Raw genomic sequence first — 57,671 nt, 5'->3', positions numbered from 1 at the left:
ATGAGGCATATTGCCAAATATTTCTAGAAGTAACTGTTGGAACATATTGTGCTTGTAGTGGAGACTGTCCTAACCATTCAAAACCTAAACAGGTTATAAACCCCATTAAGGCCAACGAAATGAGCCAAGATCGTCTGGAACGGAAGACCTTGAGCTTTCGCCTAACAAACTGGACGATCTTGATCATGTCACTACTCACACTCTATGTTACTCAGATTGTCATTGTTGTATCATCTTTGCATGATAATTGTTTTTATTGTTAATTTGGTCATTAATCATAGTAGTTGATTGAAAATCATCCTGAGTCATTGTTAATGATTGTGTAGGACTTTAATGGGTTTTGTCAAAACCAACTAATTTTTAAAAAATTTGTATCACAAGCTAAAACTAAAAACTAATGTTGAGTGATTGTTCTCCTTTTCAATTTTCCCTGAATGCGGCAATGATTGTTGATGCTTGTGTATAGTCTTTAACTCCATTTTCCGTGAGAGAATGAGTTATTGAAGAATAAAATCACTGGTTAAATTTTTACTAAACAATCATTCTATCTCTCAATATAAAAATTCTGAAAAACCCGCAAGGCACGAGAATCATAAAACGTTTTTTATGCTTACCTATTTAGAATAGTCTCCTTTTTAGGCATAGGAGAACTCTGTTGGTGAGAAAATTTTGATGTCTATGGCTTGTGGCATTTATTTAGTTGGGACGGCTCAGTGTATAAAAAGTAAAGTTAATGGGGATGAAAATAATTATAGATTTCCTTAGCTAAAGCTTTCCCAATACCAGGAACTTGTTGTAAGTCTTCTATAGAAGCTTCCCGAATATAATCAATAGAATAAAAATAGGCTAACAGATGTTTTTGACGTTCAAATCCTAACCCTGTAATTTCATCTAATCGTGATCGTTGACTTTTTTTAAGTCTTTGTTGACGATGAAAATTAACAGCAAAACGGTGAGCTTCATCCCGTACTCTTCTTAATAAGAGAACTCCAGGTTGTTCCGAGTTAGTTATTAATGGGTTAGACTCCTTAGGAAGAAAAATTTCTTCTTTTTGTTTAGCTAAACTTACTACCTGAAATTCTTTCATTAGGTTTAATTCTTCTAACACAGCTACGACGGCTGAAAGTTGACCTTTTCCACCATCAATCATAATTATATTGGGACGATCTTCACTATCAGATTGATAATTACGAAAGCGGCGACTAATAACTTCAGCCATACTAGCAAAATCATCAGAATGACCAATTTTTACCGTAGGATTTTTAATTTTAAAATGCCGATAATGTTGTTTAGCAGGAATTCCATCAATAAAAACGACTTTAGAAGCAACTGCATTTGACCCTTGAATATGGGAAATATCATACCCTTCAATACGTCGTGGTAACTCTGGTAAACCTAACACTTGTGTGAGATCTTCCATTGCCGTTAGATTTTGTTCTACTGTTCGTTGAGTCCGTTCTAACTCATAGTTTGCATTTCGTTCTACCATATCAATTAATTGAGCTTTTAATTGCCGTTTAGGAACAGTAATAGATACTTTTTTCCCCTTGCGTTCACTTAGCCATTTTTCTAAAATTTCCATTTCTGGCAACTTATATTGAACAATAATTTCAGTAGGAATTTCTACCCCATCCGCTTGCCAGTAATGTTCTTCGACAACCCGTTGCAAAATTGCTCCAGGAATTCCTGAATCAGTATCTGTAAAAAAACCTAACCGTCCCACTAAACGACCAGAACGAATTTGGAATAATTGAATACAACAATGTTTGGCATCGCTGGCTAAAGCAATAGCATCTCGTGAAACAGTATCATCAGGTAACGAAACTTTTTGATCTACTGTTAACGTATTTATTGCTTTAAGTTGATCTCTAATAGTAGCAGCTTTTTCGAAGTTTAATTTAACTACTTCTTTTTCCATTTGGTGTTTAAGAGTTGCTATTAATTCTGCCGTTCTCCCCTGAAAAATCATCGCTATCTTTTCTACAATTTTTTTATAATCTTCAGTAGAAATTAATCCTTGACAAACCCCTGGACATTTTCCAAGTTCATAGTTAAGACAAGGACGATCTTTAAAAAGAGGCTTGGGGCGCTGACGTAAGGGAAAAACTTGTTTAACTAAACGTACGGTGTATCGTAACAAATGAGTGTCTACATAAGGACCATAATAGCGATCACGTGCCTTTTCTAATCGTCGTTTACGGGTAATAAAAATCCGGGGATACTCTTCCGACCAAGTAATGCAAACGTAGGGATATTTCTTATCATCTTTAAGGAGAACATTGAAATAGGGTTGATGTTGTTTAATCAGGTTTGCTTCTAAGGCTAATGCTTCAGCTTCTGTATCAGTGACAATAAACTCAATATCAGTGACTTGTTGAAGCATCAAAGCAATGCGAGGACTGTGGGATTGTGATTGTTGGAAATAGGAACGAACCCGTGATCGCAGTTTTTTTGACTTTCCAATATAAAGAATATCTCCCTCTTCATTACGCATTAGATAGATCCCTGGTTCAGAAGGAAGTTCCTTCAGACGAGTTTCTAAGGTATCACTATTTAATAGTAACGGTACAACTGTGGACAATATGAGCACTCCTTTTTTCTGAAAAAAGTTTGATAAAAAAGTAAAATATTTATAATAAAAAGCAAAAATATAGTCTTGTCATTTAAGTTGTAGAACCAAATATCTTAGTTTATATATTAAGTTCGCAGTTACCACTTCAACTCTAAAGGACTGACTACAAACCTAAATTCTAATACAATATTTTAGCTAAAATATTGCTCATATAGTCTGATACTAATTTCTAAAAAAGTCCAACGCCCACTTAAACTCGTTAATTTTCCATCAATGGTAAATTGTAAATCTCTAAATAAAACTGGTATTCGCTACTTACTTTTAACTCTCATCGCCCTAGGAATGCTTTTTCCTCTCTTCTGGTTATTGAGTACTGCATTCAAGTCTCCTGCAGAAGATATTTTTACCGTTTCCTGGCAATTGCTCCCCCAAAACCCTACCTGGGATAATTTTCTATCAGTTTGGCAAACTTACCCTTTTGGACGCTATTTATTTAACAGTACCGTGGTTGCGATTTTAACCGTCAGCTTAAACCTATTATTTTGTTCTCTGGCTGCTTATCCCCTCGCCAGACTAAATTTTCGAGGACGGGATCTTTTATTCGCAGTTATTGTGGCCACCATTATGATTCCCTTCCAAATTGTGATGATTCCTTTGTATATCTTGACGGTACAATTAGGACTCCGCAACACTTATCTCGGAATTATTTTTCCCAATTTAGCCTCAGCATTTGGGATTTTTCTGTTACGTCAAGCATTCCAAGGAGTCCCCAAAGAATTAGAAGAAGCCGCCCGTATTGATGGTTGTTCAGAATTGGACATTTGGTGGCATATTATGATTCCCTCGGTACGTCCAGCTTTAGTTACTCTGGCTATTTTTGTCTTTATTGGGGCTTGGAGTGACTTTTTATGGCCGTTAATTATTCTTGATCGCCCTGAACATTATACTCTTCCTCTAGGCGTTGCTAAGTTAGCTAGTGCTTTAGATCTCGACTGGCGGTTAATTGCAGCCGGTTCAATCATTTCTATTGCCCCAGCCTTATTATTATTTGTATTTTTGCAAAAATACATCATTCCCACTGATGTAGGAAGTGGGGTTAAAGGATGATAAAATAAGGCAATCTGTGATACACGTATCATTCCTAGTTTCCGGTATTTATTTTCTATGTCATAGACGCCAAGCTAGTCAAGATTATGATAGAGACAGTCCTCTTTAAGGGTTTAACCTCTAATTTTTTCTATAAAACTTTCTATATCAATTCACAAATCTTCTCTAAATGTTCCACTATTTTAGTGGCTATTTCTCTTTTTCCTATCATTTTTTGAGGCAATTCATTTTGAGTAACTAAATAAGCAATGTGTCCCTGTTGACTTCCCATTTCTTCTCCTCGGTTAGCAACTACAACTTGATACCCTTGTTTTATTCTAGAACTAGCAAGTTCTATTAAAGCTTCATGACTAACTTGTTCTTGATATTTAAATGTTACCATATAAAGGTCGGGAAACTTTTGTCTAACTTCTTCAATCACTTTGATGGTCGGAATCAGCTTAATACTTTTTGACTTTTCTCTACTAGGAATTTTGCCAAGCATAATTTCCTCCGGTTGATAGTCAGCAACTGCTGCCGAAAAAATTCCAAAAATATAGTTTTTTTTGCTTAGTTTTTTTATCACTAATTCCAAATAATCTTGATAAGTTTTAGCAATTTGATATGGTAAGTAATCAGGGGGGGTGTAGGAGCTTTCTCCATGGATTAGAGTTATATCTGCCCCTTTTAAATACAATGCTTTAGCAATTGTTACACCTAACTGTCCCGTAAAATGATTAGTCAAACGACGAATATTATCAATGGGAACTGGTGTAGGTCCACCTGTAACTAAAATAGGGATATTTTTTAAAGGAGAATTATTAATTAGACGGCAAACTTCTACTACAATATCTCTTTCATGAGGGATATTATTCTTACCATAATCTTGTCTGGGCGGCATAACTTTCACCCCTAAATTATATAAGAATTTTAAAGATTCTGTTAAAATAGAGTTATGTAAACTACCGTGCATAGTGGGAACAATCATAATTTTAGTTTTCCCTTGTTCCATGCGTCCTAAGGCAGATGCTAAGGTAGAGGTAATCACCCCATCGGCAATACCGTAACGCATTTTATTAATAGTATTATAGGTAGCAGGAGCCACAAGATAAGCACTAAAGGAAGCGCGATCACTTAAATGTTCAGCCACCGATGTTAACTGAGTAACAATGGGATTGTTAGTGCTCCATTCTAGAGCATCTAAGGTAACATATCGAGTTGCTTCTTTGGAGACAAAAGCCAGAACATTAGCCCCTTCTCGACGCAAAGCACGTGCAATCAAAGGGGTTTTCATAGCAGCTATCCCACCGGTAATTAATAAAGCAATGTTTTGTCCGAGGAGATTATTTCCCACCAAAGGAACATCATGATCTCCCAAGTCGGAAGATGGAGGTAAACTAAAATCCCAGTCTTTCATACAATTGTCGGTTAGACTATCAATTATTAACTCTTACACTATTAACTATTCCGTATCATCAAATAATAACTCCTCCAAAATAGGCTGCATTTGCTGATCATCAGGAGAGACTAAAGATACTTGTCCAAGTAAGTCATATTTAGCTAAAAATAACAGAGGAGCAAGGGGAGTATAAACAGAATATTTTTGGTTTTGGTGATAAAACCCAGCCAAAAATTGTAGTTCTTCTGAGTCTAAGGGTTCCTCTTCAGTATCTAATTCAAGGTTCAGAATACCATCATCTTCAATGGGAGGTAATTCTCCTTTAACCGTTAAAGTAAAAGCTGTAAAACTTAAAGCTAAATCTAATTCAGCTAAAACAGCCCTAGCATCAGGAAAAATTTCCTGGATTTCTACTTTGTCTTCTAAAAGAACAACATTGGTGTCTTCGTCTTCCTCCTCTGATTGCCCATCCCAGGCCAAAATAACAACAGGAATATCGACAGGCATAAGAAGAATATAAGTTCCATCTTCTGCCTCCAGGGCGTTTTCTACATAACATTCTAAAGTGCGACCCTCGTTATCAGTCAGGGTAACACTATCAATTTCTTCTGGCTCGTTTTCTGAACTAAATTGGAACGAGGACATGGTCTTGAATAGGACTGTGATAGTTGATCAGAATATCACACAATGTCATTAGTTATTGACAAAAATTAACTTAGATAAGTGTCCAACCAGTGAGTCTTATAAAGATACTTAAATCCCTCAACATCTGTCAAATTATACTGTAGTGGGGTAATGGTAATGTAATTGTGTTGAATCCCTTGGACATCTGTAGGAATATCTGACGGAAGATGGAGATGTTCGGGTTGTTCAATTTCAGTGACTAACTCCCCAGCCAACCAATAATAGCTTTTTCCCCTAGGATCAATACGCTGTTCAAATTGCTCTACATAGCGGCGTAACCCTTGACGGGTAATCATCACACCGGCAATCACATCTTGGGAAACTGGAGGAATATTCACATTTAAAAGAGTTGCTTTCGGTAATGGATGATTAACTAATTGTTGAACTAAGGTACAAGCAAAATTAGCTCCCGGTTGAAATTCTTTTGAAGAAAAACTAGCTAAACTTATAGCAATACTGGGAATTCCTTCGATCGCTCCCTCCATAGCCGCTGAGACTGTCCCCGAATACAATACATCAGTACCTAAATTAGATCCGTGATTAATGCCTGAAATCACCACATCAGGAAGGCTCTTGAATACAGCACTGAGAGCAAATTTAACGCAGTCTGAGGGAGTTCCTGAACAAGACCAAGCAACCACTTGAGGATGAAAAAGGTTTTCCACTACCTCGGCACGAATTGGGTGGTGAATGGTTAACCCATGACCAGTTGCTGAGCGTTCGCGGTCAGGACAAACCACCGTTACTTCATGGCCTGCCTGAGATAGGGTATTGGCTAAGGTGCGTATACCCTGAGAGAAAATACCATCATCATTACAGATCAGTAGTTTTAAAGGTTCCATGATCAAACTTGAAAGGGAGAAGAGAAAGGCAAAAAGTAAAACTTGAGTACAAAAAAGTTATGGCTTTTACCCATGTTCTAACCTTAATGGGTAGTGTTACAGCACGACAATTGAATCATTAATTTTAACTATAATTCTCTTATCAAGTTTCAGTGTGATAATGATTTAAGTGAGATTGAAACAAGAGTGAGGCCAAAACTTCGATACACTAAGGTGTAGATGTCAAAACATTTCTTAGATAGATTTTGACTGCTAACTTTTAACGGCTAACTTCTGATTTTATTCTCATGACTACAATTTCTAACACCCTAGAATTGGAATTACAAACTCTACAAGACGAAGCACAAGAGGCGATCACGTCCATCAAAAATTTGGAAGAGCTCGAACAACTTCGTATTAGCTATTTAGGGAAAAAAGGGCAACTTTCCAGAATTTTGCGAGGAATGGGTAAATTAAGTGAGGAAGAACGTCCCCGTGTTGGGGCCTTGGCTAATGAAGTCAAAGAAATTTTACAAACTAATCTTGACCAACAACGTCAAACCCTACAAACTACTCAAATTCAAGCTCAACTTGTTGTAGAAACCCTTGATGTAACTATGCCTGGAGTGAATCGTCCTCTAGGTCGTCTTCATCCTCTTAATAGCACTATTGATCGGGTGTTAGATATTTTTGTTGGTTTAGGGTACACTGTGGCCACTGGGCCCCATTTAGAAACGGATTATTATAATTTTGAAGCGTTGAATATTCCCTCCGATCATCCTGCGCGGGATATGCAAGATACATTCTTTTTAGCTGATGGTCGTTTGTTACGAACCCATACCTCTCCCGTCCAAATTCGCTACATGGAGACTCATGAACCTCCCATCCGTATTGTAGCCCCTGGACGTGTTTATCGTCGGGATACGGTGGATGCAACCCATTCAGCAGTATTCCACCAAGTGGAAATTTTAACTGTAGACAAAGGGTTAACTTTTACTGATTTAAAAGGTACTATTAAAGAGTTTTTAAAACAGATGTTTGGGAAGGAATTACCTGTTAAATTCCGTGCTAGTTATTTTCCTTTTACGGAACCTTCAGCAGAAGTGGATGTACAGTGGCAAGGAAAATGGTTAGAGGTGATGGGATGTGGCATGGTTGATCCTAATGTTCTCAAAGCTGTGGGTTATGATCCAGAGGTTTATACAGGGTTTGCTGCTGGTTTAGGAATCGAAAGATTTGCTATGGTGTTACATAAAATTGATGATATTCGCCGTTTCTATAGTAGTGATATGCGGTTTTTATCGCAATTTTGACAATAAATTATAAATAGTCGTCAATAGTATTTTTGAAAAAATTTCAAAGAAATAAATTATTTTGTATTCCTATGTTTAGGCAATTAGAGTTAGATTGATATTACTTCAATTGATATCTTTTAGAATAACTATTTTAAGCAAGATTTTGTTTAACTGTCTCTGCTAAGTCCTATTTATCTTAAAAGATCTTATCGACAATTTCATGAGCTTTTCTTTTATTTAACGCTATTTCCTATCCATGATAGATTTATTTGTTTTACTTTATAAAAGTAGTCTAGTTGGTCCTACTGAACCTATTATATAATAATCAAAAATGTAAAGAGAAAATTTGATCATCAGTAATCTCCTCTTTAAGGAAAATAGTCATTATATGGACATAATTATAGTAGGTTTTATGTTTAAACTAAGTTGTACTATATTCAGTATCTTCACTTGATTTATACTTATGGCATAAAATACTTAACTCGGTATGGAATCGGGGTAGTTTTACTTATCGAAAAGATAGATTCAAGAACAACTTGTATCTATTATGGTTTAACCACCAGAAAACTTCATCAGTAATCTGCTTGACATGTTTGCTAATTTGATCATATTTATGATAATTCTAAGAAAGATCAGAGCGAAAGTATCGCTCTTTGCTGTAAAAACTAGAAGCATTCAACAAAAATATACCTTTTATTTGATAAAATTATCTCCCAGTACTGGCTATTACCATATAAAACAATCACTTTTTAAATCATTTTTTTCTTGATTTAATTCAACAAACTAAGGACGTTGATTAGAATTATGATTTATCACTAAACCAACGAAAATTTTGATTCAATGTTCTTGAGAGTCTAAATTTACTATAAACTAGACAAACATCACGATATTAACTGATATCATAGCCATCATCTATCACGAGGGACTTCATTAATGGGAGATAGCTAAATGGCATCAATTCTAAAATTATTTTTAATATAGTCTAAGCAATTAATTATTTCTTCTAAATTACCCTGTATGTTGAAGAATAAAACTAATAAATAACACTGCGATTCCACCAGTCTTGTCTATTGAGTTGAGTCACAATTTTTTTAAAAGTAATCTTACTACTTGAGGGAACATATTACATCATTCCTTTAAAAAGTCCTTGGGGACGAATTAGTAGAATGACAATCATAATTAATAAAGATACTCCTAATTTATATTCTGAACCTAGCCAAGGAATACTAACACTTAATTCTTGGACAATACCAACCACTAATCCACCAATAATTGCCCCATAAGGGTTGCCAATCCCTCCTAAAATCACTGAGGCAAACATGGGTAAAAGTAGAAACCATCCCATAGTCGGTTTAATGGTATAAATTAGTCCATACATGGCTCCTCCCAAAGCGGTCAGCCCTCCCGTAATTACCCAAGTCCAGAGAACTACTTTCTCTACATTAATTCCTGATACCCTTGCTAAGTCTATATTATCGGCTACCGCCCGCATTGCCTTACCAAGTTTAGTCTCTTGTAAGAGAAAATGAAGGACTGTAACAGCCACAACGGCTAACCCAATTACTATTAGTCGATCTCGTTCAAATTTAATTCCTAAAAATTCTTGAGCAGGAATAAGAGGAAGTTGATAGCTTTGATTGTTTCCTCCCCAAATCATTAAAATTCCATTGCGAATAAACAATGCTAAGCCAATAGAAATAACAATCAAAGTGGTGGAAGTCGCGCGGCGATCACGCATGGGTTTCCACAGTAGATATTCCGCGATGATCATAGCAACAATAGTTCCAGCAGCCCCTATGATCATCGAAATCCACAAATTAAGCCCACCAATTTTGGCTGCCCAAGTCAAATAAGCTCCCAAGGTCATAAAATCAGCGTGGGCAAAGTTAGATAGCCGTAAAATTCCATAGGTGAGGGTTAAACCTACTGCAGTGAGAGCAATAATACTTCCAATAACCAGTCCGTTAAAAATCAGTTGGGGTATTTCCATAGACTCCTAAATGATGATTTACTCTGATTCCATATCATGTCATATTCAGGCAACTTGGTTGACATACTCCACGTCCTGAAGTGTGTGGATTATTCAAAAACTATCACTGTTTTAGATTTCTGGCTCAACGAGCTTCGCTTAAATTAAAATCTTCTTTTGTCTTCAACCCAGAGGCGATTCTCTCCTCAGACGTTTACCCCATTTCAGGAGTCTGTTATTGGTATGTACTACAATACAGTTCAAAACCAGAATACTTGGGGTTTATTGGTGCTTAGAGTTTCCCCTATACAAGCTTTTGGACATGAAACTTCATAACTTTGGTTTTTGAAGTTTTTTAAGTAAAGGTAAATACCAAAAAACTACAACTTTTACTATCTAACCCTAAAAATTTGTAAAGGGTAAGAGTCAGCAACTAAAGTTTTTGCTTGTTCCTTTACCTCTTTCAAAGTTGTTGAATCAAACGCTATTTTCGGAGAAGATTCTTCGAAGTCAATCAAGGTTTTAATACGCTGATAGGCTTGGTAAGCAACAGTAGGGAAAAAAGAAAATTTACCAGGAAGAACACATAAATAATTACTTTTTGGATTAGACTCGATCCAATAACTATAACGCCTTTTTTGTTCTTCTTCACTAATAAATTCAGTTTTCATACATTCATAGCTAAAAAGCTGACGACTATGTAGTTTTTCTTGACCAAAATAACGCTCTGCTAATTCTAAAATAGGCTCAATATCAATGTCTTCTGGTTCTTCATCTCTCATATAACCTGAATTAGCTAACATTGAGTAGATAAATTTTTGGTCGCCTTTTTCTCTTTGCTGAATAAAATGATTGAAATGAAAGCGGTTTTTTGTAGACATTCTGACAAAATTATTATTCACTAAAGCTGGATAGGCCACCACCATGGCACTTCGACTTCGCTTTAGTCTAGCCCGTACCTGTAAGTCTGCTAAAAAGGATTCAAATTCTTCCCCAACTGCAAAAATAAACAACTTAGCTTTCAGTCGTTTAGGTAGTCCTTGTCTAGTTTTACAAATCAAACTTTTCAGGCGAATTGGACCGTAGCGATCCAGTAAGAGTTTATCAATGGTAACTCCCGTTTCAAACGTTACTCCCTGATTTAGACAACTTGCCACTAAATCTTTTAGAATTCTACTTGTATTCATCGAACAATCTAGGGTGTGGAGAACTTCATAATTAGAGGGCTTTATTCCATAGGAATTATCAAATTGAGAACAAAGATTATGAATAGTTTCATTTGATTGACGCAAAGAACAAGATATCCCTTCGTAATTTTCTACTTGGGCGTAACTGGGAGCAATACAATTATCATTATTTTTCCAATTATGTTGTTTTCCATAGGCAACTTCTAACCGACCTAAGACTCTATTTAGTTGAATATTAATCTGTACTGTATCACTTTTCAAACGAGATGAACTGATTTCTGGTGCATCAGCTTGGGGGTGAATAATATGTACTGGTTGAGCATTAAACCATCCTTGGGAATTAGGGATAATAGTTGGACTGTAAAAGTTAGGAAATTTCTCAGTTAAATTAATATTACAGTTTTCCCGAAAATAGGGAGTGTAAAGATTGATTATATCTTCTACTCCATTGACACAATTAATAAAAGTTTGGGCATCGTCTTGACCAGAATATAAAGCCCCTGTATGAAACCATCCTTCCAATTTACCCGAGGCTAAGTTACCTAACTTAAGAGATTTTTCTAAAACTTTAATAGTTAAATTACTATGACGAGAGAGAAATTCAGTTATAGCAATTCCAGCGATACCACCTCCAACAACAACTACATCAACATATTCTATTTCAGATGCTTGAATTGAATTCATAAGTTTATTTTACTCATCTAGTTTATACGACTGTTAACGGGTTGATTAAGGCTTGAGAAATTGCTGTTAAAGTTTTCATCTCTTTAACCATCCATTCATGAATTAAAACTGGAATTTGAATTTCATTACCTAAATTAATTTTAAAACTATTTGGCTATTTGGCAGTCAAATTATTAGATAATGGGGAGTACATATGACTATAACATTGATTCTTTCTAAACTTTTTGGGATATCGTAATTTAACTGAGTTAGAAATTTACTATTAGGGCATATTTGTTTGATCTCTGAACTTGCCAAAACATTGGCGTTTAATGTTGCATTATTAGACATAGAAATGTTAGAGTGTTAGACTCGCTTGATTCCTCCAAGGTATTGGAGATGATAGAGTGTTACCACTCCCCCATTCTAAACAGAATTAAATCTATAAATCCTTTTGGGCTAAAAGTACTACTAATATAATCTACTACTTATTGGGCTAAATGTTCTAGATGATCATCCCCGTCATTGGGTTTTAAATTCAAATAATGTACTGACCACCCCATTTTGGTCAAATAGTCAGTTACAGTGTTCAATCTGGCAATATATCGTGAGGTTCATGAATTAGTAAAATAAGGTTACTTTGATGAAAGTTGATTGTCATTGCAATAGCTAAATACTTGATATCTAATGTTGTTTTAATTAGGTTAGTTCTAACTTTTTCTTAAAAGTAGACATCTATTTATATTAGACTATCTTCTTTGAGACCTAGATAATATAATAAAATTATTGTTGTATATTTTACACCTACTAAATGAGTAACACTTTCCAAAGACAATAAATTTCCTTTTTTTTTTAAAAAAAGGAAAATGATCCCTTATCAAGAGAGACATTTAGAGGATATATCAATCATAAAGTGATACTTTATGATTGATATATTTTTTCCAGATTTATCGTTAAAAATCACTTTAATTTCGCTTTTTTTTTGAATCATGATTCTTCAGTAGACTCTATCTCAATATAAGTCTCGACAAATAATAATATTTTCTTGAAATTAATAGCTATTATTTTTTAAATAATAATTGAATTATAAGAATAGATTAAATCAGGTATTTAAACAAGAAATACTATATTATGAAAGCATAAATAATATAGTATTTCTTGTTATCTTGATTTTTATTTTTTAAAAAATACCTTTAACTTTTATTAGTAAATCTTCTTTTAGTAGAATATCTTATACAGATTTAGAGATAATATTAGTTATTAATATAAATAATATTATTGTATGATGCGACCTAAAATAGATTGATTTGTTTTCAATTTAGTTTTTATTTTTTTATTTAAAAAACTTCCTAAATAGGAATTGTTACTCGATTAGTCAACAAAAATAAAATTAGTTTTCTAAATAAAGTTAGCTTTGTTTAAAAATAAACCACTGAGAAACTTTGATATCTTTTATTATCTCAAATAAAGACGAGTTAAACGATTAGCTAGATTTAAAATTTTGGATGGGTTAAGAACTTTTTCTAAATATTTAGTTGAATATCAAATACCTAATGATCTGAGCAGTAACTTTCTATTTTATACAATTACTGTAATAGGAGTTAATAAAACTAATAGAATAAATCAAAAAAAGTTTATTTAAATGCTACTAAAGTAGGAAAATTGTTAAATATTTTTTTTCAATGCTATTCAAGTAAATAAGCAAACTTTCATAACTAGCTATAATGTTAGGATATATCAATGATCATATCACTTCTACGATTAGTCTTAATCAAGATGAACATCAAAAAACTATTCCTAAGCCCCACTCAAGTATGGATGATACTAGGACTAATTTGGTTGATGAGTAGTCTGAGTGATCAGATTTGGCTAACTTTAGATCATTCTATTCCCCCTTGGGATCAAAGTAACCATTTAACTAAATCTCTCCAATATCTCCACGCCTTGGAATCTCCACACTTTTCTAATAGTGAATGGTGGCGAAATTTTTGGATGATATCATCAAAGTATCCTCCGTTAACCTATATTATTGCTGCTTTATTTCAAAAGGTTTTTGGGGTTGGCAATGATACCGCATTAATTACTAATTTACTTTACAATAGTATCTTGATTTTAGCAGTTTTTACCTTAGGTAAAATTCTATTTAATCATCAGATTGGTTTGTGGGGGGCTGGTTTATCAATGTTATTTCCTAGATTATATCAAAGCCGTTTACAATTTTTGATTGATACTCCATTAATGACATTTACAGTTTTGTGTTTTTGTTGTTTAACTATTTGGAAACTCCAAAAGAATTATTATAAACAATGGTTATGGACAGTTGTTTTTGGAATCTGTTGGGGATTTGCATTATTGACAAAACAAAGTGTCATGTTTTTCTTGTTTACTCCTTTACTATGGCTAGTAATAAGCTATGTTTTTAAATGCAAGTGGGAAAGAATAGCACAATTAACTGTTAGTTTTATCATATCTAGTATGATTTGGTTTCCCTGGTATCGAACTAATTGGATTTATTTGTTTAGTACAATTCGTAATTCTAATGCAATTCCTGCTTCTTATGAAGGAGATCCTCCTCTTAATACCCTAGCAGCTTGGACTTATTATTGGCATGATTTGCCTTCGGCAGTTACTTGGATATTACTAGTGGTTCCTCTAGTTGGTTTAATACTAAATGGGTTAGGACAGTTTCCTAAAAGTAAACAAGAAATAGAAATAAGTAAACTGAAACAAGGAATTATTTGGTTAGCTATTTATTTTATCGGTTCATATTTAATTTGTTCAGCTATCTTCAACAAAGATACTCGCTATATTATGTCTTATTTGCCAATTTTAGCGATATTTTTAGCTTACGGTTTAATTCAGTGGAGAGGAAAATGGGAACCTGTTAAATGGATCACTTTAGGACTTGTATTCGTGGTTATGTGTACGAATTTGTTTCCTATTCCTGGGACGGATAAACTTACTTTAATGTTAAGTTCAGGAGGATTATTTCGTCCCTATCTTAATGAAGATATTCCCAATACTGAACTCATCAGAACTGTACAGAAAACAAGTCCTTATCAGATATCTAATTTGGGGGTTATTGTTAATACAGATTTTTTTAATCATAATACTCTTAATTATTATGGACAAGTCGCTAATTTTCAAGTTTATGGCCGAGAATTGGGAAATAAAGAAGAAGATATACAACAAGACAAAAAATATTTTGATTGGTTTGTTACTAAAACGGGAGATAATGGATTTGCTAGAAACCCTCAATTAACTTTAGCTCAACAACTAGAAACTGATACGAATTTTTTGACTGTTAAAACTTGGAATTTATCCGATAAAAGTATTTTGACTTTATACCATCGCCAACTCCCATCTGTAATCGTCAAAAAAAATTCAAATACGTCTAATAAAGTTAGTTTAGATAAAGTTAAAATTCCCAAAAGAATTCCTTCAGGTTTTCCTATTCCTATTACTTATGAATGGTCAGGGTCTTGGAAAGAATTAAAATCAGGTTTGCTTTTATTAAACTGGGAACTTGTAGAAGGAAAAGAAAAACAAACCCAAAAATCAGTTAAGTTTTGGATACATGATCATGGAATAGGAGAAGGAATGTTATTTGGAAATTATCCAGATGAACAAAAATTTAAGGTTATTGAAAATTTAGGGATGATGGTTCCTAAAGATTTACCTTCAGGGGATTATCAGTTAACAGGAGTATATCTCAATCGTAATACTGGAGAAACTTATCCTATCGTTGTTTATGATGTTAATGTCACTATCGATAATAATGCTTCTCCTATCCCTTCATTCCCATTAGATTTAGTCACAAGATTAAGACAACTTTCCTTAAATCTAGCGCAAGGAATAGAGGGACTTGACCCCATTTTTGATCAAGTTGATCGGATTAACCAATATGATCCAATCCAAGATTATCTTAAACAAGCAGAAGAATCATTAACTTATCGCTTAAATCATCACCCAGGAAAATCTGAACTGGACTGGACTTATGGGTTAGTATTATCCCATGTTTTACAAGAAAATCCTAAAGGTGCAATCAATGCTTTAAAACAACTAATTAAACTTGAGCCCAATAACCCCTATCACCATGCCTATCTAGCGTTTGTTTATCTCTATAATTGGCAACCAAAAGCTGCAGAAACTTTATTAAAATCTGCTCTTGAACTTCAACCTAATACTGAGGAATTCCAAATACTATACGGGATTTCAGCTATAATGCAGGGCAATTTTTTTAAAGGATGGCTCATCCTATCACCGTTATTTTAAATTGATTCAGATGAATTCAAATTAATATCTAACCAATAAATTCTCTAATCTTGTAGATTACACCAATATCCTTTTTGAACTTGATCATCAAATAACTGTTCTATCGTAATTATGAAAACTTTTTCTTATGGCTACTAGCTAAATTTTCCAGAAAGCTGTATTTCTAAGTTCAATAATTTAGGTTTAGTATTTAGGGGGAATTGAATTATTGTAGAGTCTTTTATATAGTGAAACACTAAACGCTGTGCTCTTTTTATAAATAATTGCTAAACATAGAAATAGTAAATTTTTTTAGACGTTTTTTTCTCTCTTAACTCTATATTTAGAAATTTTTTAGTATAAAGTTAGTATAAATAGTGTTATAGCTTTGCAGTAATAAAAGTCACTAATGTTGATTTATATAGGAAGGTGACAAAATTTAAATAACTTCTCAAAGAATTAAGAATCAACACAAAGTACAATAAATAAAAAGTTAAAATTTACTAAATATATTTAATATAAAAAAATATTGATCTGGTTGAGTGGCAGTAATAAAATCAAATATAAACTTATAAGAATTGATTTATCAACGATAAAAACAGGAATAATTAGTCTGGCAATATAAAGAACAATTATCGAATAAAGTTTAACTTTAATTATTCTAACAACAGAAAGATATAATGGTATCATTGATTGTTATATAATTAAGTTATTTTACATTTTTCTGATCTTTTTCCAAACTCTTTTGAGAAATAATTTAGTAATTTTAAACCTAGTTAACTTCTGAATATCATTACTATACTTAGGCTTACTATCAAAAAATAAATTAATATCCTCCAAAATTAATTCTAACCGTTTAATAATATTTTCCGCTCGATATTCAGATAATACCTGTTCTAACAACATCATCTTATCTGAAGAATTAATGGTCTTTAGAATTCTTTGCACATCATAAATCGTTGAATATCCTGCAATCTTATAACAATTGAAACCAGGATCTAAATAATCGGATAATCCACCATTAACACTCGAAAATACCTGACAACCACAAGCTAAGGCTTCCATTGGCTGTAGTCCAAACCCTTCACTTATCCTTTGTTGTGCCCAATATTCCGCTGAATCGTAAAGATACACTTTTGCCCGATTAAACAATTGAACCAAATCTTCAACATAAGAATCAACGACAAAAACTTGACAATGTTTTTTTAATTCAGGAACTAACTGTTTAATTAAATATTCCGATGATTTTCTAACTTGAACTAAAACATCAATATCCCGTTCAATATGTAAGTTAGTAAACTCATTAGAAATTTGATTGGGTAAATAATAGATCAAAGAATTAGGAGCTTTTTGCCCCCAATAACCCATTGTATTACGACTAACTGTTATGATGGGAATGCTTGGCGGTAGTATAAAATCATACCCAGCACTATGAGCATGATAAACAACATTATAATTCTTCAATTTGGCTGCTAAACTAGGAACATCGAACCCCCAACTTATTACAAATATAACATCTTCAAGAGATTTTGCTGGGATAATATCATCAATAAATAATGTTTCTGGTTCTCGTTGACGATAGGTAACCACTTGTGATTGACAAATTTGTTGCGCTAGGTTAGAGGTTTTTAATTCAGCCCATAGCCCACCGCAAGCAAATTTACCATCCGTCCCTGGAACCAAAAAATAGAGCTTTCTCATTGGGATTATTGATTATTAAAATTGTTAATTAAAAGTAAAATTAAGAAGGGAAATATAAACAGGAGCACCAGAGCAAGTAGTCGCATACTATTAAAGTTGAACATAAGTCAAGGTAAGTTGCAATGACAACAGCTTTCAGTTTTTTAGTCATCCTTCTTAATATAAAGCATTTTGTTTATCAATGTCCGACTATTTATCGTTTTTCTGAAGGCAATTGTTTAAAAATTTTTAGGAGTTATGTATTGACAGATAAACTTATATTTGAGATTTCTGAAAACAGAACATAAGGCAATTGCCAAAAATTGAGAGTGTAAAACTGTTAGAATAGAGAAGGACGTTAAAATAGAATACAGCTATCATCTTACAAAAAGATAAACGGCCAAGTGTTATTTAAAGCTATGTGCCTAGTGTTTTATTTCCTAAAACTAATGTTTGGGCTGTAATCGTCTATCCTAAATGTTTGACAATTTATCTGATAACAGCATGAACTGTTTCTGACACAGTCATTCAAACACTTTACAGTAAGGCAAATAATGCGGACTTAAGATAATTCATTGGCTATTTTTAGTGATGTAATCAGTATAAAACTACTAAAGTAATTAATTTAATTACTTCATTTTACCCCGACCCGTCGGCAGTATTATTTCCTCTTAATTAGAGATTGATTTTATAAAAAATAAGATAATTTCTCTAAAAATAAATATTTTCAATTTATTTTGTCATAAATTAGTTTTGGGTTGGGAGCTTCGTCTAATTCATGTGATTGAAGAGAGTTGACTTTCTTTCTAAGAAAACTCTAATTTTTTTAAAATCAAGAACAACTTATTAGGTTATTGAGTTCTACTGCAGAATTACAAAATAATTAGGTGCAATCAATAATTTTATAGTCGTAAAATATGAAGTTATATTGATAACTTTTTTAGAAAGTAGTAAAAACTTTTGCCAAGCTCTAGTTTATAAAACTAAAAACTTAATTTTTTAGTTTTATAAACTCTAAATGGGATTATCTATTGAAGTCAATAAAATTGTTATTTATAAGTATTTTAACTGTAATCAAACCTATTTTTTGAAAAAAAGTCAGTCATTATTGATTTTTTTTAGTTAGTTCAATATGGATAAATCGCTTTATTTATTCCAGACGATACATAACTCCTACTTATTTTGAAAGTATCTACTAATCTAAAGTATTGTGAGATTAAATAAATAAACATAAAAAACTATATTATTTATCTTAAAGAAGCTGCTAAGCTCTTAGCTGTCAGTACTAAGATAATGAGATGTTGAGACCAGTAGGATTAAGACGAAGTCTGTCAGCACAGCTGGTAGCAATCGCTGATTTGATGTCAGCAAATTATTGGGGACTCAAAGCAGTTCTAAACCAAAGATTGTTTATTCAAGGATTTATCTAGAAACCAGCCACCAGAATATTGAGTGACTTAAGTCACAAAGTTACAAAGGTTCTGCCTCAAAAATTATTGAACTTGTCAAGTTATCCGAAATATTGATGGTGGAATCAATGAATATAATCTGGGATTAATAGATCTAAATAAGCTAATTTGTAGCAAGCAGTTTAAGAGTCTAGTTCTCCCGCGTTAGGATAGATTTCGATTTTAATTTTTACTGTGTGTAAAATTTGAGGCACACAAGTAATTATTTTATATATAGTATGGACGAGTCTCTAGTTGAGAAAAAACTTAATTAAAACTTCAATAAAACACTTACTACTTTTAAAACTAGACTTTATGACGATCAAAACACTACAAATGCAGATAAGCAAATGTGAACTCCAATATACAAAAAAATACTGAGAACAAAGATCATCCTTAAGGGCGGTAGGCTTTATTTTCAAGAACTTTAGTCGCTGTGCAAACTAATCACACTTTGGTTCTTAAGTTATACGTGGTCAGCTTATTAATTTGCTAAATATCGCTCAACAACTTTCACTAAATATTCAACCCACTCATGAGCATCTTTAGCACTTACTGACTCTACCATGACTCTAATTAAAGGTTCCGTCCCAGAAGGACGAACTAAAACCCGACCAGCATTTCCCATCCCTATTTCTGCTTGGGTGATGGCTTTTCTTAACGGAATACATTCTTGCCAAGAGTGACGCCGATCGCGGTCCTCCACACGAACATTACGTAAAATTTGGGGATAGGTTTGGAAACTATTATCTACTAGGGTGGCTAAAGATTCCTCAGACTGACGAACTAAAGCTGCTAAGTGAAGGGCAGTTTGTACCCCATCTCCAGACACGCCATAATGATGACAAATGATGTGGCCTGACTGTTCACCCCCAAGCATTGCTCCAGTTTCCCACATTTTGGCTTGAACATAGCGATCGCCTACTGACGTCCGCATAAATTGACCCCCTAAGTTTTTCCAAGCCCTTTCAAATCCTAGGTTAGCCATCACCGTTCCTACTAAAAGATTATTAGGCAGTTTTCCTTTTTGAAGAAGATGTTTTCCCCACAGATATAGAATATAGTCACCATCAACTACCCTTCCTTGACCATCGACAGCCATTACCCGATCTGCATCTCCATCAAAAGCAAATCCTAAATCAGCTTGATGTTCCTTGATTGCCTGTTTAAGTAAATCAAGATGGGTTGAGCCACAATTCACATTAATGCAATCACCATTAGGGCAATCGTGTAAACATATCACCTGCGCCCCCAGTGATTTAAAAGCCTGAACAGCCACATTCACCGATGCCCCCCAAGCCAAATCTAAAACTACTCGCATTCCCTCTAAATTTAGATTTGGCGGAAGAGTATCCTGTAAAAATTGGCAATACTTATCTACTAAACCTGGCTGATAGTAGGTTTTTCCCCATTCTCGAGGATGATCTAAGGAGAGATGATCTAAGGAGAGATGATCTAAGGAGAAATTACCGCGTAACCCTTCTTCAATCTGTTGTGTTAACACTTGACTTAGTTTTGTTCCTTCATGGTTAAAGAATTTAATTCCATTATCCTCGGGGGGGTTATGGCTTGCAGAGATCATAATTCCCCCTACCGCATCACTGGTGCGTGTCAGATAAGAAACACAAGGAGTAGGACACAAACCTAATTGCCAGACTTCTAGCCCAGCAGAAGTCAACCCAGCAGCCATAGCCATGGCCAACATGTCGCTAGAGTTTCGGGAATCTTGCCCAATAATCACCGGACCTGAAGTTACCCGATTTACTTTTAAAACTTGTCCTGCCCGAAATCCAAGTTGAAGGACAAAGGGGGCAGTTAACAAGTCACCTGCCCTACCACGGATGCCATCGGTTCCAAATAAGGGGCTATTGGGGAGATGGGCTAATTGTCCCAGGAAACCTGGGTTTATGGTGGCACTGACACGGTCCATCCAACTGCTTCCATTACGAGATAGAGAACTTACCATCTTGTTTATTTCCTCACACAACACACTCACATTTAAAGAATACACCCTATTTGTCAATAAGGAAGAATTCACTTTTTTTTATAAGTAAATTTAATCATTACTATTAATCATTACCATCTATCTGAACGTTGATGGCTGGGTTAATGTTCCCAAAATAGATTAAATGGTTAAAAGTCGTTACCTTTTATTATGTGTGTCTGTGATCACGTGCTAGAATTTAGACAAAAGAGGGATTGTGCTTTTTTGGCTTAAAATTAAATGGGCGTGCGCAGAATCTTAACTAGATAACTTTCCCAAATACAATGATTTAAAATTTATTGACCTTCACTGTGTCTGAAGCTGAAAAGAAATGCAAACAGCTTATCAAAACCTTTGCAACAGCTATAGGTAAAGATCGAGTAGTCCAGCGCAAAGAAGAACTCATTACCTACGAATTTGACCGATTAACTCGTTATCATCAACGGCCCGCTGTAGTTTTTCTACCTAAAACCACTGAAGAAATGGCTGCCGCTAGTAAAAATTTGCCATGATCATCAAATTACCTGGGTAACTGGAGGAGTAGTAACAAGGTTATCAGGGGGGTATTACCGGCTGGATAATATATATCAATTGTCACCACTGGTATGAAACAAATTCTGGAAATTGACTTGAGAAATCAACAGGTGACAGTGCAACTGAGGGTAATTAATAAATGGGTTACTCAAGTGGTAAGTGGAGCTTGTTTTTACTATTCTTCTGACCCTTCGAGTCACATTATTTGTTCGATTGGGGGCAATGTAGCGGAAAATTCAGAGAACCTTCACTGTCTGAAAGATGGGGTAACAACCAATCATGTTGTAGGCTTAAAATTCGTTATTTCTGATGGTTTAGTTGTGGATGTTGGGGTAACGGTTCCCGAAATGCCTGGGTATGAATTGATTTATTTATTGGGTCTAAAAGGACATTAAGGATTGCTACTGAAATCACTTTACACATTTTGAAAACTCCAGAAGCAATTTGTGTTTTATTAGCCGACTTTACTAATATCGAGGCTGCCGGACAAACAGTAGTTGATATTATATTTGCTGAAATGAGTAGGATTAGTCCTAGTTATTTTGTTCAAGATGTGGTGATTTTTCGGACTAAATTGGCGAAAGTTTTGTGATAGATTGGTCAATTGGGGGAAACTAAGGGTTATTAAATTGCTAATATTTTTCATGCCAGAGATAACAACTTACATCCATCAATTCTTGATGATAATGCTGTAGTAGAAGCATAGGAAGAAGTCAAAGGATTAGGGGGTAGGGGGGTAATTCTTAAATTTTGTGTGGAGTCTGAAAGAAGTTTATCAGAAAAACACGGTATTGGAACCCATAAAAAACTGTTATATGTCCTATATATTTAATCAAACTGATTTAGAAACTACGCGATATATACGCCAAACATTTAGTCCCAATAATTTATATATCCATGATAAAGTTTTTCCTACTCAGAGAAATTATTAGGAGACAGTTGATGTTAAACTATAAGCGTGTAAGGGAGTCAAATTCTATTAAAGAATAATCGATTAATTATTCCCTCAACTTACGGTTAGCTTCATCCTTATCCAACTATTGACTTAACTAATATGCTGGGAAATTTTCAAGAAAGTCATTTACGCATTGCTGTTGATGTTAATGAAAGTACTATTGGTAATAGTTTACTAAAAACAAAAAATCTCCGTAAATGGCTCATTCCTCAAACTCTATCCTCTGAACTCCCTGATACTTTAGAAGCAGGGATAGTATTTACTAGTTGGCTAGGATTCGTTTCCATCCGCCATCAAGTAGAAATCGCTAATGAAAACAGCTTACGACTAATACTAAGTCAAGGAATTGATGGCTATCATGAATGGGTTTGGGGCGATGGCTGGGTACAATCTAGATTAGAAGGAATTTCTCTTTTACCTCTTAAATTAGGACAGACTTTTGATTTATTGAAATTACGTCAGTTTGTCCTAACTAAAGAACAAAATAAACTTGATAAAAAGGAGTTCTGATTAGGCTGAAGCGGGGATATATTAGATTAGTAAAATTTAAGCTTATCCCTTTTATACTTTATTTCTTAGTTGTATTAACCTGATGATATCAAACAAACTATTGCAATGTAAAAATTAAAAAATAAAGACAAATTTTATAGTATAGAAATATTTTTTCTACTTAATTTTAATCTATTATTAATATTTTCTACTATTCCTGAGCTGAAATAGGCAATAATTTATTTTATTACACGCTAACCAATTGTTACACATCTTTAAAAAAATAGTTTTTGGTCCCAATCAGCTAGTTCCAATAGTCATTACATATAGTCGATAATTTTTATCAAAATAGTTATATATTTCTCTTTCAATTAGAGTATTTCTTAATAAAATTGGCAACGTTTTATACACTCAGTTTAATTTAACTTTTTGCTTTTTACTTAAATTTTCTTCATTTTTATGCAAAATATATTTGCTATTGCTTAGATACAACAGTATTTTTTAAAATTTAGCTTTTCACTTATTTTTTAAAGAAATTATTTCATCAACAAGTAACTTCTTTAGCTGCATAAAATTAATCTCTGATTATTCCAGATAATGGCGTTATTTTGGTTGCAGCATTCTTGTATAGCTTTTTAAAATATGTATAATTATCTCAATTATTTTTACAGTTCTAACTGTAGAGTTTAAAAAATATTTTTTTATCTACTTCAACTATAATTATAGTGATTAACTTCCTACTTTTTTAATTTTAACTAAAAAATAATACCTCTTTTATTCATACTAAATAGCTTAAAATTAAGCTATTTAGTATGAATAAAAGAGTCAAAAAAATGGAAGTATCCACGCCGTCAAAGACGGAATAATAAAATAAGGTAAAAACACAAAATAAAGGCGGCTTATCAAATAACAATAGATGTTGTAAAAAGAACTACAAGAACATCCTAATAAAGATAAAATAAATAAATTTTTCTAGAATAGAAAAGACCCCATCACTTTTTATTCTAAAATAGCTTCGCCTTAATAATATTTCTCAGAGTGTCAATTTAAAATTGGATACTATCAATACAGTAATAAATTATTTATTTTTTAGTGGATTTTCTGCACTTTATCTTATCTATAAAACAGTTGATTCTTTTTGGTACTCATTAAATTTTTTCTAAAAAATATTAGATATCTGTCTTCTTCTGGTTCTTTCATAAGAAGACAGATATCTAATATTACTGAGATTGATCGTAGTTCCCTCTGGAAGTTCTTAAGCTTTACCAGAACTAGCTTCAAAGTCAATCATGACTATAGTTAAAAACTTTGTTGTTAACTATAGCATAATTTATTTTTTATAAAAAAACTAATTTCTGAAATTTTATCTTAAAATTTATCTATTTTTTTTATACAAGTAAAAAAAGCTTGTTTATAAAAGCCATAATACTCTCAATAGCAGCTCCACTAACTGCTCATCTAGCATCTCCGCCAAAAAGCTAGTATATCGATTAGCATAATCTCTAGCATAACCTTGACAATAGGATAATAGGATTGGGAACGATAGAAATCTTGAGTTAGGGTTGTAGAGGGATGAGCTAAACTGACATCAGCAGCTACCATGAAGCTCACAGTTGATATTTGTCGAAGCTGTTTGAATATTGACATCATTTCCACAGAAGCAGATAGAAATCGTAGAGAATTAGTTTTATATAGATTAAGGATTTAAAACATAACTGAAATATCGGGAGTCTTTAACCCAAGAAAATTTATGGCTTAGAATTCAGAGAAAATTGCTATAATTTCAGAGGATACTGAAATCAACAATATTCTTAATAATTTAGTGCGAGTTGGGCTATGAGTAATCACTCTGACCGGATTATTATTTTTGACACAACTCTACGAGATGGAGAACAGTCCCCTGGCGCAAGTTTGACGGTTGAAGAAAAACTAACCATCGCTCGATCACTCGCACGACTTGGAGTTGACATCATTGAAGCAGGATTTCCCTACGCTAGTCCTGGGGACTTTGAGGCAGTTCAAAAAATTGCCCAAACTGTGGGAACCAAAACTGGACCTACCATCTGTGGGTTAGCGAGAGCAACCGAGAAGGATATTCGAGCAGCTGGGGAAGCTCTTAAACCCGCGGTAAAAGCTCGTATACATACCTTTCTAGCCACCTCAGATATTCACCTCGAATACAAACTCAAAAAAACCCGCCAGGAAGTCTTAGCTATTGTTCCTGAAATGGTAGCTTACGCCAAAACCTTTGTGGATGATGTGGAATTTTCTCCTGAAGATGCAGGACGAAGTGACCCTAAATTTTTGTATCAAGTCCTCGAAAAAGCGATCTCAGCCGGTGCAACTACCCTTAATATTCCTGATACAGTCGGTTACACAACTCCCAGTGAATTTGGTGCATTAATTAGCGGTATTAGAGAAAATGTTCCCAATATTGATCAGGCTATTATCTCCGTTCACGGCCACAATGATCTAGGGTTAGCAGTGGCTAATTTTCTCGAAGCAGTTAAAAATGGAGCTAGACAACTTGAATGTACTATTAATGGGATCGGAGAAAGGGCTGGTAATGCTGCGTTAGAAGAATTAGTGATGGCTTTGCACGTGCGCCGTCAATATTTTAATCCCTTCTTCGGTCGTTCCCCCGACTCTACTGAACCTCTCACTCAGATTAACACGAAAGAAATTTATCGCACCTCTCGTCTCGTCTCCCAACTAACTGGAATGATGGTACAACCTAATAAGGCAATTGTGGGAACTAATGCTTTTGCCCACGAGTCGGGTATCCATCAAGATGGAGTACTAAAACACAAGTTAACCTATGAGATTATGGATGCAGAATCCATCGGGTTAACCCACAATAAAATTGTCTTGGGCAAACTATCGGGGCGTAGTGCTTTCCGTAGTTATTTGAAGGAATTAGGGTTCGAATTATCAGATACGGAGATTAATAGCGCTTTCTTACGTTTTAAAGAAGTGGCCGATAAAAAGAAAAAAATTACCGACTGGGACTTAGCAGCGATCATTAACGAAGAAATTCAACAAGCCCCTGAACTGTTCCGTTTGGAATTGGTCCAGGTCTCCTGTGGAGATCATGCTGTTCCCACGGCTACTGTTACCCTAAGGACTCCTGATGGTCAGGAATTAACCGATGCAGCCATTGGAACTGGTCCCATAGATGCGGTTTACAAAGCTATTAACCGTGTGGTTAATGTTCCCAATGAGTTAATTGAGTTTTCTGTGAAATCTGTCACTGCTGGAATTGATGCGATAGGGGAGGTTACAATTCGCCTAAGCCATGAAGACCGCATCTATTTAGGATATGCAGCCAATACTGATATTATCACTGCTTCGGCACGAGCTTATATTAGTGCCTTGAATCATCTTTATGGTGCAATTCAGCAGAAGTCACAAGTGACACTAATAAATTAGAATTAGGTGTTGTTTGGAAAGAAAAACTACCTCGACTTTTGAAAATTAGGAATTTGCTTACCCCCATACTTTTCTTATTTTGACGATATGATGTCCTTGGCTCAATTCTAAAGCAAATTATGATTCAAGCAAAAATTGGTGTCCTAGGTGGTAGTGGTTTATACCAAATAGATGCTCTCCAAAATGTCCAAGAAGTCCACCTCGATACCCCCTTTGGTTCCCCTTCCGACGCTTACATTTTAGGAACTATTGAAGGAACTCCTGTAGCCTTTCTTGCCCGTCATGGACGAAATCATCATTTAATTCCCTCAGAATTGCCTTTTCGTGCAAATATCCACGGCATGAAACAATTAGGGATAGAATACCTTATCTCAGCTTCTGCTGTAGGATCACTCAAAGCCGAAATTAAACCCTGTGATTTAATTATTCCTGATCAATTCATTGATCGCACCCGTAATCGAATTTCTACCTTTTTCGGGGAAGGAATGGTCGCTCATATCGGTTTTGGACATCCAGTTTGTAACCAATTAGCCGCTATGTTAGGGAATGCAGTGGAAAGTCTTAACTTACCTGACACTACCTTACACAGAGGAGGAACCTATGTTTGCATAGAAGGGCCAGCCTTTTCTACCATTGCTGAGTCTAACCTCTATCGCAGTTGGGGCGCGTCTATCATTGGAATGACTAATTTAACTGAAGCGAAACTCAGTAGAGAAGCAGAAATTGCCTATGCTACCCTAGCATTAGTTACGGATTATGATTGTTGGCACCCGGACCATGAGCATGTCACCGTTGAGATGGTCATTGACAATTCAAACCACAATGCCGTTAATGCCCAAAAGGTGATTTTAGAGACAGTAAGAAGGTTGAGTGAAAATCCGCCAGTATCCAAAGCCCATAATGCTTTGGAATATGCAGGGTTAACTCCTTGGGATAAGATTCCACCGGAAACTAGAGAAAAGTTAGCGGTATTAATCCAAAAATATTTACCGATGGACAATGGATTAATTTAGGTCTAAAACTTTTCTCTTGAAGGAAAAAACTGACTATCTTCATGATCCTCTCTTTTTTAAAGAGAGGTAATTGTTTTGTTATCCATTATAAATTACTAAAAGCACTACTCTAATAAATTGCGACATCTTTAGTGCTACCTATTCCCTATTTTCTGTACAAATGAAATTTGCTTTTGTTATTGATTCCCTACCTCAGTTAGATCCCGGTCACGATAGTACAGTAGCTATCATGGAAGCAGCCCAAACAGCCGGTCATGAAGTCTGGATAACACAAGTGCATCAACTTAGTGTTATTGAAGGAAAGGCCTGGACAATCTTATCTCAAGTTCAGTTAACTCCCGTTAAGTTACAAGGTCAAAAATGGGTAGCGGTTCCTAATTGGTATCAAATCTCGGAGACAGTTCTAAGGTGTCTAGAAGACATGGATGTAGTTTTCATGAGGAAAGATCCCCCGGTTACCGTTCGCTATCTCTATGCTACCTATATTTTAGAGTTAATTAATCCTGAAAAAACTTTAGTGATTAATTCTCCTCAAGGATTGCGCGAAGCTAATGAAAAAATGTACACTCTGCAATTTTACTCAGTAATGCCAGAAACCATTGTCAGTTTGGATAAGACAATTATTCGTAAGTTTGTAGAAGAGAAGAAATTAGCAATTCTCAAACCTTTAGGAGGGAAAGCAGGGGAAGGAATTTTACTGTTAGATTCTAGTGATCCCAATTTTAATTCTCTCATTGAAATCAGTACTTTTTATGGGCAAGAAGCTGTAATGGTACAGCGTTTTATTCCTGAGGCAAAGGATGGGGATAAACGAATTATTCTCCTTGATGGTCAACCTATTGGGGCAGTTAATCGAATCCCGACTGGTAAAGAATTTCGGGGAAATATGGCCGTTGGTGGAAGAAGTGAAAGAACGGAAGTTACCTCCAGAGAATTAGAAATTTGTGAGATTTTAGGGCCAAGACTACAAAAAAACGGCTTGTATTTTGTCGGGATTGATGTTATTGGTGGTTATCTAACAGAAGTCAATGTTACCAGTCCAACTGGTATTAGAGAGATTGATCGTCTAGATAACACTAATTTAGGAAAAAAAGTCATTAATTGGATAGAGACGAAATAATGATCAATTATCGATTCTAAAATTTATGAACACACTTTCAATTCCCGCCTGGATATTTCATAATGTCTAGCGTCATTGAGTGGATATCAGGAATCTGTTTAATTTGGACTTATGGAGAAGTGACTAAAGATTATTATTGGCGATGGCTGTCTTTAGGGATGTTACCTGCTTTATTAAGTGCTATTTGTGCTTGTACATGGCATTTTTTGACAATCTCCCCTTTTTATGGTTAATCACTTTACAAGCAGTCATAACAGTTGTTGGTAATTGTACTCTTTCTAGTGCTGCTTAGCGAATTTGGTGTTGTTCTCGTCAAGATGTTATCTATTAATGATCATTAATAGTTTATTGAATATTTAAAATATGTCTTAAGATAGCTTATTTATTATTTTGTTATTTTCCGATCTAGAGTTCTTGTCGATTCTTACTAGGGTTTAAAAACGCCGAAGTTAGCTTTGATTAGCTTTTATGTACTTTTAACATTGGTAGCTATGACCATTCCGGCTGACATTTATGCTAGAACCAGTTACGGAGAGCTCTTGGCTAATATTGATTAGTTACATGATGGTGCAGAATCTTTTTTAAGTATCTCTAATATTTTAGTTATTTTGGGATTTTTTGAAGGAATTATGGAATACAAGAAAAATAATAAAATCGATAATTAATTTAATCTAACAATTAAATTAATTATCATAGTGATAATAATCTCAAAATAATTTTGATAAGTTTTTATTGAAAAAATTTTAAAAACGATTGATATAGTTTTCTATGTACGTTTCTTCTTGAGAAAAATATCTAGATTCTGGATTACCGTTAGTGTGTTTGTTTTCCTAAACTTTAATGTTCATAACAGCAATAGAACTATTTATTCTTGCTATAGTAGTCTCGAGTGGTTTGCTTCAAAATGAAGACCTTTCCTTATGTTCCATAACTGTTTAATTTGTACTGACTTCACCGACGGCTTACATCGCCTAGTTAACTTCATCCCCCCTCTAGCTAGCGGCGGACTTAAACGTATCGTATTTTTACACAGTATCTCGGTTTGGCAATCGGAAAAAGTTGCCCGGGTTGACGAAGACGAAATTGCTAAGGCAAAAAAATTCCTCGCACCCTCCTTAGAAGAGGTTCCCGACGGTGTAGAAGTTAAAGTTGAAGTTCTCTCAGGACAACCGAAAGACGTAATTTTACGATTAATTGACACCTATGACATCGATGTTGTGCTCACAGGGATGTCCATCCGTAGTGCCATAGAAGCAAAAATCTTTGGTAGTCACACTCTAGAGTTAGTCAAATTAACCTCAACGCCTTTAATGATTTTGCGTCCTCAGTTAATCTCCACTTATACTTGTGAAGAATTAGCCCTACGTTGTCAGCATATGTGGCGTTACTTGCTGATTCCCTACAATGGGGAACAATCTGGCGAATATTTGCTTGAAGAAATTAAAAATAACCTGGCACACTATCCTGACCACTCTTGTGAACAATGCTTGCTACTATGGGTAATTGATGATGGAAAACGCACGGAAGAAATTACAAAATATCACTACACAGAAGCCCAGAAGAAACTAAACAGCGTCAAAGCAGAATTGGAAGAACTAAATGTAACCGTTAAAACTAAAGTTACCCAAGGAAACCCCTTAGTAGAAATCCTCGATACTGCCTTAAACTTTGATATTAGCGCGATCGCTATTGCTTCCGATTATCGCAACACCATCTTAGAATGGACAGACCCCAGTTTAGCTAACGAGGTTCTTCGCCGTAGTTGGTTTCCAGTATTATTTTTCTCCCCTAAAAGATAAAATTTCCCCTCTGTCCTCTTTTGCTTTTTGAGTCAGCAGTACCTTGAAAAAATGATAACAGTCCCATGAACGACAACCGCGAAAACCCAGCAATTGGCCGTCCCTTACCTGAAGCTATGTTAGAAGCTTCCTCAACTTTAAAATGGTGGGGATGGCGTAGCTTTTGGATGCAAATTGTCCTCGGTATTATCTCTCTGTTAGCCCTTGGAACTGGTTCATTAGGGGAAGGAGAAAAAAACCCTGGCACGGGATTTGGTATATTTTTCGCCATTTGTGGACTAGTCGTCCTCGGAATTAGCGTTTATTTTTCCTTTCGTTACACCAAAATTGCTAATCTCTTGCAGAGTTCTGAGCCAACCTATCGTCCAAAACGAACTGATACCGTCCAAGTAATTCGGTGGGGGTTGATTATTAATCTGATCGGAATGCTATTGTCGTTAATTGGAACTCAATCTGTTGTCGGTAATGTTTTATTAAAATCCGTGAGACAGACTGGGGCAGTAAGAGGGGGCGCAGGATGTTTGGTAGTAGCGGCAGATATTTTTAGTATTCAAGCTAATTCAACGGCAGTCACCGCCCATTTTATCGGAATTGGGATCTCTTTGTGGTTACTCAGTCGTATTACCAAATAGTATTCGGTAAAGATGAGGGAATTTTTCTTGGGCTCTAAACAAAATTAATTGTCTGGCAGACAATACCCACCACAATGGTAATCATTGCCCATATTATGGGTATTGTCCAATTAATTATGAGTATCTACTTAAAATATCCACTATGCAAAGAACTCGATTGAATACTCTGTTTGAGAATACTCAAATCCGTCTCAATCAACTATTTACTAATCCTTGGCGGCGCATTTCTTTAAGTTTAATGGGTCTTTTATTCGGTTTTTTTGTCGGCCAAGCTGTGTCTACAACTGCAGGGCAAGAAGCCTATTGGGATATTACCATTGCCGGGTTTCTAATTTTATTTACAGAAACTATTAGTCGTATTGCTTATAGTAAAATACAACAGTTAAAAAAAAATTTATGGCTTGACATTTTAAATATCTTTAAAATTGGCTTTGTTTATAGTCTCTATTTTGAAGCTTTAAAACTTGCTTCATAATCATGAAAATTTTAAAAATTTAAAATTAAATACAGTTACTATGTAAGCATTACATAACTTCAAACAAACACAAGACTTTGGTATTACTCTAGAAAATGGACTCGGAAAAATAGTTCTTCTAGACTAGCTATTACAAAATCATAATAAACAAAGCTTGGAAGTATTGTCTTGCAATGTTTTTAAGCTCAAAAAAAACTAATTTTCATAAAAATTAAGTTCTTTGAGTTATAAGATACAATCAGAATAAAAGTATTAAAAGTTATTAACTATTAATTTATGATTTTAACTATAAAAAAAATTTTAAAAATAAGACGTAATCATATCTCCCAAAATCTGTTGAAAATGAGGTTAAACAATTGTGTGGACAGTCAGGATTGAAATAATATCAGTCGAGATTATTAATGTTATGGCGATTATTACTACCCTTAGTATTTCAATTCGTTCAAGCCAAAAAAGGTTAAACAGACTTTTAATTCAAAGTATGTTAAGGAAATAAGTAATAGGAAAAATAACTTTAGCTAAAGTTGTTAAATTTTTGATTTCCTATTTTGATGAAAATTGATACAGTAGAGAAAGGAAATGGAATAAAATTCTAAACCGACCAACTCAATCATAAACGCCTCTAACATTTCTGTTCTAAAATCTATTGCTTATTCCTTATTTTTAGCAACATTATGTAAAATTTTTAGAGGAGTTAATTCTTTTAATCGTGCCATTTGTCTCTGATTTTTGACAAAGAATGTTCCGGCAAAACCTAAAGAATTGACTGGAATAGATTCATAACTTGCTTGTGATCGCTCAATAATCATCATCCATTCCCGCGTAATCAAAAGATTATAGTCTACCGTTGGTTTCTCTTTGTGTAAAGGTTGATTAATAGCCATTAATAATTTATGATAATTTTCTAACATAATCAGGGCGTTTTGAAAATAATTTTGTCCAGTAGTAAAGTTGATTTTAGTTAAAGCATGGTTAAAGTTAAAACTAGATATAAATTCAATATCCTCCTCAAAGTTAGTCTCCTTTATGATTGATTCAATTGGAATTTTTTCTACTTGAGAACTTAACGGAAAAGGAACCAATTGTAAATGTTTATGGTGTTGACTTGCTCCTGCAAGTGTGCCACTGTTATAAAATCCAAGTCCATCAATTTGTGATAAACATTTACTTAAAGCAGCGAAATTATGTAAGTCTAGCCAACTTTGTTGTTCTTCAAAAACACGAGTAATAATTAGTAAATGGTAATCAAATACATTATATTTATTCAATAAACATAAATGAGTCTCTGAAAGGTTAGTAACAAATAAATCTTTTTCATAGGGGAGAAAAGGATCTATTTTCTTTTCTGTCTTTTTATGTTGCTGAGTTTCTTGTTTCTGGGAATTTTCTTTTTGTGGAAAATTATCTAAAATTTTAACTAAAAATTTGATCTTGGTATCTTCTATGAATTCATAGTTTGTTACATTGGATTGTAATGCACCACAGTTAATAGCATGACTCGTCTGAGTAATAACTTTTTCCCATAAATCTGTAGATTCAAACTCTTCCCTATCTAAGTTCATATTTGTAGCCATTATGTTTAAAATCACCGTAAAACTAGAATAGAACTTAATTAGTTTCTTGTCTTCCTAGAATTACATTACTGGTGACACGATTTAACTATTTATTGGTTAATGTACATAAAACCAATTTTAGCAAATGTACTAGGGTAAGCGACTTTTTCTAAAGCTTTCTTTGATCAAAGAAACAAAACACTGTGCCCGATACGGGCAGCAGGAGATGAAAATGGGATGGCTATCCTGGGTAGTTGTATATCCTTATTATTGAACTTTTGTCCATCCTGTAAAATATTCAAACTGGTCCATAATTTTCTTCTAACAAATAGTCTTTTAAATCTCTTCATGTCTTAATAACCAAAAACCGCTATAAGTCATCGCAGAGTCATCTGGCTGAACGACTAAAAAGTGCAATCCTTGGCTATCGTTTTTTCGTAATTCATATTGTTGTGCCGCTTTAGCCATGTCTGAATCTTCAAAAGTGGCTAGTATCCAGCGATCAACTAGATCTGATTCTAAAACTAACCCTCCCGATTTATCTATCTGAGTGGGAATATAGTTTAAGGCGACTGGTTTAACATCTACTAACCAACGGGCTAAATACATTGAAGTTCGACCGCCATAAATAATAATACCTGGGATCCTTGCGGTGGAGGCAAGTCCTAAACTTATAGGAAGTAAAAGGTCAGGAATATCAACAATAGGAATGGGGCGATCACTAAAAAACTCAATAAGACTTACCCCAGGGAAGGTAACAAACTGCCATCTTTCTCCCCATAAATTCTTAGCAAGTTTTTGGGGAGGCGGTTGTTCTAATTTTACAGGATTAAAATTATTGTTAATCCCTTGTTTTTTTAAGATTTCTTTAAGCTTGGGCGTTCGTCTTGTGGCTTGAACTTTTATACTAAACTTGTTTGCTGCTGAAATTAATAAGTTAACTAATTGAGGTCGGAAAACTTGAATTATATCAGGTATTTCTTGTTCAATAGCTGATTCTAATTGGGAAAATAACCAACTTAAATTAGCTTCTTTTTGTTCACAAATAGCTTGATAAATTATTTTTCCCTGCGCGTCACAGATTAAGAGTTGCCATTTAGACTGATGTTCTTGGTTTTGAAAAGAGGTTTTACAAAAATCTGCTTGCCATGTTTTTAAAGTCATTAAATTGATTGAAAATAAAACTATTTGACTTTTTTGTAAGAAAAATTACAACTTATAGGAGAAATTATAGCATAAAGGTTTATAATAAAAATATAAATGTTATAGTAATCTCAAAAAATGACTGAAAATAATTTATTATCAGAAAATTTGAATGACTGGATAGAAGTTGGAACAATTGTTGCACCGCAAGGGTTACAAGGAGAATTAAGAGTCATTTCCAATTCAGATTTTTCAGAAAGATTTGAAAAACCAGGAACAAGATGGTTACAGTCTCCTCAAGGATTGTATACTCAAGAAGTTGAGTTAGTGAGAGGTCGGTATGTACCCGGAAAGAAACTATATATTATTCAATTAGCTCAAGTGAAAGATCGTACTCAAGCCGATGCATTGAGGGATTATAAATTAGTAGTTTCTAAGAGTGATCGCCCAAAAATAGAAGAAGGAGAATATTATGTTTCAGATTTAATTAATTTAGGTGTTTATCATCAAGAAACAGGAGAATTAATTGGGAATGTAACTGATATTTTATGGGCAGGTCATGATTTATTAGAAGTTAAACTGTATCAGAAAAATATTCAGAAAGAATTAGAAATATCTAAATATTCTCCAAAAACAACCAGCCGTAAAAAACAAAAAAATAAAATCAAAAAAACTAAGATAGCTACCATTTTAATTCCCTTCGTTTATGAAATTGTTCCTGTAGTTGACTTAGAAAATAAACGTATAGAAATTAATCCTCCAGTTGGACTATTAGAATTAAACCAATAACCTTTCATAGAAAGGGATTGATACTAATCAAATAATTATAAATTACTACTAGAGTTTTAAATAATCTCGTAAAGATTGAGTCATAACATCAACCGGAACAGGTTTTTGTAACCATAATTGTAGGGCGACTGCTCCTTGTCGGACTAACATCTCCAAGCCATCAATCGTTATTAACCCTTGTTGTTTTGCATTCTTGAGGAATTGGGTGGGATTAGGCGTATAAATTAGATCGTAGGCGATAGCATTCTCTGGCATTCTAGCAAAAAGCATAGACTCTACAGGAGAGTCATCAATGTTAGGAGACATTCCGATGGGAGTAGTATTAATTAATAGTTCAGTTTCCTCTATTATCTCTGATAATTTATCCCAGAAATAAACCCCTAAAGCGGCTGTAAGTCGAGTATTTTTCCAACTTTGTGTAAACTGCCATAACTTCTGTCGATCTCGCCCCACAACGTAAATTTTAAGACATCCTAATTGGGCTAACCCTACCACTACCGCCCTAGCTGCGCCTCCATTTCCTAGAATAATTGGAGTTAGATTAGCCCAGTCTCGTTGTAATGATTGAAGAGGGGATAAAAAGCCATCTATATCAGTGTTCGTCCCTTTCCATCCCGTTTCAGTGCGCCAAACCGTGTTAACTGCCCCTACCAATTCAGCCGTGGGAGTCACTTCCGATAGGAGAGGAATAATTGCTTGCTTGTAAGGAATAGTAACATTAAATCCTACAATTCCAATACTAGTAAATCCTGCGATCGCAGTGGTTAAATCTTTCGGTTTTATAGGAAAAGGGAGATAAATATAATCTACTCCTAAATGACTAATTGCTGCATTGTGCATGACTGGAGATAGGGAATGTTGTACTGGATCACCAATAATGCCAAGTAGTTTCGTTTTTCCGGTAATTATTGACATTTCTTTTAATAAATAATTGTTGAATTATTCCCATTTAGGGTAGGCCAATTGTTACTTAAAACGACCCATTGTTCTAAACTCAGTTCTTCTGCGCGAGCTTGGGGATGAATATTTAATTGTTCTAAGAAAAAGATTAAGCGATCACCATCAATGATACTTTTTAAATTATTCTTTAACATTTTGCGGCGATTAGCAAATCCAACTTTAACCAGTGTCTCTAATTGTTGGGGATTAGTAACAGGAGTTTTTAGGGATCTAGGAGTCAAACGAATCACCCCAGAGTCTACTTTTGGGGGTGGATCAAAAGCTTTACTTGGAACATCACAAATATACTCACAATGAGCTAAATATTGCATCCCAACCGATAAAGCTCCGTAAGCTTTTGTTTTAGGTTTAGCTACAATACGTTGGGCAACTTCTTTTTGAATTAATAAAACGATTAAATTATATGGGGGATGGTGGGGACGAGCAATAGTTCCGAGTAATCTTTCTAAGATGGGAGCAGTGATATTGTAGGGAATATTTGCTACTACTTTATTAGGAGGGTGAAATTTTGAAAATTGTTGTAATTGAGTGGTTAAATCTAGGGTTAAAATATCCCCTTGTAATAATAAAAAATTCTTGATATTTCCTAACTGTTTGGCTAACCGTTGACATAAATCTCGATCCAATTCCACCGCTACGGTAGACTGAACATTTGGAATAAGACGACGGGTTAAAATTCCGGTTCCTGGCCCAATTTCTAGGATGTTATCGCTATTTTTAAGTTGAGCAGCCTGTATGATTTTTGTTAAGACCTTTTCATTACGTAACCAGTGTTGTGCAAAACGTTTACGGGTTCTAGGCATTATTTAAAGTCAAAGGTTGGAAGTAGGAATTTATAACTCTTTGAGTCAGGAGGATAGCCAATTTATATATTGCCTGTTGCCTTATGATTTTAAAATCAATAATTGACTATTCATAATTTCTATGACTGTCCTCAAATCAAAGAAACTCTATTTTACGACAGAATTAGCCCATGGTGCGGGAGATTATGGTCCAGTGATCGCGACTAATATTCTTGTTCTTTGTTTATTAGTATTTCCTTTCCTATGTAGAGAGAACAGCGGTAATTGTGCTAATGATTGGGAAAATTACTGATGCTATCAATAATTTTAATTTTGGGGGTTCTCAGTGATCGTACTCGTCTCTTCTATGATTATCATTTACCTTAGGTCTGAGGGTAAATCTTACCCTCCGCTATTTCGTTTAATACGCCTACGTAAAGGTTAATTTGCCATAACCTGCCTTAAAATCAGGATTAATCCAAAATGACAACAAACACACAAGTTTAAATAGTTTTTTACTTATTTTTTCTATTGAGGGCAGTATTTACCATATGAGAACAGAAACATAACCCATGATTTTTCTCAACCATAATAGCGAGTGCTTTATTAGTCTGTGATTCAGAAAGTTTAGGACAACATTGTGTGTTATCTCTCAAGGAATTTAGGATAAAAGTGACAGCTACTAACACCTCAAAGTTGTGAAATTACTACTGTTCCTGAATGACTGGAGCATCGTATCATTACAGACTGTAGACAAGCTTAGATTTTACCCAAAAAGCCTAAATTTAAAAAAATTGTACTGCTTTATTAGTCATCGCTAATGAATAAACGTTAGTTGAGAACGTACTCTATTCTAGAAATGAGACTTATAATTTTACTTTTTGTTAAGTAACTGAGAGTTACAGAAAATCTATGAGGGATAATTTTTAGAACACCTGCTCGTCAGGAGTTTAGAGTTATGCTTAAGAATCATGGCGAGTTGTGTTTTGAAGTTCGATTAAAAATATTAGGACGAAGCTGCTCATGACCAATGTTCTCTGGCTTCAAGGCGGGGCTTGTAGTGGAAATACCATATCATTTCTCAATGCAGAAGAACCCACTCTTGTAGATTTAGTTACGGATTTTAACATCAACATTCTTTGGCATCCTTCCCTGGGACTAGAATTAGGGGACAGCTTGCAACAACTTATGAATGACTGTGTTAGCGGGAAAATCGCTGTTGATATACTTGTATTTGAAGGAACTGTTGTTAATGCTCCTCATGGAAGCGGTGAGTGGAACCGGTTTGCTGGCCGTCCTATGAAAGACTGGTTAGCAGACTTGTCCAAAGTTGCAGGGTTCGTAGTTGCAGTAGGGGACTGCGCTACCTATGGCGGTATTCCTGCTATGGACCCCAACCCTAGTGAGTCGGTTGGACTTCAATTTCTCAAGCGCAAAGAAGGGGGAGCTTTAGGGGCTAAATACCGTTCTCAAGCGGGTTTACCTGTCATTAATATCCCAGGTTGTCCAGCCCATCCCGACTGGATCTCTCAAATCCTAGTCGCCGTGGCTACAGGACGAGTGGGAGATATTACTCTCGATAAATTCCATCGTCCCGAAACTTTCTTTAAGTCCTTTACCCAGACTGGTTGTACTCGTAATATGCATTTTAACTATAAATCGAGCACCCGGGAATTTGGACAGCGCACCGGATGTCTTTTCTATGACATGGGCTGTCGTGGTCCCATGACTCATTCTCCCTGTAATAGAATCCTATGGAATAGAGTTTCCTCCAAAACTCGTGTTGGAATGCCGTGCTTAGGATGTACCGAACCTGAGTTTCCCTTCTATGATTTAAAACCAGGAACAGTCTTTAAGACTCGAACAGTCATGGGCGTTCCCAAAGACTTACCCTCGGAAGTTAACAAGAAAGATTATGCTGTAATGACAGTTATGGCTAAAAATGCTAGTCCGTCTTGGGCTGACGATGATATGTTCATTGTCTAAAGTCTGCTTTAGAGTTGCTCTATGAGCGAGAGCTTAACGCTCGTGTGAATCGAATACCACTGAATTAGTTAAATTTTCTCAGGAATTAAATATGGCAATTAAAACATTAGAACTATCTCCTGTTGGAAGAGTTGAGGGAGATTTAGATGTGCGCGTAGATATCGAAGATGGAAGAGTAGTTAATGCCTGGACTAAAGCGGAGTTATTTCGGGGATTTGAGGTAATTTTAAAGGGCAAAGATCCTCAGGCCGGCTTGATTGTTACTCCTCGTATTTGTGGAATTTGCGGTGCATCTCACCTTACTTGCGCTTCTTGGGCTTTGGACACAATTTGGGAAACTGAAGTCCCCCGTAACGCTATTTTAGCCAGAAATTTAGGGCAATTGGTGGAAACTATTCAAAGTCATCCCCGGCATTTTTATGCTCTTTATGCAATTGACTTAACCAACAAAAAATATAAAAATAGTCCTTTCTACGAAGAAGCCTGTAAACGTTTTAGTGCATTTACTGGAACATCGTATGAGTTGGCCATTACTATCTCAGCTAAGCCCGTAGAATTATATGCTCTCTTTGGCGGACAATGGCCTCATTCCAGCTATATGGTTCCTGGAGGTGTGATGTGTGCGCCAACCCTAACAGATGTTACACGGGGTTGGGGTATCATGGAGTATTTTCGTACTAACTGGTTAGAACCAGTTTGGTTAGGATGTTCTTTAGAACGTTATGAAAGAATTAAAACCTACGAAGATTTCCTAGAATGGTTAGAGGAAAGTCCCAACCATGCTAATTCTGACCTTGGCTTCTATTGGAGAATGGGCATAGACATTGGTTTAGATAAATATGGTCAAGGCCCTGGACGTTATCTTACCTGGGGTTATCTCCCCCACGAAGACAGATATCAAAAACCCACCATCGAAGGTCGCAATGCCGCGGTCATTATGAAGGCAGGCGTCTATGATAGCTTCACTGATACCCATCATATGGTAGACCATACATTTACCCGTGAAAATACCAGTCATGCGTGGTATGAAGAAGGAACCTCTGATGTTCATCCATTCTATCGCCAAACTAGACCAAAAGAGAAGAACACAGGAGATTATGAGAATAAATATTCCTGGGCAACTGCGGTAAATCATAAAGACTTAGGTCGGATGGAAGTGGGGGCTCTGGCACGTCAGTTAGTCGCAGGTGGTGCACAAGGAGAAAGCTTCCAACATTATGATGGATTAATTCTCGATATGTTCAAAAAGATGGGTGGACCTAGCATTCATTTACGAGAGTTTGCACGGATGCACGAATCCGTTAAACTGTATCGGGAAGTAGAACGGTGTTTACAAGAATTTAAACTCAATGAACCCTGGTATATCAAACCGACTGCAAAAGATGGTCGGGGTTGGGGTGGGACCGAAGCCAGTCGTGGTGCATTATGTCACTGGGTTGAAGTAGAAAGAGGTAAAATCAAGAACTATCAGGTCATTGCCCCTACTACTTGGAATGTAGGTCCCAGGGACGGCAAAAATATCCGCGGACCTATCGAAGAAGCGTTGGTAGGGATTCCTATCGAAGACCCCACAAACCCTGTTGAAGTTGGTCATGTAGCCCGTTCGTTTGATTCTTGTTTAGTATGCACGGTACACGCTCATGATGCGAAAACAGGGAAAGAATTAGCACGGTTTAGAACTGCTTAGTAAAAGCTAACACTCCAGTAACATTTTGGTACTTTAGCTCGGTCTAAAGTACCAGGTTATCTGTGGAATATGTAAATCTAGGGTCACACCCCAATGATGAACATTATCTTAATAAACCCTACTGCGTCCATGCCGAATACCCCTATTTAGGGATAATATCTATCTGACTACCTTACTCTCAACTAATATAACAAATTTCCTCAAAAGTCTCTTCAAGAGGGTGATCGCCCTCGTAATCATACCTGATTTGGCGACAAGGTCTGTTATTTCCTTTATTTATTGCAAAATTATATATATTGGCTTTTATTAGTTTTACTCTGATGTTATGTGAAAGATGTAAATTAGGACGTGTTGCCAGTGTAATGTAAAAGGCAACTGATGATTTGCTCGACAGTCAGGATTTCAGAGAAAAAATCATGAATGTAAGAAAGTTTGGGGGATTATTATGTCAATGTGTTAAGAAATTGTCTGGAAAATTCCCAAAATTATCTTGTAATGTTGGCCTATTTTAGGGTTCTATTTGGGCTATCACTAAGACTAAATAAAATGGCGAGAACTGTTTTTTTATCTAAAAAATTAGGTTTTAAGGCTCTTTATCCTTCCTCGTGAGGAAGATAATAACATAGGTTGATCAACTAGAATTTTAAAACGAGCCATTTTTGATAACGATGATTAGAAGGATTTAAAAAAAATATAAAGTCTTCTAGTCGGTGGATTACAGCAAGTTTTTCGATTGATCATTGTCTAGCCTGTCGTACACCAAGCTTTAATATTTTGTCCATACATAGGCTTTTACAAGGTAACGAATTCGATTCTCGAACGAAGAGTGAGACGATAACTAGGAATAACCAGTAAGATTGAAACAGGCTCAACAATATAAGATATTTGCGACCATTGAGTTGAGTGACTCTAAAAAAACAATAAAGAGAAGGAGGACTTATGCGTGCAGTGCTAATGGCTGGGGGATCGGGAACTCGGTTACGACCCCTAACTTGCGATCTGCCTAAGCCAATGGTTCCCATCCTAAATCGACCCATTGCCGAACATATCATTAATTTATTAAAACGCAATAACATTCGAGAAGTCATTGCCACCCTCTACTATCTCCCAGATGTAATGCGGGACTACTTTCAAGATGGCAGTGATTTTGGGGTAGAAATGACCTACGCGGTAGAAGATGATCAACCGCTAGGGACAGCAGGCTGTGTCAAAAATATTGAAGAACTCCTTGATGATACCTTTGTAGTGATTAGTGGAGATAGTATCACAGACTTTGATCTTCAAAAGGCAATCACCTTTCATAAACAAAAACAATCTAAAGCCACCCTAGTCCTGACCCGCGTTCCTAACCCTGTTGAATTTGGGGTAGTGATCATCGATAAAGACCAACGAATTAACCGTTTTTTAGAAAAACCCTCCACGAGTGAAATTTTTTCGGATACTGTTAACACTGGAACCTACATCCTAGAACCTGAAGTTCTAAAATACCTTCCCGATAATGAAGAATCGGACTTTTCTAAAGATCTCTTTCCGCTCCTTCTCGAAAAAAGTGAGCCCATATACGGGTTTATCGCCGATGGATACTGGTGTGATGTTGGAAATTTAGAAGCTTATCGGAAAGCTCAATATGATGCTCTAGAAGGAAAAGTGACTTTAGATTTTGCCTATGAAGAGACACACCCTGGATTTTGGTTAGGAGAAAATACTTATATCGACCCCACGGCCAAAATTACCCCCCCCATCCTCATCGGTAACAATTGTCGCATTGGTCCAGAGGTCGTTATAGAAAAAGGAAGTGTGATCGGCGATCATGTCACTATTGGCGCGGGGGCAGACCTAAAACGCCCCATTCTGTGGAATGGAGTTACAATTGGAGACGAATCCTATCTAGCTGCCTGTGTCATTGCCAGGGGAACACGGGTTGATAGGCGTGCTCAAATCCTAGAGGGGGCGGTTGTAGGTCCCTTGTCTACGATTGGAGAAGAGGCCCAAATTAGCTCAGGTGTTCGCGTCTGGCCTAGCAAACGCATCGAATCGGGAGCTATCTTGAATATTAATTTGATTTGGGGCAATATAGCCCATCGCAATTTATTTGGTCAAAGAGGTGTAACGGGACTACCAAACATCGACATTACCCCTGAATTTGCTGTTAAATTAGGGGCAGCCTACGGTTCAAGCTTAAAACCAGATTCTCAGGTCGTCGTCTCACGTGACCAGCGTAGTGTCTCTCGTATGGTCAGCCGTTCTTTGATTGCTGGGTTGATGTCTGTGGGGATCGATATTCAAAACCTAGAAGCGACAGCTATTCCCATTACTCGCATCCTCACTCCGAAATTAGGGGTGACTGGCGGGGTTCACGTACGGGCTCATCCAGATCGCCCTGATCATATCCTCATTGAATTTTTTGATGAACAGGGGATTAATATCTCCAAATCTAAGGAAAAGAAAATTGAAGGAACCTATTTTAAAGAAGACCTACGACGGGTGGGAATCTCAGAGATTGGTGATGTGTCCTATCCTGCCCAAATTATTGAAAACTACCGCAACACTTTTGAAACCCAACTCAATGTGGAGGCACTTCGCCATAGTGGCTCGAAAATTGTTATTGACTATGTTTACGGGGTTTCAGGAGCTATTCTGCCCCAACTATTGACAAAATTTGGCTGTGATGCAGTGGTTTTGAATGCCAGTTTACGACAGACCTCGGTCTCTAATGAAGAACGAGAGGCCTTGTTACACCAACTGGGCCAAGTGGTAGAAGCAGTTACAGCTAATTTAGGGGTTCAGGTGTCTGCTAATGGGGAGCAATTTATCCTGGTGGATGAGTCAGGATTCCCCATTCGCGGAGAACTGCTCACAGCATTGATGGTGAATACTATTTTTACGGCCTATCCTCGTAGTACTGTGGTGGTTCCAGTGGAAGTATCTAGTGCCGTCGAACAAATTGCCCGCCGCCATGATGGTAAGGTGATTCGCACTAAAGCAAACCCCACCGCTTTGATGGAAGCGTCTCAAACTAACCCTAATGTATCTTTGGGAGGAAGTGGGGATATGGGTTTTATTTTTCCTCAACTACATCCGGGATTTGATGCAATGTTCGGTATTGCTAAATTAATAGAAATGTTGACTATTCAAGAGCGATCACTGGTACAAGTTCGAGCTGAATTACCGCGAGTATGCCATAAGTCCTATTCAGTTCGCTGTCCCTGGAAAGTTAAGGGATCTTTGATGCGTTATCTAGTGGAAACCCACTCCCCAGAACAGCTAAAGTTGATTGACGGAGTGAAGGTCGTTAATCCTGAAAATGATAATTGGGTTCTTATTCTACCAGACGCAGGAGAACCTTTAGTCCGCATTTTTGCTAATAGTGATGATCGTGAATGGGTGGATATGTCTCTAAAAGATTACCGTCAGAAAGTTCAAAATTTTATTGAGCAAGAACAAGGAGAAATGGTCAGTACATAACGAATAAAAATAAGTTCAACAAAAATTCACACTGATTATTAACGATAGTTAAGGAGTTGATTCGATGAATAGTTGTGTTTTAATGATTAAGGTAATTCGTCCCCCAGAATTGCGTTTTACTCAAGATAATAAAACCCCAATTGCTCAAATGTTAGTAGAGTTTGCAGGACGACGCTCAGAGACTTCAAATTCTACTATAAAAGTGATTGGATGGGGTAGTTTAGCAACCCAAATGCAAGATACCTACAAAGAAGGTGATCGCCTAATTATTGAAGGTCGTCTCTCAATGAATACCTTTGACCGTCCTGAAGGATTTAAGGAAAAACGGGTTGAGTTAGTAGCTTCCCATGTTCATCCCTTAGATAGTTATCCTACTTCCCCAATCCCTTTTACTTCTGAGGATAATGTTGTTTCTGAGGATGCTTACCAATCTTCTGCCTACCCCGAATCTGACCAGCCTGTCTCCACTCCTACCTATGGAGAAGAAGATCCAATTCCTTTTTAAGTGTTGGTCAACTTCCTCAAGTTCGTTGAACTTGAGGAAGTTGACCAACAAAACCCTAAAATTCTAATTTTTATAGCAACTTCGAAAACTTGGCGTGGGATTTTCTGATTTGCATAAAACAGTATCGGTGTCCGTTACTGCAAGGCAATATCACAGGAATAACACCCTTCAACTTCAAGTTGTTTAATCTACCGGATGTTACCTCGTTGTATGGCGACTTTGTAAGAAGTACTTGAAAATCCGTAACATATTCGTACGGTAAATTTGTGTAATGTTTTGTTGACTGCTGGTGGTCACAATCTATTTTTGTCTGTCGTGAGTATCTAGATTGAATTAGTGGGGAGTCACTGGCGAGAATCAACAGTGACTCCCCACATTAGTCATGGGTTAACTGTTAAATCCCCATCCCCACTTCAGATACTAGTCTGTATCGCATAGAAAGTTGGCGATTTTGCTGCTTTCGGCGCTCCCGACTGATCAAGAAACGCAATTGTTCAGCAACAGACAACAAGCTACCCTTGGATTTAAAACTAAGACAATTATTATGAGATTTCATGTCGCCTCCTTCAAATTCGTTGAGTTATCGAATGAGGCGCGTTCCTTCAGAAGCTCTCACAACTTCTTACTTCCGTCTACCAAGTAGGCAGATGAACGATTTATCCTATCACCTAATAGCTTACCAAGTTTTTCTAAAAAATAGAAACATAAAGTGAGTTCGAAAAAACTCACGGAAATACATTACAGCAACTTTATGCTAGAAACAGCATTTTTTAAGGTAAAGTGCCATAAATATAAAATTTTCTCTCGATACTTACCAAAATATTGTGTGATTTAGATGACTTTCATCAAAGATTTGGACAGAATAATAGTGCTGTTGCTCAAATGACAGCATTTATTGGAGAAAATTGCCGTTTTCATGCGAAAAAAGTAAAGTTACGATCATTGTAATCGCTTTTCGTGGGTCACGATATCAAACCTTTATGGCGGAAAAGTAAACTGGACTCCCCTCCTGCTGTTTTAGATAGTTGTCAACTTAGTCGTATTTTGACTTATATATTGAGAATAACGACAATTATTTAAAATCTCGTCAAACTTACGTTGATTCCCGAATCAATCATTTATTGATGAAGGTTCCAGTATGTTATGCTCTTCGAGCCCGAAGTCGGAGACTTCTGATTTCTACGATCTAGCCAACAAGAAATAACAATCCAAGCTATCAATAAAACCAATGCAACAATACTAAATTGAGCGATGGACTCGACCAATTGGTGTAGGAAAACAATGCGTCCCACAAAAAAAAGATAAAGTCACCATAACGGATGCCCAAATCGCAGTTCCACTAAAGTTACATAGCAAAAATTGACTATAGGGCATTTTAGTAATCCCTGCCATGGTTCCAGCAAAAATCCGCAACAACGCTACAAAACGTCCAAAAAACACAGCATTCACGGCATTATTTTGTAATAATGCCTTGGCTTCCTCTAATTTTTTTGAGTAATTCTAAATAAACGCATAAATATTAATGAAACTGCTAAACTTACTAACCTAACACTCCAATAGCCAAAATTATCGCCAAGAACCGCTCCTGCAGTGGACATTCCTGCCACGATCCAATAATTTAAGTCTCCACTTCCAGCTAGGACTCCTCCGATAATAGTAATATTTCCCTCAGGAAGGGTAATTCCTGTATTCTATAAAGTGATGCAGATCAACACTACCCAGTAACTATATTGACGCGCAATTTCTTGTATGTTATCCAACGACGACAGTTCTACAAACATTTATCTTTAGCCTTACAAAAGTCAACTTCGCATTAGATATCTTGACGCACCTTTGAAAAAAGTGTCAATTATTTGTACTGAACATTCAGTATGATCTAACCTCAAAGAGGTGAGTAACAAGAAATTGACAATACATCACATAAACTTGAGAAGGCTTATAATCGAGTTACTCAGTCTCATTTTGTAACTTACGACATGGATAAAAACTTTATAAAGTAATTGATAGAGAACTTATACAAAACAATGTCAATGTCGAATAAACTATAACTCCTAACTTTTCACTAAAGTTGTTATATTTCCAGAGAAAAGTCCTGTTAGAAAAAAAAGTCGATGCAAGCTATCAAAGAACTCTGTTGGTGTTGCTATCTGGTAGCCTGGCTATGTTTTTGGGGATGTACTCAGCGACCCATCTCTTCTATCAGTTTATCACCTCAATTAACTAACCCTGTAGAAACCTCCAAACCGATGATTCCCCAAAGTAAACTTCCAACAACAGTAATTGATGCAGTCCGTCAGAAAACGTCGAACCTCATTGGAATAGAAACCTCTATCCTAGAAATCAAAGTATATGAGGCTAAGACTTGGCCAGATAGTTGCCTAGGACTAGCAAGACCGGATGAATTTTGTACTCAAGCGTTGGTTGAAGGGTGGAGGGTAGTAGTGACAAATGGGTCCAAAACCTGGGTTTATCGTACTAATGGAGATGGCAGAGAAATTCGTTTAGAATCTCAACCGTGATCTTCCTCCCAAGGAGTCGCGCAAGCTTACGGCGCAAGCTTTTCTACCCCAAAAGTTAAGACTTTACTGCTTCATCGATGTTTTCTAGATAGACAATGTTGCCTTCATTTACCCCACCGAGATACCTCCTCAATGCGGGTATTTCCCCTGGTTCGATGCACCCCGCTAGTTTATAATAGGGGAGTTCCCGCGAAGAAGTTCAATTATTCCAACAATCATTAGAACTTCCTGAAATTAACTCCTGTAGAAGGGTTGCCCCTGATAAGGTTATAGGAAGTAGAAGGGTTGCCCCTGATAAGGTTATAGCAAATAGTACTGTTAACCTTTATTTAACTTTCACTGGCTAACTTAAAAAATCTATTAAGCATCTCATAAGGAGCAATTATGACTAGTTTACTTGAACAATTACGTGAATTTACTGTTGTTGTAGCTGATACAGGAGATATTCAAGCTATTGAAACCTTTACGCCCCGCGATGCTACCACTAACCCTTCATTGATTACGGCGGCAGCTCAAATGCCTCAATATCAAGGAATCGTGGATAATACTCTTAAACAAGCACGGACAGAATTAGGCAAAGATGCATCAGCTTCTGATGTTGTTACTTTAGCTTTTGATCGCCTAGCAGTTTCCTTTGGTTTGAAAATCCTCGAAATTATTCCTGGCCGAGTTTCCACCGAAGTAGATGCTCGTCTATCTTATGATACCGAGGCAACCCTAGAAAAAGCTCGCTATTTAATTTCTGAGTATGAAGCTAATGGAGTATCACGTGATCGCATTTTGATTAAAATTGCGTCTACTTGGGAAGGAATTAAAGCTGCAGAAGTCCTAGAAAAAGAAGGTATTCACTGTAACTTAACCCTGTTGTTTGGAATTCATCAAGCTATTGCTTGTGCAGAAGCAGGTATTACCTTGATTTCTCCCTTTGTAGGACGTATTCTTGACTGGTACACACAAGAAACTGGAAAAGAGTATGCCCCCGCTGAAGATCCTGGAGTAGTTTCTGTGACCAAAATCTATAACTATTACAAGAAATTTGGTTACAAAACTGAAGTGATGGGAGCAAGTTTCCGTAATATCGGAGAAATTTCTGAGTTAGCAGGCTGTGATTTATTGACTATTTCTCCTAAACTCTTGGAACAATTACAGTCAACAGAAGCTGAATTGCCTCGAAAACTAGATCCAGAGGTTGCAGCTAAAATGAAGATGGAGAGAATCTCTGTTGATCGAGCTACCTTTGACAAAATGCACCAAGAAAATCAGATGGCTTTTGATAAGCTTGATGAAGGAATTAAGGGTTTTACAAAGGCATTAGAAACCTTAGAAGAGCTGTTAAAACAACGCTTAGCCAGTCTTGAAAGTGAATAAAAAGTATGTCTATACTGCGGTTGATATTTTCTGTGATTATAACTTAGATGGAGATGGTTTTATTACCCGTAAGAAATAGGCGATAGTCAGCTGTTTGTTTAATTTGAATCTAAGTCTATTTTTAAAGTTTATTCAGTTGGGGTGCGTTACAATCGGAGTGGCGCACCCTTGTTATTATTAAAACTGTTCTCTGGTTGATTTTAATACATTAAATTATCGGTAATCTAGAATACTAGAAAGCAAAAATTATGATTCGATTTTAAACAAAATAAATTATTAACTGAAATAAACTTGATCTTCTTAAGAAGATAAAACTCTAAATGCTTAAAACAAAACTAATTATGTTGATTAACAGAAAAAAAGTGTTATTAATCTCATTAGAGTAAGCTTAAGCAAACCGATTTTATTGACAAAATTGGAAGAATATTTTTTTGCCTCAAAATATTGAAAGACCCATATATTAGGGTCTACAATTTTAGAGATGGTTAAACAAAGTTATCAAATCGATGTATTGTTTGTTAGTCGCTGAATGGCATGGGTTAATTGTTTTAACAAATTTGTAGAAACAATCAATACTGATATTGATCTTAAGGATATTTAAGGTGACAGTTTAACTAAGTAACAATTAAAATTATTACAACATAAATAACTATTGTAAAAGTAAAGATTTATAGTAGACACTACTGTTGTAACGTATGGAACAACTTAAAATTAACTTATTTATAATATAGAGGCTAATGATTATTTTGTTTGAATTTAAAATCAAGGATGTTATATTCTTATTAAGTAAATTAAATCATAGAAGCAGTTGTAGATATCTTTCTAAAAAATCTGAAAAGTTACATTAAATAAGAAAATTACCGAGAGGTAAAATTTAAAAGATTGTAAAAATATATTGCCGATTTAAATGCCATATAAAATGCGATAGTTCTTAAATACTACTGATGGGGTACAAAGAATAAGAGGCTTGGCAGTTCCAGAAAAAACGATTTTCTTGGAACTTTTATCTAAACATAACAAGTATATTTCAGTTTTAAATCTAAAAAGAATCACAATTACTCATTGGTGTGATACTTACTAGATAAACTCTAATTGTCAAAAACAAAATTAGAGTTTATCTAATTTGTTAAATATAAAAATAAATAATAAGATTAATTGCCTATTTTAGGGGATAGAAATATAAAAAACCTATGACAAGTTAGATTTTTAAAAATTTCAAATAACCACATTAATCAACGGTGAGTTACTACTATCTCTGTATAGATATCTAAAAATATCACTAACTTTTCATAAACTAGTATTTTAAAATTTTCTAAATGAGTAAATTTTTAACATGGACCTAAAAATAATAAAAAATATAAAATATATATGCGGATATTTTATCCAAAAATGTTCTGGATACACCGATAATCTTTAAAGATTCTTATATTTTGTCCACAAAAATTACTCGTTCTCAATTTAGTAAAACTTTAGGGAAATCTAAATAAACTAGATATAATTACCATATTACTAACTATATCTAGTTTATTTGCATCCTTTATTTAACTAAATTTCTACAATACAGCTTCTAAATTAGAAATAAAGCTATTATACATAGCAATATATTAATTTATTTTCTTTTTAACTTTGATTCTTTTTCTTATAAGTTAAGATCATCCATTAGATGCAGAAAGTAATCGCTATAGTATAATAATTCAGTCTCTTAATACTCCAGATTTATAAAACCGTAACTTTATGGTTGCTAATAATGCCCTACCTCCCCAAAATATTGAAGCAGAAGAATCCATTTTAGGCGGTATTTTACTGGATCGAGATGCCATGGGACGGATAGTAGATTTAATTACCCCAGATGCTTTTTATGTCCCAGTTCATAAAGAAATCTATGAGGCAGCGTTGAAGCTTCACGCTCAAGGAAAACCAGTTGATTTGTTAACGATAAAAAGTTCTCTAGAAGATCATCAACTTCTCGAAAAAGTAGGCGGCATTGATAAATTAATGCAATTATTAGATCGTACAGTTTCAGCCGTCAATATTGATCGTTATGGCGCATTAATAATGGAGAAATACCTACGCCGTCAATTAATTTCATCCGGTCATGAAATAGTAGAATTAGGATTTGAAAACACTAAAGAATTAGACCAAATTTTAGATGAGTCAGAAAAGAAAATTTTTAGGTTAACTCAAAAGCGTCCTCAAGAAGGATTAATTCCTATTGCTGATACTTTAGTACAAACCTACAGTGAATTAGAAAAACGTCATCAAAAAATATCTTTACCTGGAATTCAAACGGATTTCTATGATTTAGATGCTATGACAGGAGGGTTACAGCGTTCTGATTTAATTATCATTGCAGGACGGCCTTCTATGGGGAAATGTTTAGCAGCTAATTCAGAAATTGTTTTAGCTGACGGCAGTTTAGTAACAATAGAAGAAATTTATCATCGTCGTCAGGGTCAATTATTAACGTTAAATCAAGATTGGAAGTTTAGGATAACTGATCCATCTAATTTTATAGATGATGGTGTCAAACCAGTATTTAGAGTAACCACTAAACTAGGACGTTATATTGAAACAACCTTAAACCACCCTTATTTAACTATTCGGGGATGGCAGCAACTTTCACAACTAACACTAGGTGATAAAATTGCCATTCCTCGAAAAATTAATATTTTTGGGACTGGAATACTTCCCGAGCACCAAGTTAAATTATTAGCCTATTTAATAGGTGATGGTTGTTTAAGCAAAAATTATCCTTTATTCACTAATAATAATCCTTTACTACAAGAAGATTTTATTAAATCTGTAACTAACTTTAAAGGAGTAAAAGTAAGGCGCAAAATTTCACGACAGACAAGAAATTCAAGTTTTTATACAGTAGGAGATTTGGAATTTATTATAACTCATCGTATAATCTTTGCAGATCTTATTAGGAAAGTGACCGAATCTAATAATTTGTCTAATAAAAAATTAGCTAAATTATTAAGAGTTCATCCTTCCTTGATCTATGATTGTAAACAAGGAAATTATGTACTAAATCAAAAAAAATTTGATAACCTATGTCAAATTTTACAAGTTGATTCCCAAGAACTCGCTTATTATGAAATAGCTAGTATTAGCGATAATGGGAAAAATCCATTAAAAATTTGGTTAGAAGGATTAGGTTTATGGGGTAAAGATGCTTACAATAAAACGATTCCGTCAATTATTTTTGAGTTACAGCCCCAACTATTGAGTTTGTTTCTTAATCGCTTGTTTGCTACTAATGGATGGATTTCTGTTTTTAAAAGTGGACAAGTTCAACTGGGTTATTGTTCATTCAGTAGAAGTTTAGCTCGTCAAATCCAACATTTATTACTAAGATTTGGTATAATTGCTAGTATAAAAAAACAATTTGTAAAATACAAAAGTCATTATAAGATAACCTGGCCAATTAATATTACTGAGGCTCGATCAATTACAATCTTTATTGACGAGATAGGAATCTTTGGAAAAGAAAAAGTAATTGGCTTAGCTAAAAAAGCTTTAGTAAAACAACAATATGAAACTAATTGCGACCTTATTCCAATAGAAATTTGGCAAAAAATAGCCCTTTCCAAAAAAAAGAAAGTCAGGACAGGCCTAGAAAAAAAATTTGGTATTGAAAGCTATGATAATCTTCATCTTCGTAAACGAGCATTATCACGAACTAAACTCTTAAAATTAGCCCTGACTTTAGATGATTTATCTTTAGAGCAACTAGCAACAAGTGAGGTTTATTGGGATGAAATTGCCTCAATTGAATATACTGGTGAACAACAAGTCTATGATTTAACTATTCCTAAAACTCATAATTTTGTTGCTAATGACATTTGTGTACATAACACAGCTTTCGGCTTAGCTATGGCTGCTAATATTGCCAAAAATAGTAAGTTACCTATAGCTATTTTTAGCTTAGAAATGTCAAAAGAACAACTTTCCTTAAGATTATTGGCTGCTGAGTCCAAAATTGAAGGTAATCGTTTACGAACAGGAAGATTTGTTCAAAATGAATATGAACAGTTAAGTTTAGCCTTGGGAAACCTATCAGAAATGCCAATTTATATTGATGATGCTGCTAACATAACCGTAATGCAAATTCGTTCTCAGATAAGGCGTTTAAAAGCAGAACAAAAAGGAGATTTAGGGTTAGTTTTAATTGATTATTTACAATTAATGGAAGGAGGCGGGAGTGAAAATCGGACCCAAGAATTGTCCAAAATTACCCGTTCTTTAAAAGGGTTAGCCCGCGAAATAAATGTTCCTATTGTTGCTTTATCTCAGTTAAGTCGTGCTGTTGAAACAAGAAATAATAAACGTCCTATGATGTCAGATTTAAGAGAAAGTGGGGCAATTGAACAGGATGCTGATTTGATTATGATGTTATATCGTGATGAGTATTATAATACCGACACTGTAGATAGGGGAATTGCAGAGATAATTATTACAAAACACCGAAATGGACCAACTGGACCCATTAAACTTTTATTTCAGCCAGAATTTACTCAATTTCTCAATATGCAAAATAACTCGCATTATTGATTTTGTACTAGAAAAAAATGTTAAGACAGTTTTCTAATCAGGAAAGAAGTAATAAAATACTCAAGTGAGCACTATCAGTTATGCTGATACCTTATGGTTATAATTTGCTCCAATCATATAATATTATTTTGAATAATTACTCTCAAATACTTAGGAATCTGAGCAGTAATAGTGACTAGTTAGTTAAGATGAGTTAATATTAAACTCTTAGGAAGTTCAGAAAAGGATATTTCTCTTAATGTTTATTTATAAAATAAGAGCGCTACCAAAATAGAGGATGTCCCATAAAATATGGTTATCATAAGTTCTTTCAGCAGCTATATGAGCAGAAGAGCCGATGTAACTTTCTCCTTTACTTGAGTTTTCCTCCTCTTGAATCAGACGAGCAATACCGAAAATGCGAATCATTGCTGTCTATCCTTGAGCCGTTAAATTGAGTAAAATATTTTCTGGGTTGATATCGCAATGAATTATTTGACGTTGATGGGCGTGTTTTGAACCTAATAAGACATAAATAATTCAGTTAAAGTGATATTGTAAGCTTAGTTTTTCTTCTGCATTGATTAAACCCTATAATGTTCTCCCTTCAGGGTAGTCCGTCAGTGGATGACGTCGTGTGCTATGATGTTTGACCGTCTGAGCAAGACACGATGTTAGTCCGGCACAGACTGACTAAATGGGATAATTCTCGCAGAATTGCCCTTTTCCTATCTGTTCTAAGATATGTTCGTAAGAACAATGAAACAAAATAGGTGTCAACCATTCTATAGTTGCCACTTATAATTTTAATCAAACATAGGCCCTTTCTATTTTTAAAATTTGACCTGTTTAACCCATAACCATGACATTTTTTCGCCAATATATTGCTCCTTTTCTTATTGTCCTAATATTTTTAGTTGCCTTAGTGTCCGTGAGTATTCGTGCCTTTTTACCTTCGGATATGGCTGCCCCTGCTCCCATTGACGATCTAGGCCTTCTCAGAGAAACTGTCTATCTAAAGTCAAATTTTTTTGACTGAGCTATCCACTGACTATCAATCAATAATGGGTTCTCTTAAGGAGAGGTAGTTGTTGGTTTATGTAGTTAACTTACCAAAAGTTGTTTCACCAACAGTCTCAATTCAAGTTATCTAAAAATTACTGTCAGTCAATATTTATCCTCTAAAATTATCCTATAGTGGGTCGCGGCGAATCGTAAAAAAATCAACCTTTTAACCCTTTTACCTGAATATGGATGGGGAATTAGGTTTATCAAATGAGTGGCACTATGGACAAATATTCTTAAACTAAGTTACATCTAACCGTTGCCGTCGGAAACTGTTTAGAGTCTTAATTCAGCAAGTGTGATATTTAAGCATTGTTTCTATTTCTTTTTAACTTACTCAATTGCTTTTGACCACATTCTTGATATTTATATTTGGAATTTTTTCGAAGATTTTTTCTTGAATTTTTCGATATATGTTCTTTTTTTAGCTGAACTCTTATTTGAACTTTTTTTTACATTGATTTTATTTATATAAATTATATTTTATTTGACGACGATTAATATTGGGATAGACTGCCTTCCTTATTCAAGGCAAATCTCTGATAGTTAATTAATTATTTTGATGAAGTTTCCTAGTATTTTAATCACAGTAGATGCAAGTTACTGTTGAGTCTATTTTTTTAAAAAAATAAAACTATTCCTATGTCACTTAAAATCTAAATAATAGTCAATGGTGAGTTCTTCCAAATTTAGAATTTCATTTAGCAAACTGGATTGAGCATTTGATATCATAAGTATCAATCAAGTAAAAATATTTAGCATAACATAATTAAATTGAAATACAAAACTTACTATAATTTTGCCTATAGAAGAAGTATAGACTTTGATAAGCCTGTTATTAACAATCAAATTTTGTATTTATATTTTTAATTTTTACATAACAGATTTAGTAAAATCTTAATTTTTTTCAAAAAATCGCCTAAGTTTCTTGCTCTATTTAAGAACTTCTTAAAGCAACAATAGGATCAAGTTTAGCTGCCCGTTGTGCTGGAATTACCCCAAAGCCTAAACCAATTCCCCCAGAAATACCTAAAGACAGAAAAATAGTTTCAGAAGCAATGACAGGAGATAGGGGAAACATAATGCCAATTAACACTAAAATACTAACGCCTAATATAATCCCAACAACTCCTCCAGAAATAGCAATAATGACTGCTTCAATCAAAAACTGAATTAAAATATCTCCTTGGGTTGCGCCTAATGCCTTCCGAAGTCCAATTTCCGGGGTGCGTTCAGTCACGGAAACTAACATAATATTCATTACGCCAATACCACCAACAATTAAAGAAATACTTGCAATGCCGACTAACATGATCGTTAATCCTGAAGTAATGACTTTTACAATAGACATCATTTGTTTAGAAGTTCGGACTCCGAAATCATCTTCGGTCGTAATTTGATGTCTCAGGCGTAGTAAATTTTCGATCTGGAATTTAGCGGCGCGAACAGTATCTGTACTCTTTGCCTCTATATGAATTAGACTTAAAGCTACCCCATGAGGGGAAGTTTGCCCGACAATTTGGTTAGCCATAGTTGTTAAGGGAATTATAATACTTTCATCCTGGTTAATCCCAAAAAAAGACCCCTTAGGTTCCATCACTCCGACAATTTCAAAACTGATATTGTTAATCCTAATTTTCTCCCCAAGGAAAAGAGATAAATTCTGGGCAATTTCTGAACCAATTACAGCCACTCGTTGATTACGTTTAAGATCAATTTGGTTAATAAACCTTCCCGTTGCCACTGGAAAGTCTCGGACGGATGAATATTCAGAGTTCGTTCCAACAAGGGTTACATTAGTGTTTTGATTTCTATAAGAAATTAACTGACGTTGATTGATTTCTGGGGCGACTGCCTTGATGCTAGAAACTTGGGAAGCAATAGCCTGTGCATCTTCCCAAACAAGTGTTTGAGGAACATTTAAAGTTGTTCGACGGCTTTTTTGATTACCTGGCATAACGAACAGAATATTAGGACCTAAAGACTTTAATTGTTCGTTAGCAAGTTTTTGTGATCCTTGTCCTAAACCAATAGTAGCAATCACGGAAGCATTGCCCATAATAATCCCTAGCATGGTTAAGCTAGTTTGTAATTTATTAGCAGCTAACATAGCTGCTGACATTTTAAAGCTTTCTAAAATGTTCATCTGAATAGTTAATAGTTAATCCTTGAGCTCAACACAATATAACGTGTAGACAAATGATCAATATCAGAAGTCTTAAACTACTATTGTTGTGTTAACAAGTCATAATTCCATTGCGTAGCAGAATCTAGTCACATTTCGAACTCCGGTCATTAAAATTAAGATTTCTTGTCTTTCTTATTAGAAGGAATATCAATAAAAACTCGATCTCCTGAATTTAATCCAGAAAGAATTTCGGTTTTTTTATCTAAAACCATACCGATAGTAACAGGTTTAAATTGAGGGTTATTGTCTTGATCAGGAACCATAACTCCTAGTTTTCCTTCTTGAGTAACGATGGCTATCGTGGGAACCACTAGAGCATTACTCAGTTGCTTTCCTAAAAAGGTAACATCTACATTCATTTTCGACTTAAGTTCATCTTGTCCTGTCACCAACCCGACAGTGACTTCAAAAGAAGTGACATTGCGGTCAATAATTGCCTCTGGGGCAATACGAATCACTTTTCCTTGAAATATTTTATCGGGATAGGCATCAGCAATCACTTTTACCGGTTGTCCTACTTCTAACATCCCCAAATCCATCTCTGGAACTTTGGCCACTACTTCTAACCCTCGTGCTAAAGCCAAGATGGAAGTAGACGCCGAGGTAGTTGGGGTGACAAATGCGCCAACATTAGCATATTTTCGGGTAATAATTCCGTCAAAAGGAGCTCGAATAGCTGTATCTTGGAATTGAATCATCTTTCTTTCTAATTCTGCCTTAGCAGCAGTGACAGAAGCTTCTAGGCGACTGGTTTCAGCCTGAGCTGTTTTTTTCCGTTCTTCAAAAGCAATTTTTGCTTCAGTAACGGCAGCTTGAGATCGGATAATGTCTTGTTGTAGTTGACTAATCTCTGGGTTAGCTGTGTTTTGGGCTTGTTCGAGCCGTTGGGTAATTTCGAGTAAATTTGCTTCTGCATTATGATAGTCACTAATCACTTCATCAAAACTATCGTGGGTAATTGCTCCTTCTTTCATTAATTCTTCATTGCGCTTGACGCGCGAAGCTGCTAATTGAGTGCGAGAACGAGCAGCCAATATTTGTGCCTTAATTTGCTCAATGTATCTTGGGATTCTCTGTTGAGCTCGTGCTAGATTCGCTTGAGTTTCTTCAAGTTGAGCTTCAGCTTGAATAAGTCGGGTTTGAGCTTGGTTAATTTCACTAGGGATGGTAATTTTAGCTGCTTCAAGTTCAGCGACCGCTTTTTGAAAATTTGCTTGAGCTTGTTTTCCTTCGGCTTGAACCTCTGTATTTTCCATGACTGCGAGAACTTGCCCTTGTTTAACAGACATTCCCTGTTGTACCAATAATTTCAGTAGTCTCCCTGGATTTTTCGGACTAAGATTGACACTCTCCATAGGTTCGAGTGTTCCACTTGCTTCAATTTCTACTGCCAAGGTTTCCCGTTTGACCAGAACGGTTAAGTCATTCAGTTTAATTTCGGCAGTTGGGGTTTCAACGATTTTGTAGGTCATGCCACCGACCAAGATGATGCCCCCAGTCATCAGGGCTAAAATCAAAGGGAGGGGACTGTTTAACTTACCAATTACAGGAACTTCCATAGGGACTACTAGTACAAAAACAAACTAAAGATAAAGAGTTGTTCCCACTATATTAACGTTTCTCCTATTCTTCTCTTT

Annotated in this window: 38 protein-coding genes, 5 pseudogenes and 1 riboswitch (1 of these 44 only partly in view); of the genes and pseudogenes, 24 read left to right on the top strand and 19 right to left on the bottom strand. The window is 35.4% G+C overall.

The window, feature by feature from the left end:
• Both P3F56_RS05875 and uvrC read right to left on the bottom strand, forming a co-directional pair.
• Positions 1 to 187, bottom strand: partial view of a M23 family metallopeptidase gene (locus P3F56_RS05875; RefSeq protein WP_281151990.1) — the beginning only. 452 nt of this gene lie to the left of the window's left edge; the window shows 187 of its 639 coding nt (coding positions 1-187); the start codon lies at positions 185 to 187; its stop codon lies beyond the left edge, outside the window.
• 543 nt (positions 188 to 730) lie between these two features.
• Positions 731 to 2,590, bottom strand: a complete 1,860-nt coding sequence (gene uvrC / locus P3F56_RS05870; RefSeq protein ID WP_405054739.1) for an excinuclease ABC subunit UvrC — start codon at positions 2,588 to 2,590, stop codon at positions 731 to 733.
• Between the two features lie 255 nt (positions 2,591 to 2,845).
• Here uvrC and P3F56_RS05865 point away from each other — a divergent pair, with 255 nt between their 5' ends.
• Positions 2,846 to 3,679: a carbohydrate ABC transporter permease gene (locus P3F56_RS05865; RefSeq protein ID WP_281151988.1), complete on the top strand. Its 834-nt coding sequence runs from the start codon at positions 2,846 to 2,848 to the stop codon at positions 3,677 to 3,679.
• 142 nt (positions 3,680 to 3,821) lie between these two features.
• Here P3F56_RS05865 and coaBC read toward each other — a convergent pair whose 3' ends face one another.
• From coaBC to surE, 3 genes are all read right to left on the bottom strand, one after another.
• Positions 3,822 to 5,075: a bifunctional phosphopantothenoylcysteine decarboxylase/phosphopantothenate--cysteine ligase CoaBC gene (gene coaBC / locus P3F56_RS05860; RefSeq protein WP_281151987.1), complete on the bottom strand. Its 1,254-nt coding sequence runs from the start codon at positions 5,073 to 5,075 to the stop codon at positions 3,822 to 3,824.
• 45 nt (positions 5,076 to 5,120) lie between these two features.
• Complete coding sequence (locus P3F56_RS05855) at positions 5,121 to 5,702, bottom strand: DUF3727 domain-containing protein (protein ID WP_281151986.1); 582 nt, start codon at positions 5,700 to 5,702, stop codon at positions 5,121 to 5,123.
• Between the two features lie 65 nt (positions 5,703 to 5,767).
• Entirely contained in the window at positions 5,768 to 6,583 is an 816-nt protein-coding gene (gene surE / locus P3F56_RS05850; RefSeq protein WP_281151985.1) for a 5'/3'-nucleotidase SurE, read from the bottom strand.
• A gap of 287 nt (positions 6,584 to 6,870) precedes the next feature.
• Between surE and pheS the strand changes: the two genes are divergently transcribed.
• Positions 6,871 to 7,875 carry a phenylalanine--tRNA ligase subunit alpha gene (pheS, locus tag P3F56_RS05845; RefSeq protein ID WP_281151984.1) on the top strand — a complete coding sequence of 335 codons (1,005 nt, stop codon included), beginning with the start codon at positions 6,871 to 6,873 and terminating at the stop codon, positions 7,873 to 7,875.
• A gap of 1,105 nt (positions 7,876 to 8,980) precedes the next feature.
• Here the strand turns inward: pheS and P3F56_RS05840 are convergent.
• The gene (locus P3F56_RS05840; RefSeq protein WP_281151983.1) at positions 8,981 to 9,847 is read right to left on the bottom strand and encodes a branched-chain amino acid ABC transporter permease; all 867 of its coding nucleotides are present in this window, start codon (positions 9,845 to 9,847) and stop codon (positions 8,981 to 8,983) included.
• Between the two features lie 371 nt (positions 9,848 to 10,218).
• The gene (locus P3F56_RS05835; protein WP_281151982.1) at positions 10,219 to 11,697 is read right to left on the bottom strand and encodes an FAD-dependent oxidoreductase; all 1,479 of its coding nucleotides are present in this window, start codon (positions 11,695 to 11,697) and stop codon (positions 10,219 to 10,221) included.
• A gap of 1,755 nt (positions 11,698 to 13,452) precedes the next feature.
• Between P3F56_RS05835 and P3F56_RS05830 the strand changes: the two genes are divergently transcribed.
• Entirely contained in the window at positions 13,453 to 15,951 is a 2,499-nt protein-coding gene (locus tag P3F56_RS05830) for a phospholipid carrier-dependent glycosyltransferase (RefSeq protein WP_281153738.1), read from the top strand.
• Positions 15,952 to 16,644: 693 nt separating this feature from the next.
• Here P3F56_RS05830 and P3F56_RS05825 read toward each other — a convergent pair.
• Entirely contained in the window at positions 16,645 to 17,631 is a 987-nt protein-coding gene (locus P3F56_RS05825; protein WP_281151981.1) for a glycosyltransferase, read from the bottom strand.
• A gap of 1,277 nt (positions 17,632 to 18,908) precedes the next feature.
• Between P3F56_RS05825 and P3F56_RS05820 the strand changes: the two genes are divergently transcribed.
• Positions 18,909 to 19,040 (top strand): hypothetical protein, encoded by a 132-nt coding sequence (locus tag P3F56_RS05820; protein WP_281151980.1) that lies wholly within the window; start codon positions 18,909 to 18,911, stop codon positions 19,038 to 19,040.
• A 502-nt stretch (positions 19,041 to 19,542) separates the two neighbouring features.
• Here P3F56_RS05820 and glmM read toward each other — a convergent pair.
• Positions 19,543 to 21,024 carry a phosphoglucosamine mutase gene (glmM, locus tag P3F56_RS05815; protein ID WP_281151979.1) on the bottom strand — a complete coding sequence of 494 codons (1,482 nt, stop codon included), beginning with the start codon at positions 21,022 to 21,024 and terminating at the stop codon, positions 19,543 to 19,545.
• 317 nt (positions 21,025 to 21,341) lie between these two features.
• Here glmM and P3F56_RS05810 point away from each other — a divergent pair.
• A pseudogene (locus tag P3F56_RS05810) lies at positions 21,342 to 22,508 on the top strand (FAD-binding oxidoreductase).
• A gap of 122 nt (positions 22,509 to 22,630) precedes the next feature.
• Positions 22,631 to 23,041, top strand: a complete 411-nt coding sequence (locus P3F56_RS05805; RefSeq protein WP_281151978.1) for a hypothetical protein — start codon at positions 22,631 to 22,633, stop codon at positions 23,039 to 23,041.
• 1,437 nt (positions 23,042 to 24,478) lie between these two features.
• Here P3F56_RS05805 and P3F56_RS05800 read toward each other — a convergent pair.
• Entirely contained in the window at positions 24,479 to 24,622 is a 144-nt protein-coding gene (locus P3F56_RS05800) for a hypothetical protein (RefSeq protein ID WP_281151977.1), read from the bottom strand.
• A 234-nt stretch (positions 24,623 to 24,856) separates the two neighbouring features.
• Between P3F56_RS05800 and P3F56_RS05795 the strand changes: the two genes are divergently transcribed.
• The 8 genes and pseudogenes from P3F56_RS05795 to P3F56_RS05760 all read left to right on the top strand — a co-directional run bounded on the left by P3F56_RS05795 (position 24,857) and on the right by P3F56_RS05760 (position 31,488).
• Positions 24,857 to 26,449 carry a 2-isopropylmalate synthase gene (locus tag P3F56_RS05795; protein WP_281151976.1) on the top strand — a complete coding sequence of 531 codons (1,593 nt, stop codon included), beginning with the start codon at positions 24,857 to 24,859 and terminating at the stop codon, positions 26,447 to 26,449.
• Positions 26,450 to 26,568: 119 nt separating this feature from the next.
• A complete protein-coding gene (locus P3F56_RS05790; RefSeq protein ID WP_281151975.1) occupies positions 26,569 to 27,462 on the top strand; it encodes an S-methyl-5'-thioadenosine phosphorylase in 894 nt (297 codons plus the stop codon).
• Between the two features lie 160 nt (positions 27,463 to 27,622).
• Positions 27,623 to 28,582, top strand: a complete 960-nt coding sequence (gene gshB, locus P3F56_RS05785) for a glutathione synthase (protein WP_281151974.1) — start codon at positions 27,623 to 27,625, stop codon at positions 28,580 to 28,582.
• 25 nt (positions 28,583 to 28,607) lie between these two features.
• Positions 28,608 to 28,874 (top strand): annotated as a pseudogene (locus P3F56_RS05780) (DUF2499 domain-containing protein).
• 92 nt (positions 28,875 to 28,966) lie between these two features.
• Positions 28,967 to 29,247, top strand: a pseudogene (locus P3F56_RS05775) (DUF3593 domain-containing protein).
• Between the two features lie 255 nt (positions 29,248 to 29,502).
• Entirely contained in the window at positions 29,503 to 30,381 is an 879-nt protein-coding gene (locus P3F56_RS05770; RefSeq protein WP_281151973.1) for a universal stress protein, read from the top strand.
• A gap of 65 nt (positions 30,382 to 30,446) precedes the next feature.
• Complete coding sequence (locus P3F56_RS05765; protein WP_281151972.1) at positions 30,447 to 31,013, top strand: DUF3611 family protein; 567 nt, start codon at positions 30,447 to 30,449, stop codon at positions 31,011 to 31,013.
• A gap of 142 nt (positions 31,014 to 31,155) precedes the next feature.
• Positions 31,156 to 31,488, top strand: a complete 333-nt coding sequence (locus P3F56_RS05760; protein ID WP_281151971.1) for a DUF565 domain-containing protein — start codon at positions 31,156 to 31,158, stop codon at positions 31,486 to 31,488.
• Positions 31,489 to 32,138: 650 nt separating this feature from the next.
• On the opposite strand, the gene P3F56_RS05755 is transcribed toward P3F56_RS05760, so the two are convergent.
• Positions 32,139 to 33,062, bottom strand: coding sequence for an ATP adenylyltransferase family protein (locus P3F56_RS05755; RefSeq protein WP_281151970.1), 924 nt, complete (start codon positions 33,060 to 33,062; stop codon positions 32,139 to 32,141).
• A gap of 315 nt (positions 33,063 to 33,377) precedes the next feature.
• Positions 33,378 to 34,205: a Tab2/Atab2 family RNA-binding protein gene (locus P3F56_RS05750; protein ID WP_281151969.1), complete on the bottom strand. Its 828-nt coding sequence runs from the start codon at positions 34,203 to 34,205 to the stop codon at positions 33,378 to 33,380.
• A gap of 117 nt (positions 34,206 to 34,322) precedes the next feature.
• Here P3F56_RS05750 and rimM point away from each other — a divergent pair, with 117 nt between their 5' ends.
• Positions 34,323 to 34,973, top strand: a complete 651-nt coding sequence (gene rimM, locus P3F56_RS05745) for a ribosome maturation factor RimM (protein WP_281151968.1) — start codon at positions 34,323 to 34,325, stop codon at positions 34,971 to 34,973.
• A 48-nt stretch (positions 34,974 to 35,021) separates the two neighbouring features.
• Here the strand turns inward: rimM and P3F56_RS05740 are convergent, their stop codons facing one another.
• Both P3F56_RS05740 and rsmA read right to left on the bottom strand, forming a co-directional pair.
• On the bottom strand, positions 35,022 to 35,888 hold the full coding sequence (locus tag P3F56_RS05740; RefSeq protein ID WP_281151967.1) for a shikimate dehydrogenase: 867 nt from the start codon (positions 35,886 to 35,888) through the stop codon (positions 35,022 to 35,024).
• A 5-nt stretch (positions 35,889 to 35,893) separates the two neighbouring features.
• Complete coding sequence (rsmA, locus tag P3F56_RS05735; protein WP_281151966.1) at positions 35,894 to 36,736, bottom strand: 16S rRNA (adenine(1518)-N(6)/adenine(1519)-N(6))-dimethyltransferase RsmA; 843 nt, start codon at positions 36,734 to 36,736, stop codon at positions 35,894 to 35,896.
• Positions 36,737 to 36,857: 121 nt separating this feature from the next.
• On the opposite strand from rsmA, the gene P3F56_RS05730 reads away from it, so the two are divergent.
• The 5 genes from P3F56_RS05730 to P3F56_RS05710 all read left to right on the top strand — a co-directional run bounded on the left by P3F56_RS05730 (position 36,858) and on the right by P3F56_RS05710 (position 44,358).
• Positions 36,858 to 37,028, top strand: coding sequence for a hypothetical protein (locus P3F56_RS05730; protein WP_281151965.1), 171 nt, complete (start codon positions 36,858 to 36,860; stop codon positions 37,026 to 37,028).
• Between the two features lie 710 nt (positions 37,029 to 37,738).
• Positions 37,739 to 38,701, top strand: a complete 963-nt coding sequence (locus P3F56_RS05725; protein WP_281151964.1) for an NADH-quinone oxidoreductase subunit B family protein — start codon at positions 37,739 to 37,741, stop codon at positions 38,699 to 38,701.
• 91 nt (positions 38,702 to 38,792) lie between these two features.
• A complete protein-coding gene (locus P3F56_RS05720; protein WP_281151963.1) occupies positions 38,793 to 40,388 on the top strand; it encodes a nickel-dependent hydrogenase large subunit in 1,596 nt (531 codons plus the stop codon).
• A gap of 939 nt (positions 40,389 to 41,327) precedes the next feature.
• Entirely contained in the window at positions 41,328 to 43,853 is a 2,526-nt protein-coding gene (locus P3F56_RS05715; protein WP_281151962.1) for a mannose-1-phosphate guanyltransferase, read from the top strand.
• 64 nt (positions 43,854 to 43,917) lie between these two features.
• Positions 43,918 to 44,358, top strand: coding sequence for a single-stranded DNA-binding protein (locus tag P3F56_RS05710; protein WP_281151961.1), 441 nt, complete (start codon positions 43,918 to 43,920; stop codon positions 44,356 to 44,358).
• Between the two features lie 394 nt (positions 44,359 to 44,752).
• On the opposite strand, the gene P3F56_RS05705 is transcribed toward P3F56_RS05710, so the two are convergent.
• Positions 44,753 to 44,914 carry a hypothetical protein gene (locus P3F56_RS05705; RefSeq protein WP_281151960.1) on the bottom strand — a complete coding sequence of 54 codons (162 nt, stop codon included), beginning with the start codon at positions 44,912 to 44,914 and terminating at the stop codon, positions 44,753 to 44,755.
• 35 nt (positions 44,915 to 44,949) lie between these two features.
• A riboswitch (Glutamine riboswitch) is annotated at positions 44,950 to 45,014 on the bottom strand.
• 462 nt (positions 45,015 to 45,476) lie between these two features.
• A pseudogene (locus P3F56_RS05700) lies at positions 45,477 to 46,139 on the bottom strand (DedA family protein).
• A gap of 330 nt (positions 46,140 to 46,469) precedes the next feature.
• Between P3F56_RS05700 and P3F56_RS05695 the strand changes: the two are divergent.
• From P3F56_RS05695 to dnaB, 3 genes and pseudogenes are all read left to right on the top strand, one after another.
• Positions 46,470 to 46,877: a hypothetical protein gene (locus tag P3F56_RS05695; RefSeq protein ID WP_281151959.1), complete on the top strand. Its 408-nt coding sequence runs from the start codon at positions 46,470 to 46,472 to the stop codon at positions 46,875 to 46,877.
• A gap of 384 nt (positions 46,878 to 47,261) precedes the next feature.
• Positions 47,262 to 48,321 (top strand): annotated as a pseudogene (locus tag P3F56_RS05690) (transaldolase); the annotation flags it as partial.
• A gap of 1,658 nt (positions 48,322 to 49,979) precedes the next feature.
• Positions 49,980 to 52,802, top strand: a complete 2,823-nt coding sequence (gene dnaB, locus P3F56_RS05685) for a replicative DNA helicase (protein ID WP_281151958.1) — start codon at positions 49,980 to 49,982, stop codon at positions 52,800 to 52,802.
• Between the two features lie 246 nt (positions 52,803 to 53,048).
• Here the strand turns inward: dnaB and P3F56_RS05680 are convergent, their stop codons facing one another.
• Entirely contained in the window at positions 53,049 to 53,210 is a 162-nt protein-coding gene (locus P3F56_RS05680; RefSeq protein ID WP_281151957.1) for a hypothetical protein, read from the bottom strand.
• Positions 53,211 to 53,643: 433 nt separating this feature from the next.
• On the opposite strand from P3F56_RS05680, the gene P3F56_RS05675 reads away from it, so the two are divergent.
• Positions 53,644 to 53,820 carry a hypothetical protein gene (locus P3F56_RS05675; protein ID WP_281151956.1) on the top strand — a complete coding sequence of 59 codons (177 nt, stop codon included), beginning with the start codon at positions 53,644 to 53,646 and terminating at the stop codon, positions 53,818 to 53,820.
• A gap of 963 nt (positions 53,821 to 54,783) precedes the next feature.
• Here the strand turns inward: P3F56_RS05675 and P3F56_RS05670 are convergent.
• The gene (locus P3F56_RS05670; RefSeq protein ID WP_281151955.1) at positions 54,784 to 55,992 is read right to left on the bottom strand and encodes an ABC transporter permease; all 1,209 of its coding nucleotides are present in this window, start codon (positions 55,990 to 55,992) and stop codon (positions 54,784 to 54,786) included.
• A gap of 155 nt (positions 55,993 to 56,147) precedes the next feature.
• Positions 56,148 to 57,593 carry an efflux RND transporter periplasmic adaptor subunit gene (locus tag P3F56_RS05665; protein ID WP_281151954.1) on the bottom strand — a complete coding sequence of 482 codons (1,446 nt, stop codon included), beginning with the start codon at positions 57,591 to 57,593 and terminating at the stop codon, positions 56,148 to 56,150.
• Positions 57,594 to 57,671 lie beyond the last annotated feature (78 nt).

Source organism: cyanobacterium endosymbiont of Epithemia clementina EcSB (assembly GCF_029919255.1).
In the GTDB taxonomy this organism is placed as follows: Bacteria; Cyanobacteriota; Cyanobacteriia; order Cyanobacteriales; family Microcystaceae; genus Rippkaea.
This window is presented reverse-complemented; position numbering and strand designations above follow the sequence as displayed.

Excerpts from the sequence above, each read along its gene's own strand:
- P3F56_RS05865 (WP_281151988.1), top strand. The coding sequence starts at position 2,846 with ATGGTAAATTGTAAATCTCTAAATAAAACTGGTATTCGCTACTTACTT.
- coaBC (WP_281151987.1), bottom strand. The coding sequence starts at position 5,075 with ATGAAAGACTGGGATTTTAGTTTACCTCCATCTTCCGACTTGGGAGAT.
- P3F56_RS05855 (WP_281151986.1), bottom strand. The coding sequence starts at position 5,702 with ATGTCCTCGTTCCAATTTAGTTCAGAAAACGAGCCAGAAGAAATTGAT.
- surE (WP_281151985.1), bottom strand. The coding sequence starts at position 6,583 with ATGGAACCTTTAAAACTACTGATCTGTAATGATGATGGTATTTTCTCT.
- pheS (WP_281151984.1), top strand. The coding sequence starts at position 6,871 with ATGACTACAATTTCTAACACCCTAGAATTGGAATTACAAACTCTACAA.
- P3F56_RS05840 (WP_281151983.1), bottom strand. The coding sequence starts at position 9,847 with ATGGAAATACCCCAACTGATTTTTAACGGACTGGTTATTGGAAGTATT.
- P3F56_RS05835 (WP_281151982.1), bottom strand. The coding sequence starts at position 11,697 with ATGAATTCAATTCAAGCATCTGAAATAGAATATGTTGATGTAGTTGTT.
- P3F56_RS05830 (WP_281153738.1), top strand. The coding sequence starts at position 13,453 with ATGAACATCAAAAAACTATTCCTAAGCCCCACTCAAGTATGGATGATA.
- P3F56_RS05825 (WP_281151981.1), bottom strand. The coding sequence starts at position 17,631 with ATGAGAAAGCTCTATTTTTTGGTTCCAGGGACGGATGGTAAATTTGCT.
- P3F56_RS05820 (WP_281151980.1), top strand. The coding sequence starts at position 18,909 with ATGTTGAGACCAGTAGGATTAAGACGAAGTCTGTCAGCACAGCTGGTA.
- glmM (WP_281151979.1), bottom strand. The coding sequence starts at position 21,024 with ATGGTAAGTTCTCTATCTCGTAATGGAAGCAGTTGGATGGACCGTGTC.
- P3F56_RS05805 (WP_281151978.1), top strand. The coding sequence starts at position 22,631 with ATGCTGGGAAATTTTCAAGAAAGTCATTTACGCATTGCTGTTGATGTT.
- P3F56_RS05800 (WP_281151977.1), bottom strand. The coding sequence starts at position 24,622 with ATGGTAGCTGCTGATGTCAGTTTAGCTCATCCCTCTACAACCCTAACT.
- P3F56_RS05795 (WP_281151976.1), top strand. The coding sequence starts at position 24,857 with ATGAGTAATCACTCTGACCGGATTATTATTTTTGACACAACTCTACGA.
- P3F56_RS05790 (WP_281151975.1), top strand. The coding sequence starts at position 26,569 with ATGATTCAAGCAAAAATTGGTGTCCTAGGTGGTAGTGGTTTATACCAA.
- gshB (WP_281151974.1), top strand. The coding sequence starts at position 27,623 with ATGAAATTTGCTTTTGTTATTGATTCCCTACCTCAGTTAGATCCCGGT.
- P3F56_RS05770 (WP_281151973.1), top strand. The coding sequence starts at position 29,503 with ATGTTCCATAACTGTTTAATTTGTACTGACTTCACCGACGGCTTACAT.
- P3F56_RS05765 (WP_281151972.1), top strand. The coding sequence starts at position 30,447 with ATGAACGACAACCGCGAAAACCCAGCAATTGGCCGTCCCTTACCTGAA.
- P3F56_RS05760 (WP_281151971.1), top strand. The coding sequence starts at position 31,156 with ATGCAAAGAACTCGATTGAATACTCTGTTTGAGAATACTCAAATCCGT.
- P3F56_RS05755 (WP_281151970.1), bottom strand. The coding sequence starts at position 33,062 with ATGGCTACAAATATGAACTTAGATAGGGAAGAGTTTGAATCTACAGAT.
- P3F56_RS05750 (WP_281151969.1), bottom strand. The coding sequence starts at position 34,205 with ATGACTTTAAAAACATGGCAAGCAGATTTTTGTAAAACCTCTTTTCAA.
- rimM (WP_281151968.1), top strand. The coding sequence starts at position 34,323 with ATGACTGAAAATAATTTATTATCAGAAAATTTGAATGACTGGATAGAA.
- P3F56_RS05740 (WP_281151967.1), bottom strand. The coding sequence starts at position 35,888 with ATGTCAATAATTACCGGAAAAACGAAACTACTTGGCATTATTGGTGAT.
- rsmA (WP_281151966.1), bottom strand. The coding sequence starts at position 36,736 with ATGCCTAGAACCCGTAAACGTTTTGCACAACACTGGTTACGTAATGAA.
- P3F56_RS05730 (WP_281151965.1), top strand. The coding sequence starts at position 36,858 with ATGACTGTCCTCAAATCAAAGAAACTCTATTTTACGACAGAATTAGCC.
- P3F56_RS05725 (WP_281151964.1), top strand. The coding sequence starts at position 37,739 with ATGACCAATGTTCTCTGGCTTCAAGGCGGGGCTTGTAGTGGAAATACC.
- P3F56_RS05720 (WP_281151963.1), top strand. The coding sequence starts at position 38,793 with ATGGCAATTAAAACATTAGAACTATCTCCTGTTGGAAGAGTTGAGGGA.
- P3F56_RS05715 (WP_281151962.1), top strand. The coding sequence starts at position 41,328 with ATGCGTGCAGTGCTAATGGCTGGGGGATCGGGAACTCGGTTACGACCC.
- P3F56_RS05710 (WP_281151961.1), top strand. The coding sequence starts at position 43,918 with ATGAATAGTTGTGTTTTAATGATTAAGGTAATTCGTCCCCCAGAATTG.
- P3F56_RS05705 (WP_281151960.1), bottom strand. The coding sequence starts at position 44,914 with ATGAAATCTCATAATAATTGTCTTAGTTTTAAATCCAAGGGTAGCTTG.
- P3F56_RS05695 (WP_281151959.1), top strand. The coding sequence starts at position 46,470 with ATGCAAGCTATCAAAGAACTCTGTTGGTGTTGCTATCTGGTAGCCTGG.
- dnaB (WP_281151958.1), top strand. The coding sequence starts at position 49,980 with ATGGTTGCTAATAATGCCCTACCTCCCCAAAATATTGAAGCAGAAGAA.
- P3F56_RS05680 (WP_281151957.1), bottom strand. The coding sequence starts at position 53,210 with ATGATTCGCATTTTCGGTATTGCTCGTCTGATTCAAGAGGAGGAAAAC.
- P3F56_RS05675 (WP_281151956.1), top strand. The coding sequence starts at position 53,644 with ATGACATTTTTTCGCCAATATATTGCTCCTTTTCTTATTGTCCTAATA.
- P3F56_RS05670 (WP_281151955.1), bottom strand. The coding sequence starts at position 55,992 with ATGAACATTTTAGAAAGCTTTAAAATGTCAGCAGCTATGTTAGCTGCT.
- P3F56_RS05665 (WP_281151954.1), bottom strand. The coding sequence starts at position 57,593 with ATGGAAGTTCCTGTAATTGGTAAGTTAAACAGTCCCCTCCCTTTGATT.